Origin of the sequence: Prosthecobacter fusiformis (genome assembly GCF_004364345.1) — a bacterium.
Taxonomy (GTDB): domain Bacteria; phylum Verrucomicrobiota; class Verrucomicrobiia; order Verrucomicrobiales; family Verrucomicrobiaceae; genus Prosthecobacter; species Prosthecobacter fusiformis.
This window is the reverse complement of sequence record NZ_SOCA01000006.1, coordinates 230,687-279,792: the sequence shown is the minus strand read 5'-3', so window position 1 is coordinate 279,792 and position 49,106 is coordinate 230,687. Positions and strand designations below refer to the sequence as shown.

Sequence of the window (49,106 nt, the reverse complement as noted above, 5' to 3'; positions counted from 1 at the left end):
GGCCAGTTGGACGCACCGTCCACCACCACAGGCTCGATCTTCTTGCCGAGCACACCGCCCTTGGCGTTGATCTCATCGAAAGTAAAAAGCAGGATGTCGCGAAGCGACGTTTCACTGATGGCCATCGTGCCGCTCAGTGAGTGCAGGATGCCGACCTTGACAGTCTCCTCGGCATGCAGGGATGACAGGTTGCTGGCCATGGCCAGGGCAGGAAAAAGGAGGGAAAGAAATTGGTTTCTTTTCATGACGTTGCTAAAGGAATTGAGAGAGGCGCTGAAAGAACAGGAAGCAGGCGGAAAACCGGTTTCCGCCTGCCTTGGAGATGGATTAAAACACGACAGTGATACCGGCGCTGCCCATGACGAAACCTTCATCAGGGTTGCCAGGGATCACGAGATCGTTGGTGTAGTAGTAGGTCGCACCGATGCTGGCAGTGATGGCCTTGGTAAGAGGGATCGAAGCCGTGACACCAGCAGAAGCGAAGCCGAGACCGGCCTGGCCACCATGGAAGTTTTTCGTGTCATAAGACACGGCCACAGGGAAGGACAGGGACACTGGGCCCATGCTGCAACCAGGAGCGATACCGACCTGAGCGACGATGCCGTCATCAAAGCCGACAGACTCCAGGAATTCACCACCGTCTGGACGGCTGTGGATCAGGAAGTATGGGTTCAGGAAGTGTGTGTAGGAGATCTTGAAATCAACGATCTGCTCGGTGCTTTCAGAATACATCCAGTCCTGATAAAGGAGGGTGAATTTCCAGTCGCCGGCCGCGTAGCTGATACCAGCCCACACGTCCACTTCCTGGATGCGGTTACCGATGTCGGAAACAGCGTTGTCATTCACATCCCACCAGCTGCCGAGGATGAAGGAGAAACCGCCGCCCAGATTGAAGTTGAGTTCAATGGAAGGGTGGAAAAGAGGATCCTGCCAGGACTGGCCTGCGGCCCAGACATCCTGACCGTAGGAGACGAAGTGGGTGTCCACCATCAGCGACAGACTGCCGGTGATGAAGGGAGCTTCGGGTTCCACAATCGGTTCCGGAGCTTTGCCGGATGGCGTGCCAGCCTGTGTTTGCCCGGCCGTCAGGAGTGCTGCGGCAGAGAGTACTGCGAGCAGGGAACTGCGCAGCAGACTTTGATAAGGGAGTATCAATTTCATCGTATGGTGTGTTGTTTGGGTATTGATGGATTTTGCCATCTGTTCTGGCAGCACGCTCGCCTAACAAAAAGCGATCAACCGCAGGACAGTCAGCGGTGATGCATTCAGCACCCCATATGCCAGCGCCCTGCCCCAGGGCGGCTTGGGCTCTAAAGGACCAGTGCCGGGGGTTTTAGGGCCCCTATTAGTCTGAACATCCTATTCTTGACACCTTTGGCTCATACCCTACCATATCCCCCGGGCTTGTGGCCTGGAGAATGCTTTTGGGCTGCCTCAGTGAACTGGCTAACTACAATTGTCGATAAACTCTCCCGCATCATGGACGGGATAGCCTCGCTTGGCCTGGCCGATAGGTCCGTGCAAAGTGAGATACTCAAGCAGGTGCTCATCGCTAACAGCATCTGTTTCGCCACCTGGGTCTGCTGGGAGAGCGAAACCAAAAAGGCCCAGGAATCCCAGCTCAGCACCAAAGCCATCTCCACCCGCTACATCCGCCGCAGCCAGCGCTTCGATGAAGACATGGATTTCCTGGAGGAACCCTGCCCTCTTCCACCGCCCGGCGACTGGCAGCCCATGATGGACCAGCGCATGCCCAAGGCCAAGATCAGCCTGCGTGCCCAGTCCTTCGATGACGGCTGGCGCCTCCTTGTCGGCGCATCCGCCACCATCATTTCTGAAAATGGAGACACTGGCTCCTTCGGCATAGATCTCGCCCTCAACGAACTGGCGGAGGAAGCCATCCAGCGCCCTTCCCGTCAAAATCTGGAGATGATCGCCACCATCGAAAAAACACTCAGTGGGGCCATGCTGATCATCAATTCATCCCACCGCCTCATCGGAGCCACCCTGCAGGCCATTGAGACAGCGGAAAAACTCCTCACCATCCCGCTTAAACGTGGAGACCTCCTCTCAGGCCCCCTCCTATCCTACCTGGAAAACATTCCCTCGGGAACCTCGCAGTTACCCTGCAACCAGGATCTGGAAATCAACGGCATCATGCTCACCACCTGGCTCGTTCCACTCGCGGGCAAAGGCCACCGCCTCTTCTTCATCAAGCCAAAATTACCCTCCGCTGCCGAGACTGCATCCACCGCCTCACTCTCACGCCGTGAGCTTGAAGTACTGAAATGCCTCGCCGAAGGCAAGTCCAATGACGAGATAGCCACAGCGCTCTCCATCAGCCCAAACACCGTCAAGAATCACCTCGATCGCGTGTTTAAAAAACTCAATGTCACCAATCGCTTCGCAGCTGCCATTGCCAGCATGAAGAGTATTTGAGCCGGGCAGGTCGCATGCTCCGTGGGAAACTGGAGCATCAAAAGCTGGTATATCCGGCGCCAAAGCCTCCGAAATGGAGGCGCTTTCAATTGGCACACCCCAGGGATTGTTGCTTGCCGCGAGAGGCAAGCCCGTGCTCAATAGGCATAGACAGCCACATCTCATACTATGCCAGCCAAAGCCCCTCTCAAAAAAAAGTCCGGGAAAAAGCCCGGCAAGGAAAAGGCCAAGGTCGCTCCCGTCATTGAACTGAAATCCCTTCCCTTCTGGATCGGTTTCGATCTTGGCGGCACCAAGATGCTCGCCTGCGTGCTGGATAAAGATTACAACCTCCTCGGCAGCGCACGCAAATCCACCAACGGTTCTGATGGCGCCATCAAAGGCCGCAAGAAAATCGTCACCGTCATCCACGAGGCCATCGCCGCCGCCGGGGTGGATCCCACTGGCCTCCAGGGCATCGGCATTGGCTGCCCTGGCTTGGTGAATACAGAAAAAGGCATCCTACTCAGCGCTCCAAACCTGGGCTGGAACAACATGGGCCTGAGTGGCATCCTCAAGACCGCCTTCAAAAAACCCGTCGCCGTCCTCAATGACGTGGATGCAGGCACCTTTGGCGAGTACAAGCTCGGCTCCGGCAAGGGCTCACGCTCCCTCCTCGGCATCTTCCCCGGCACAGGAGTAGGCTCCGGCTTTGTGTATGATGGAAAGCTCGTCATGGGCCGCCATGTTTCCGCCATGGAACTGGGCATGATTTACATGCCTGGCACCCACCTCGGCAGCCCCATCCCCGGGGCCGTGCTCTTGGAGGACATGACCAGCCGCCTCGCCATTGCCTCCCAGGCAGGCATCGCTTGTTATCGCGGCCAGTTGCCGGAGCTCGATAAAAAGACGCGTGGAAATCTGCGCGATATCCGCAGCAAAGCCCTTTCCGCTGCTTATACCTCCGGGGAGCAAGCCGCCATCACCATCTTCCGCAACAGCATCACCTACCTGGGCATGGGCATCGCCACCGTGGTCAATCTCCTCGCCCCAGACCGCATCACCCTCGGTGGAGGTCTGGTGGAGGAAATGCCCCAGCTCTACCTCACTGCCCTCAAGGAGGAAGTGGATCGTTACGCCCTTCCCGGTCTCACCAAAGGCATTCGATACTCCCTGGCTACCCTCGGCGGCAGTGCAGTCGCCATCGGCAGTGTCGCATGGCTCAGGGATCAAAAGGGACCCTCTGCATAAACCCTCCCTTTGTGCGCCTAACCAGCGATTCATCATCCCAGAGCATCCGCTCCCGCCCAACGGATTTTCCGCCCACCTCCTTCAGCAACAATGTCAGACCTGCCCGCTCCGCCATCCACTGAGCACGCCATCATTTACGTCGGTGCCGCCTCCCTCTCCCTGATCATCGGCACCCGCACTGAATCCGGCTCCTTCAGCCTCCTCGAGCATCTCGACAAACCACTCCCCATTGCTCGGGACATCTTCCGGCTCGGCACCATCACCCGCTCCACCGTGGAGCAGGCCGCAGGCATCCTGAAGGACTACCTCCTCACCGTCCGTGAATACGGACTCCCTCTGGCCAACGTCCGCCTTTATAACACCAACATCCTTTCAGAGGCGGCCAATCACGAAATTTTCCTCAATCGGCTCCAGGTCACCACAGGACTCATCGCCCGCCTCATTGACGATGGCGACATGACCCGCCTCGTCTATCAGATCGGCCTGCGAATGCTGAAAAAAAACCCTTCTTTGCGCGAGGGGCACACCTTCATTTCCCACATCGGCCCTGGCAATACCCGCGCCCTTTATTTCAATAACGGCCGCCTCTCCGCTTATAGCAACTATCGGTTAGGCATCTACCGCGCCCGTGAAGCCGTCGCTGGTGCAGATGGCGAGGCCGCCCAGCATCTCACCCACTTGGAGGAGCACATCCGTGGCGTCGTGGACCACCTCGCACAGGACTACTCCGGTTATAAAATCGATAACCATGTCGCCATCGGTGCCGAGATCCAAAGTGTCGCTGCAGAGCTTGCACCCGCCAAACAAGGAGCCTTTCGCATCACGGAGACCGAATTAGAACGTTTCACTGAAAAGCTCGCCCAGTTGAATCCCGATGAACTCGTGCGCAAACTGCACGTCCATTATACCGGGGGTGAAGGCATCGTCCCCGCCCTCCAGACCAATCTCGCCCTCGCCCGACGTTTTGGAGATGAGGCTCTCTGGATCCCCGAAGGGGACTTCCAGCGCGAGCTCATGCTGGACCTCATGACCGCCAGCCCTCACACGGCAAATTTCCAGGATGAAGTCGTCCAGGCCGCCTGTGAAATTGGCGTTCGTTATAAGACCGACCGCAAGCACGCCGACCACGTCGCCACCTTCGCCCAGCAGCTTTTCCGGGAGCTTCAGCACCTCCATGCCCTGGATAGCAAATACGAGCTCGTACTCCGTGTCGCCGCCGTCCTCCATGAAGTCGGCATGTTCATCAGCCCGCGTGAGCATCACAAGCACAGCCTTTATATACTTCTCCAGACCGAGATTTTCGGCCTCAGTACCTCCGACCGCGAAATGGTCGCCCTCCTGGCCCGTTATCACCGCCGCTACAATCCCGAGCCCAATCACCAGACCTTCTCCGACCTCACCCGGGAGGAACGCATGGTCGTCTTCAAACTCGCCGCCATCCTCCGCACGGCCGATGCCCTGGACCGCACCCATGCCCAGCGCATCAAGACCATCCAGCTCCGCACCGAAGGTAGCCGCCTCCTTATCCTCACCCCCGGCGTCGATGACACCACGGTCGAGCAGATCGCCATCAACTCCAAGTGCGACCTCTTCCGGGAAATTTATGGCTATGATATCCTACTAACCAAAGGCTGAATCCACGGCTGAGCATAACACCGCATGAATGGTCTATCCCAAGCCAGCATTGAAAAAATGCCACTTGGCCCAAGTCACCCCCCTTCCCCCTTGTCCGTCCACATGCCCGACCGGAAATTAACCGCACCCGCATGGTTTTGTCGGATCACAAAGCGGGCACTCACAGCCCGAAAGCCCGGCCCCTGGCAGTTCAGCTTCTGAGTCAGGCAGCTAAAATCCACATCCGTCCCCAGATGGGGAAAACCCTCCCCACGCCCAAACGCCTCATATTCAACCTTTCACGACCCAAAATCCCCAAATGGGGAAAATTTTAAACTCTTCCCCATCCCCATCTTCGGCCTCACCGGCCCACTCTTGTATCACTTCAAACCACAGCCTGGGCCATGAACGTTGCTTGCACGCCCAGGCCCCTGCCCCAATCATACGCCATGTCCCTGCCCCGGCCCGCCTCGATTTTTACTGACGAACACTTCCTTAACCGTGAACTGAGCTGGCTGGCCTTCAATGAGCGCGTATTGGCCGAAGCCGACCGTGCTGAGTTGCCTGTGCTGGAAAGAATAAAATTCCTGGCCATCACCGCCTCCAACCTGGATGAATTTTTCATGGTTCGCGTAGGTGCACTTCAATTGCTCCGGGAGCAGGGCCGTCGGGTGAAGGATCATGCTGGCCTCACCCCCACCCAGCAGTGGGACCAGATTCAAAACCGCGCCACCGCCTTCGTCGCCCGCCAGTATGACATCCTGCAAAAGGATCTGCTGCCCATGCTGCGGGAAAAAGGCATCCGCCGCCTCATGCCAGGCGACCTCACACCCGCACAGCGCATGCATCTGGAGGCCTATTTCATTGAGCATATCTTCCCTGTGCTCTCACCCATCGCCCTGGATGACGATGCACCGCGCATCTCAGTGCCAGCCCTCCAGATCGCCCTTCTTTGCACCGTGCAGTCTGAGGCCGAAGGCAAGACCACTCGCCGCCTAGTTCTTTTTACTCTGCCGTCTAACCTTTCCCGCCATGTTCTCGTACCTGAAGTGGAAAGCGGCATCCATGCTTACCTGAACCTTGAGGACCTGCTCTCCCTTTTCCTCCACCTTTATTTCCCTTCGGAAAAAGTCACCGCCAGCGCCCGTTTCCGCATCAGCAGGAATTCCGACATTGCCGTGGATGACGAAAGCGCATCCGATCTCGCCAGCGAGATGGAGGACGTCCTCGAAGCCCGTCTGCAAAGCGCCACCATTCGCATCGAGATCGAGCATGGTGCCCCACGGGATCTGATCAAATCCATCCGTGATCTCTGCGGCGGCAAAGGTGCCCAGATCTATACCATCCCTGGGGAACTGGACCTGCGCGCCTATTTTGTCATCGCTGGCCTATCCGGTTTTGAGGAACTGAAAGTCGTACCTTGGGATAGCCAAGCATCACCACAGATTGGACCTGGAGAAAGCATGTTTGAGGCGATCAAGCGCGGCGACATCCTCCTCCACCATCCCTATGAAAGCTTCGATCCCGTCCTCCATCTCATAGAGGAAGCGGCGGCAGATCCGGACGTCATCGCCATCAAACAAATCCTCTACCGCACCGCTAAAAACAGCCGCATCATCAGCGCCCTCATTCGCGCAGCCGAAGCTGGCAAGCACGTCACCGTCCTTGTAGAGCTCAAAGCCCGCTTTGATGAAGCCCGCAATCTCGAACGTGCTGAAGACCTGCTGAATGCCGGTGCCCAAATTATTTATGGTGTTCGCGGACTGAAGACCCATGCCAAAATCTGCCTCGTCATGCGCCGGGAGGCCGGGCACCTCGTGCGCTACATGCACTTCGGTACCGGCAATTACAATGAGGCCACGTCCAGGCTCTATACAGACATCAGCTACCTGACCTGCCGCCAAAGCTATGGCAGCGACGCCAGCGCCTTCTTCAATACTGTCACCGGTCGTTCACGCTTCGTTCACTTTGAGCGCATCTCCATGGCCCCCTTTGGTCTTCGTGAGCGCCTGCTCACCATGATCCATAGTGAGACCGAACGCGCCCGCCAGGGAGAAGAAGCCGAGATCATGCTGAAGATGAACGCCCTCGAAGACCGCAAGATGATCGAGGCACTCTATGAAGCTTCCCAGGCCGGAGTCAAAGTGCGCTTAAACGTGCGCGGCATCTGCTGTCTGCGTCCTGGGGTCAAAGGCCTGAGCGAAAACATCAGTGTCCTTAGCATCATTGATCGCTACCTGGAACACGCCCGCATCTACCACTTCCGCCAGGGTGGCCGACCTGTCATCTTCATCTCCAGCGCAGACTTCATGAACCGCAACCTCTCCAAACGGGTAGAGCTGCTTGTGCCGGTGGAGGAGAAAGAAGCCAAAAAACGTCTCACTCAAATCTTGGAGACCCATTTTGCCGATACTTCCCGTGGCCGCATCCTCAAATCCGACGGCACCTGGATCCTCCCCGCCGCCGCCAAAGGCCAACGCTCCCAGGAAGTCTTTGCCAAAGAAGCCATCAAGCGCCTCCGCCAGCGCAATCAAGCCCCCGATGTACTTGTCCCCCACGTTCCGAAAGTCTGAGCAGCCAGCCCGTCGCTGCATGTGAAGGAGCTTTTGTAGCGAGGCCCGCAAAATAAAAAGCCACCTGTCTTCACAGGTGGCTTTTTTGTTGAGGTTATACCTGGTGGTTAAGGCAGGGGCTCGAAGACAAAGCGTCCAGAATAGAAGGGAGACGTTTTATCCGTGGTGCCAGCAGTAGCATTCGGCAATTGCGGCAGCAGGAAGTATCCCACTCCCACCAACTGGCTGCCGCCGCCTTCCGATTCAGGGATAGGCTCGTTGATGATCACGCCTTCAAACTTGACGGTGCGGGTGATGAAAGCTGTGGCACCAGGACCGAAGCGGGGATTGATATCCTTCACGGTGAAGGAACCTGTAATCAGGCCCGTCTTCGCAGTTGCAGTCAGGGCAGTTTTCACATCCACAGGCTGCTGGTTCTTGAGGACAGTAACTTTACTGCCTTTAAGAACAGCCAAGTCCACATCAGGGTTCTTGGAGACATAAGGCGTAGAAACACCGGTGATGTAGTAGGTCATTCCCAAGTCGCCGCCGCTGTAGAAATCCACCCGTGCATTGTTTTCGGTCACGATGACAGGATCAGGCATGCCCAGCACGACTGTGCCTAGCACCGGCGCATTGTAGCGCCCACCGACAGCCACCACATCCAAAGGCGTAGACACAGGCGCACCATCCACACCGAAACCGGCTCTAAAGGTACGGTCCGTAACTTTAAGGCTGGCCGGGCGCACCCATGTCGCATTGCCGCTGACCGTATTATTGGTGTTTGGAGGATCTGTCTGGTTGGTATTCGGTTTCACGGTGATGCCGAATTGTCCCAGCAAGGAACCGCCCCAAGGTTTGAGGGCCTTATACATGTGCTGGTAAACCGCCACTTCACCCATCGGGCCCACAAAGGTGGTATTCGTGAACACTTCACCATCAGGCATTTTCCCGGCCATCTTGAACTTACCATCCGCAGCCACGGTAAAGGTGGCATAACCTGCGCCGAGAGGGACGTTAGGCGTTCCTGCGTCAACGAGCAGAGGACTGTCTGAACTGAGTCCCAGGGACATGGTATAGTACCCTGCATAGGAGGTAGCTGGCTGGCTGGTAGCCGTAGCCTTGGCGACGAAAATATGGCGCCAGCCATCGAATGCCACCGTGTTATCCCCATCGGTAATCGTCCCTGCATCAAGAGTGTTGTTGGATGGATTCAAGGTGAAGTCCAACTTCAGGTTAGGCGGCACAGGTTTGCCGGTGCGCTTGATATAGGCAGTCCCCTTTGGCGCAGATCCACTCAGATCCAGCATGCCGGAGAAGCTATAAGTCAGCGAACCCAGGAACAGCTTGCCTGTATAGGTGGACTTGGTCGTGACTGTGAGTTCCACACGTCCGCCCAGATTATCTCCGATGGCTGGATGACGATCAACCAGACCCACCCAAACACCAGGGATGGAAGTCGCCAGATCGCTGATGTTGATATAGCCCTTCAGGATTTTCTTGTTGATCTTGTTCGCGATCGTCACCGTCACCAGGTATCCGCCCACCTTGGTGGCCGTAGGCTTGCCAGAAACGACGCCACTGATAGGATCCACTTTAAGACCTGGAGGCAGCCCCGATGCCGTGATTTTGTCAGGCCATGCGGCTGGATTGTCACGCTTGACTGGCAACTGATAATAATAATCCCGGCCGATGAGACCGGAGTTAAAGTTGATCATCCGGTTTGTTGGATCACCCACCAGGAGTGTGTCATCGAAATCAGGAGCGGTGGTAAAGATGCGCAGTTCGTATTCGCAAGCCGTGATGGAGGTGCCATCAGGACCTGTAACTGTGCAGCGGTACACGCCTTCATCCCCGTCATTTTCAAAATCACCAGCCACCACTTTAGTGATTTTCATGATCTTGGCTTTAGAACCTGTGATGTTAGCATCGACACCTGGAACGATGTCCTCCAGGTATTCCTCTACGACGAACTCAGGCTCATCCACGGGTTCTTCTCCACCAGGAGTTTCACCACCAGGTTCTTCGCCATCACCTGGATCCTCTACAGGATCTTCAATGACTGGATCACCCACAGGGTCTTCGACGGGTGGCTCCACTTCCACCAGACGTGTGCGGACGCGGTGCCACTGATAGGTAATGGCTGCCTTTGTGCTGGCTCCTACGACAGCAGTCAGGGTTGCAGTGCCCAGAGCAGGAAGAGGTAAGAAACGCTTGGTGTTGTCCACCACCACCACTTCGGCGGCCAGCTTGATTGGAGCTTTGGTGCTGATGTTGGTGGCTTTCCCAAGGGCATTGGATACTTCCACCACATAAGCGCCACCATCCGTCAGCAGGGCTTCTTGTTTGGTGATGTTAGCTTGGAAAGCGTTAACCTGGATCACATTGTTTTTCTTCCAAACATACGTCAGCAGTGGCAGACCAGTGGCCTGTACACTCATTGGCAAAGGTGTGCCAGCGAGCACCGTCTTGGACGCAGGAGGAATAATGATCTCAGGCAACGGATTTTTCAGATCAAGATTCAAGGCAGCACTGAGCACAAAATTTGTCGGGCCAGGCACAGATGTAACCTTCACAGTGTAGTTACCTTTGTTGATCTCCTGAGCATTGCTAATGTCAATTGTCTTGCTGTTAGGAGCACTAAAGAGCGCGTTATTCCTGCGCCACTCATAGTTAAATGCGCCTTCCCCATCGTGCTCAGCCGTCAGGCGGATGTTCTGCCCCAGATAGGTATCGGCAATGTTTTGGGTAATTGCCACCTGAGTGATCCTATCCCGCACATTAAGGAAAGCCGCACCGCTGATTGAAGTGCCATATTCACTTGTGACCCTCACCGAATACAGCCCCTGGTCTCCCTGAGTCAAGTTGGTCAAAACGAGATCCTCCTGGGTAGCACTAGCGTTAGCTGTAATCGGTTCACCGTCCTTAAACCACTCATAGCTAAAACCATCTTCACCAGGCGGGCCCCCCACGGTAATATTGAAGGTGTGATTTTGACCTTCTTCCTTTTGGACAGTGGCCGTGTTGAAGGCGATGTCAGGAACGTCGTCCACATCGACCATCACCGCAGACTCCGCAGGAGAAAAGGTGATCCCGCCCTCATTGGTCACAGCGACACGATAAAGACCCTTAGTCTGGGAATTAGCCGGGAAATTGTAGGTGCTGGATATTGCCCCCTCCACTGCGACATCATTGAGAATCCACTGATACTTAAGGTTTTCAGGTTTGCCCGTAGTAGTGGCCAAAGCTGTCAGCGTCACCGGAGTATTCAGCGCCAGCTTCCCATTGCCTGCAGGAGTCTTCTGCGGCAACTGAGTAATGATGGGTGCAGCAATGGACTGAACTGCAGTGTCTGCCTCCACCACCATCAAGACGCCCTTGGAATTGAACAGGCTGACATCCCAACGCAAGTTGCCACCCAGAGCAAAAAGGATGAGATCCAAATTAGGAATGTCCGTCTCACCCCCTGTGCGGATTTCGGGACCGACGTTGATACCGCCAGCATTATTCGTGGTGCCACCTGCAAAGAGCCGGATGATGTCCCCGGCCTTTGGAGTATAACCATCCCCTTGCAGGGTGACCTTGGTTCCTGGAATCCAATTGATGGTGCCTGTGGCCAGGACCATATCATGCTGAGCCGAAGTGACCATGTCACCCAAAGCTGAACTGAATTCGTCTGCAAACACTCCATTACGCCAAGTCTCGTAGCTCTCATCCGTAACGGTAAGTGCTCCTGGATTGTTATACGTCGCATTACGGATCTGCATCAAGGTGTTAGAGCCGCTGCTGAAAATGACGTCTCCATTGACGATGAGAGTGCCGATGCTATTTCCCGCTGCATCGCCAGGCTTCAGTGTACCGCCTGAAAGTACCATCAGTTTACCCTGCACAGTGCCTGTTCCTGCCACGGTGCCATTGGCCAGGACACGGGTCATTAAAGTGGCCGCATTTCCGGAGGTCGGCAGCGCGCCGGTATCGCCCATGTTGTTACGTCCCACCTGGAGGATGCCCTGCTCCACCACGGTTGTACCACTGTAATCATTATCCAGAGTAAGTGTAGCCCAGCCCGTGCCAGTTTTAGTCAGGTTCAGGGCTGCGCTTTTTTGCAGCACATTGGTGCCGACTGCAAAGAACTCACTGTTGAGCGTGCCATCCCGGAAGTAGGCATCCCAGCTCGCTTCATAGGTGGACGGTGTGGACTGCGAGATAGAAAGAGTGGCGGCTGTCGCTGAAGCGTTTTCAATAATTTCCGAGCTGCCAAAGGTGGAGGCCGACATGGTTCCTGCATCGCCATAGAACTGCCCATCGCCACCGTAGGTGCTCAGGTTCCCAATCGTCACGTTATTTCCACCAGCCTGAAGGATGGAGTTATAGTTCATCCTCACATCGTTGGCGGCAGTCAGTGCCTTGGCATTGCCCAGGCGCAGGACAGCGGTGGTATCCTGGTTGAAGGCCGTGTTGTCACTGATGCTGACGTCACCTGTCCAGCCGCTGTTATCACCATTGAGCACAGCATAACCAGTGCTGCGGCCATTGGCAGTGTTATTGACGGTGGCGCTATTGGTGACGCTATTGTTAGGAGTAGCATCGGTGTCATCCGTTTGGACAATAAGGTTACCGCTGGTGATGGCACCATCAATAAACCTGCCATTGAAGTTCACATAAGACTGCTCACCGCCTACTGCGGTGTTCACGTCACGAACCAGAAGAATCAGGTTATCATTGAGCGTGATATCGCCGTTGTAATTCACCTTGGTGCCATTAGCGATGCCCTCAATGCCGATACGCTTGGTCTGGGACGGATTGTAGATCACATCAATGTTGTGATTGATGTCAAAGAGCCAGCCCTGCACTGTCTCTTCTATCTGCTGGACAAGGAAATCGGCTGAACCCTGGCGTTCAGTGCTACCCAGAGTGATGCGCTTGCCCGAGGCAGCACCTGTGCCGATGACGTCCGCTTGGTTAGCCGCGTAAACGCTACCCTGTTTGATGATCAGATTCCCCGTCCAGTCTGGAACATTGGAACGGAAATGAAGTTCCCCCTGCCCATCCTTAACGATGTCGCCAGAACCCGTCAAATAACCTCCAGCATTGTTCAGAAGCAGGACTCCGGTCGGGGTCACATCAAAGGTCGTCGTCCCTTTAATGTCCAAAACACCATTGAGGTTAAGCGGACGGCGATTGCCCAAGTTGTAGATGGATCCCATTGTAGATGACAGGGTGGTACTGATATCCAAAAGCCCCCCGTAGGTGAAGGTATTGTTACCTTCAAAGGTGATGTATTCTTCCATGATCCAATCACTCGAACTACCCAGGAAGACTTGAATATTAGTTCCAGAGCGCAGGATGGTTCCATCCGCCCAAGAACGGCTGCTACCCAGGAGTGTGGTCAGGCCAGCAGTATTTGTTGCACTGTCATTCATGAGCACCAGGTTGCCTTCACGCACATCAATCAATGCGTTGAAAGTGGAGTTATTACCCAGCAGGCTCAGTGTACCTGCACCCATTTTCACCAAGTCACCCCGGAAAATTTCCGTAGCCACAATGGATGCCTGCGTCCCGCTGATGCCTTCGCCTATGATCAGATTTCCCGTGGCATTGACCACATCAATCACCCCGCCGCTGCCGCTGAATGTGATGCCGCGCTTACCAAGGCTTTCCACGCCGCCTGTCCAACGGAATGTACCACCGTTGAGTATCAATTGTCCGTTGGTGACGGATGTCGGATTGATCCCCAGCGAAGACGCTTTGGAAATTTCCAGCACTGCACCCGTCACATGAGTGGCCTTGGTGTAAGTGTTATCGCCCGTAAGTTTAACAACTCCAGTCGTGCCAAACTGCTCTGGCGAGGTTGTCATCGGTCCGGCGATGGTCAGCACATTGTCACCTGTAATGATCGAATCGATGGTCAGGGTTCCTTTACCATACTGATGGATCATGATTTCCGGCGTCGCCGTGCTGAGGTTCACAGATGAACCGGACGCAGTCGCATTGGCGGAGATGGTCACGTTGTTACCATCGATGGCAGTAATGAATGCTCCCGAAGGAATCCCAGTGCCGGTGATCGGCATGCCGATACTCAAGTAGGCCGTGGGATTCACCACAACAAGGACCCTGCTGTCTTTGGTCGTGCTGCCGGAGAAGCTGGCCGTATTTGCTGTGATGGAGCCGCCCGTGATGGTCTTGTTAGCCGTCAGGGTATTGCTGCTGACGAGCAAGCCGCCGGCAGAGCCATTGCCAGCCAGGGAAAGCGTGCGTGTGCCCAGATTGATGGTGCTATCCACAGCTGAATCATAACGCAGGGTGGAAAGGACCGTATCTGCACCGAGCGTGCCGCTGAATGCACCGCTGGAAGTCTCCGAAGCATTCATGCCCTTGGTAAATCCGGCCACATCAGTCAAATAGTGTCCCGAGTCACGGATGAAAGCCTTCACCCGGTTGGAGGCAGTACCATCGACGATGGCGAAGTCCAGCGCTTCACGGGACGTCGTGCTGAAGGTAGCCCAAGGAACGATCACATTCTTCTGAACACTTGGAACCAGCGTATTGAAGTTCATGGTGATGATACCATTGGTCTCCTCCACCAGATTGAGGGAGGCCCCCACACCACGGGTCACGTTGGACCGCGTGTTGTTCGTGCTAGCGTTACCCATATTTACCGTCATGGTCGATGTACTACGTCCCTGGGCTGAGATCTCTGTGTTGCTGCCCAAGCGTAGGTTAAGAATGTTGTTGGCCGCACTGGTAGTCGCGTAGTTGGCGGTGCTGTTGGCTGTCGTGCTGGAGAGAGCCCGAACAGCTCCACCTCCAAAAATCGCGTTAGCAGAGCCAACGCGCGCCACATTGGCCCCGCTATGATCCAGGATCAAAGTCCCCCCAGCAATCTCAAAGTTGGACGTCGATGCAGCTCCGGTGGAGTTTTTCAGAACTACGGTGCCACGTCCGGTTTTGATAAAGCTGACCGAAGCGCCAAGAGAAGTGTCCAGGCGCTGGTCAAAAATCACAGTTCCCCCAGCCATAGAATAGAGACGCACGGCTGCTCCTGAGATGGAGAGAGTGCCCGTCGCGGTCGAGTTTCCGTAGTACACTTCACCACTTTCGTTCATACCACCAATGACCTTGAGACCGGAGCCTAAAGTGCTCCAGCTAGCCATGTTGAAGGACTGTCCAGCTCTGGTCAGCAAGAGAGAACTGACCCCATTGTTAATCGCTAGCCCTGTGGTGGAATTGGCAGGTCCTGTGGTCGAAGAGCCCATGACGAAGCCCTGCTGCATGCTGCCGCCGCTCTGTGCGAAAGTGGTGCTGTTAATCAAGTTGCTGGAATTACCATCTGGAATGTTGGCCATGGCCGCATCCGTCCAGAAACCTGTGCCGTCGCGGCCTGCCGCATTGGGATCATAGGTGATGATCAAATTCCCCTGGATGAGCGAGAGACGTCCGACGGCATTGTACTGCTGCTCCATCACATAGTTGGTTTCAGCCGAGCCGGATGCCAGCTCCACCCGCAGCACCTCATTTTCATTAGTGCGCTGGCCACCTATCGTGGACAGCGTGGAGATGGGGTCAGAGATTGGCACCGCTTTGCCATTGACGGTCTTATCACCGAACTGGCCACGGAAAATGAAGTTGTTGCTGCCAGCAGCTTCAAACCGGACGACCCGTGAAGTATTGGCCAACACATCCTGGGAGACAGTGGTGTTTCCGCCCGTGATGTTGCCGTTAATAATTGCAGAGGCTGAATTGTCCGCACGGATGATGGGTGCAAAGAGGGCATGTCCGGCCAGGTCCACATTATCAATGGTGATGTTGGAGAACCAATTGGTCATGTCCGTATCCATCCGCATGATGTATTGGTTGGCCTGAAGCGTCTTCACCAAGATATCCTCATAGGCCGTGGCTGAACCCACCTGGATACCGCCGCCGGCATAGAGATTGCCGTTGCCTTCAATGACCACTCCGTTGCCAGCGCCGCCAGCGCCCAGGGACTGCCGCCCATTGCGCAGGAACAGGTTTCCATTGCTCACGGTCGTGACGCCGGAATAGGTATTGCGTCCGTCCAGGAACACCGGTGAGGAGCCTGTCTTCAAAAGACCGCCGCTGCCTGCGATGACGGAGCGGATTTCCAGATTACCCAGGGCTACAACGCCATCCGTGCTGCGGATCAGAGCATTCTGATTGTTGATGATGGCTTCCCGAGTTCCAAAATTCAGTGTGCCCCCAGCGATAAGGGTATCAAACCCACCTATGTTATTCGTGGTCGTGCTGTTATTCCCTGTGGAGAAGTAAGCACTGCTGATCATCCCAGAATCAATGGTCAGCGTGCCGTCCAAGAGCAATTGCAGGGTATGGGAATCCACCATATCCGTGAGCATGGTGCCATTATGGATGGGGCTGCTTGTTCCGGTGTTGTTGCCCTGATTGTCAGAAAGCGGGCCGAAACGCAGCGAATTAACGGAGGTATTCTCCCGTGCGATGGTGACCGCCTCGTTCAAATTCACATTCTGTCCGACGGACCCATTCAAGGTGTCCAGCAAACCATCCAGAGGTTTGAAATATTCAGAATCATCCAAGGGCCGCAGCACTTTGGTAACCGAATCCCAGGTCATGAAATGAGAGGCGGCGATGGCCTGCTGCAGGCGGCCCTGCCCAAGCAAGTCAGAGGTGCCACCGTTGTTATAAGCCAGAGCGCGTACATCGCTGAGGTATTCATGCGGCATGATGCCGCCGAAAAGTCCGATGATAACCTTTTTGTTAGTGGTGCTCGTTGCATTTCCCACCTGCACGAGGTTTCCGATGGAATTTAGAAGCACATTCACACTTTCAGCCCCACCGGTGCTGCCAAACTTGGATGTCGAATCCAGATTGTTGATTTGCAGGATGGATCCGGCCTGACGGTTGATTTCACCAATGGTGAGGGTCATTGAGGTGTCCGCCCCATCGGTCGGCATCAGATCAATGACGTTTGTGCCACCGAGGAGATTAAGCTTGGCGTCATTGGTCGTGGCCAGAGACTCAGAATTATCGGAAGTACCGCCAAAGATCTTCAACCAGCCCTGCTGAAAATTGATGCTGGCAGCGTCATTGATGCGGTTATTGTTGTTGCCGCCTGTTACAAGACTTTGGGCATTGACGCGATTCGAAGCATTCAGGCGATCCGTATTGTCCAGCGTGATCAGACCCCGACGCTGAAGATTGATGGTCGTCGTCCCGGAAATACTACCATTCGCACCCGATAATGTCAGCCCCCATTCAGAGAAGCCTTCGGCATCCCCCAGTGTCTGGTAGTCAATGCCATTGATGTTTACCAGATTATCCTGCCAGGGCACCAGTGCGGCACCAAAGCGCAGAACATTGAGCGCTCCCGTAAAGTCGTTGTCAGCGGTCAGGCGCAGCTCCTGCAGGCCGGTTTTGGTGAAACCACCTGTTCCACGAATTTGTCCAGTCACGATGAGCTTGGACTGAATGGCACCCGTGAGGTTCCCTTGCGCACCAATTGTCAGCGTGGAATTAGCAGCATCAATGTGGAAGAAATTGCGAGTCGCATCACCCATGCGCTCTGGATCTCCGATAAGTGTCACAGTGCCGCTCAGGTAGGTGCGCGGGTTGGGTATGGTGCCATCTGTACCCAGGTCGATGTAATTGGCCCCGCCTGCAGCCGCAGCCGTGATACCATTCATAGTGATGTTCACACTGTGATCGGTGCCAAAGTTGCGGAAGAAATTGAGGCGGGCACCCACATTTGGCCCCAGGCCGAGTGATGCATTCGTCTGGTCCGCCAGAGTAGCTCCTGTATAGCCGATGAAGACACCGTTGGTCACATTGGCACTGTTAAGGCCTTTAAAGGTGGCTCCGCTGCCTGGCTCCTGGTCGATCCTGAAAGTTCCTTCACTGATGATGATGGAATCTAGTGCACTGGTGAACTTGGGATCACGGAAGGTGACACCTGCACCCGTGGCATCGGCAAAAGTGGAGTTACCCACGATGGTCAGTTTCTTGTTATTGCCATCAATGACAGCTTCCACACGCTGATAGTTACCCGCCAGCAGGGCCCCAGCCGCCACTGTGCTGGTATTCCGGTTGATGTCATAACCGGCAATGACCAGCCTGGAACTGGCCGGTGCCGTCGTGCTGGTGCTCTGTCCATTGACAAAACCACCGCCGCTCATGGTCGCATGGTCATCAAAGATCACCGTTGAGACGGAACCCAGCCCCGTGGTGTTTTTCAAAGCTCCAGTTTCATTGACACCCTTGCCAGCGATGTGAATGATTTCACGATTCGGGTCCTCAACATCTGGGAAATTGATGGCCATGCCGTTGAGATTTAAACTGGCTCCGTCTCTAATTTCTGTCTCATTGCCCAGCCCCACTGCACCCAGGGCGCGAATGTTGCCGAGGCGCAGTTCGCCATCACTGACGATGATCTTGCCAAGGAGAGCTGGATTTACATCGGGAGTAATCACGCCTGCGGACGAGGCCACAGCGCCAGGCAGCGCGTCCTGATACTGGTTGGCACTCAAGATCAGCAAACCATCGCCCTCTTTGGTGAACCCATTCGCCGTCTTGATCATTCCGCTGATTGTCAAGGACTGCCCATTGGCGACATTCATGGCGAAGCCAGCTGCGCTTGTGTTCTGTAAAGTCAGGACGCCGCTGAGAGTGGCCATGAAGTTACGGATCGTACCATCATTGGTCACTTTCAGGGTGGAACCATTTTCAAAAGTGATGCGTTTGGCAGAGGTGATGGCTGCGGCGGAAGTGCCCACCATCTGGATGTCCAGCGCGGTGCCACTGGCAAAGGTGGCCGCACCGCGAACGCTGCCCAGGCTGTTTGAACCACGAATACCCAGTGTGCCGCCATCCACATAAATATCGCCCACCCAGTCCAGGGATGACCCCGTCAAAACCAGGGTGGATGTGTTCGTGGCTGCGAGACGCAGTTCGCCACCACCATTCATCGCGCCGATGAAACTTGTATGGGCGGCATTTGCGACGTTGATACGTAAGAGAGTGCCATCCGCCATACCAATCGTATTACCCGTAGCGACTCCGCCAAGCTGGGGAGTGGAAGGAGAGCCAACAACTGTGGTGCCATCACCCAACTGAAGGGTGCCCTGCTGAATGGTGATGCGGCCAGTGAGGGTATTCGCCCGGGTCAGGACAAGGGTTCCTTTCCCTGTCTTGGTCAGCGCCTGACCAGTCGTGCCGCTGTTATTGGTCAAAGGGACATCCAGCACCAGATCTCCAGAACCATAGTGATGGATAACCGTATCCAGCGCGGAGTTTGAGACTGACCTGCGCAGGGAGCCAGCCGTACCTTTGATGACGATTTTATCGGTCACGTTTGGGGTGACCAAAATGCCACCCGACTGCAAATTCAAGATACCGGCCAAGGTCAATGTATTAACACCGCCCGTAACATTCGTATTGAAGCGGATGGTATTGGTGCTGGCATTTGCAAGCACATTGGTATCAGCCGCTGTAATGTTGGTATTGACGCCGCTCGCAAAGGTGGTGCCATAGGCAGTGTAAGCCACGATGGAACCGGAACTCACCGTTGCCCAATCCGTCTGGCCAACCGTGGCATAGGCGGTGCTCGCAGTCGTGCTGCCGGAAATAGTAGCGGAGAGTAGGCCACCCGTGGAAACGTTCGTGGATGTGGTCGTGGCAATACCGCCCGCGCCAAAATCAATCGTGCCATAACTGTTGAGTGCTGATGCATAATTGCGAGTGATCGCACCCATTTGCAGAACAGAGGTGGCTCCCACGCCTTCGCGGATCACGCGGTTGGCTCCATTGTTGATTGTTGTTGCAGAAACAACTTCAACGTGACTGCCGCCGGAGAGAGCCAACGTGCCACCCGCAAAGGCGACCTGAGCACTTTGGCCGCCGACGTCGTTGTCAGCCCCTAGGCTGAGAGTATTGCCTGTCGTGGATATACCGCTGAAGCCGAGCTCTAAAACCTGACCATTGGCCAGCTTGCTTGTATTGGAGGTAGCATAATCGAGCACCACTTTGCCGCCTGAAATGCTGGTAATGCCTGTGTAAGTGTTTTCACCGCTCATTGTCAGGGTGCCTCGGCCATATTTGACAAGTCTGCCCGACCCCAAGGAGCCAGTGATGCCACTGAGGATGGTCAAGGAATCAGCCGCAGCCACAATGCCCACCCGCAGGCTGGAATTGGTGCCTGACAGGCTAAAACCACCGGACCATGTACTCTGACCACCCTCTGCCACGAGAACCCCGTTGGTCGTGGTATTGGTCAGATTATTGTCCATGTTGAGGGAGCCGCGCAGCAGCAGACCCGCATTGGCAGAACCACCGGCCAGCGTGACGCTGCTATTCCCCAGGGCATTGGCATTGGTAATCGCCAAGGTGCCGTTGGCAATGGTGGTGACACCGCTGTAGTTACTGTTTGCATTGGTCAGCAGCCACATGCCTGCATCCGACTTTGTGAGGGAGGTGATGCCGGTGGCTGAGCTGTCATTGATCTGAAGGTCAAAACGGTTTTCAGCAATGGTAGTACCGCGGAGTCCTAAAGTACGGCTGCTGGCAGGGTCCAGGAATTCAAAGGCATCGGTAGCGGTCCAGTGAAGAACAGGCGCAAAGTCTCCAAAAATTTGACCCTCTGCCCAGATGGCACCTGCACCTGTCCCTGCACCCAGAGTGAAGAGTCGATCCGTGTCCTGGCTAGTCGATCCCTGCCAGCGCAGACCGCCACCGCCTGTAGCGGAACTCATAATGAGATTGGAAGCCGCGCTGGTGGATGAGCCGATGCCGCTGGCCTCACCGCCATCCGCCAAGTGCTGCACGTTGATACGGACGAGTGCTGCATTCGAACCATTGGTGATGATGCGAGTGACACCGGTGTAGTCATTAAGATTTGTCAGATACGAATCTCTACCTGTGGTGTCATTATTAGTGCGGGTAAAACCACCGCCTCCTGTGATGAAGCCGTTGTAAACCTGGGTCGAAGACCGGACCGTCAAGGTCTTCCCATCCGCCAGTTCCACGGTCGTGCCGTAAGCACCCGCCAAGCCACCAATCGTTTCAGATTCCAGGATCCTCAGGGTAGCCCCACCAACGGCTGAGCTGTCCGAGCCTTGATTACTGAGTGTCACCAGACCGTTATCAAAAACCGCATAACCGCCATCCAGTTCCAGGATACCACGGGCAATCTGCGTTGTACCTTCATACAAATTTGGGGCAGCGACGGTCCCATTCAGACGCCACCGGCCTGAGCCTTCCTTGATGACGCCCACCGTATCACTAGTGCCTGTGGTAGCAGTGTCCTGGATCACACCATTAATGGTGTTTGCACCGGTATTCGTGCCGTCCAAAATCCAGCTACGGTTACCGCTGGCTCCTGATTGGAACTCACCATTAAAGACCAGCACCTTAGTGCCATTGTTGATCAGTTGAGCGCTGCCTTCTAGAGTCGTGGAGCTGAAATTTTGACGGAAGGTGATGTTGCTGCCAAAGACAGTTGTCAACGAGTCCTGATTATCGTTAAAAAGAATAGTTCCTGTTGCCTCCAGGGGAGTGTCAATGGCACTCAAAGTATCCAAGCCCGAGAAAATATCAAAACGGCGGGCATCGAAGTTATTGGATCCCATAATGACAGTACGTGTGGCAGTAAGATCACCAAATACACTTGAAGTCCCCGTGCCATCACCCAATTGGCCAGCCAGCTCCAGCACTCCTAAGTTAACCGTTACGCTGCCACTGAAATCATTAAATCGGTTCGTAAGTTTCCAATGTCCATGGCCATACATGTCATTATTGCCACCTGAAGGGTGGGCATTGACATTCAGGTTAAGAACACCACTCCCTTCGAGTATCCCACCATTGACGGTGTTACCAGTAGTCTGGCCATGAAGATAGAGTGTTTTTGTACCTGTTCCGGCATTGATAATGTCCCCGTTCAGGATAAGCGCGCCTTTACCGCTACCCGCAATGCGTACGTTGCCACTCGTGCTTAGGAGATTGATGACGCGATTCGTCGCCTGGCCTTCACCGATATACTCCAGCCGGGAATCAATACTTGCGGAGTCCAAACCGCTTGGACCTATGTTGATGGCAGAACCCATTCCCAGTGAACTGACTTCTCCGCTATTGGAAAGGTTATTGACACGCACCGTCGAGGTCACAACAGTTGGAACCCCGTTTGTCCCTGCTGTGTTTGCAGCACCAATAAAGGCATCCGAAGCCAGCTCATTGTCACCAAAAAAGCCATGCCAGGATGTCGATGCCGGGGCAATGATGAGCGTGCCCTCACCCGTAATGCGGCCGAAGTTGGATAGGGTGCCGCTATCATCCATCGTCAGCGTGCTGCCGTTGGTGATGTTAAGGACGGAACCCTTTTGGCCCAGGACGAGGCCGACAGTATCATTCTGATTAAATTGAAGCTGAGCCCCGCGCCCGATGTACATGTCCACATCATTATTAAGGCCCGCCGAACTGTCCACGACGACAGTTCCCCGCTTCACAAAGTTTATTCCCGAAAAAGTACTGTTATCCCTGAGTGTGATTGTACCAGCACTCTTGAAGGTATAAGCCCCCCCTCCAGATAGCACCCCCCAAATTTCTTGATTCAAAGCACTGTCCGTATTCGCGAAAGAGATGAAGCCGTTGTTCACAATATTCATACGGTTCGATTCCCCGTTGTTAAGAATACCGCTAATCGTCAGCTTACCGCCTGCGTCAGATTGCAGAATCGAACGCTGAGCTCCCCCTGCATGAGCCCCGGCATTAATGGTGCCTGAAAGATTGAGAGACCCAAGACTCTGCCGGATGAAGCTTGCACTCCTTGCAAAATCTAGAACGGGGTTCAAAAAGATGGTGTTCGCCAGAGTGCTGCTCTTTAATTTGTTGAAGGCGAGGGTGGCAGCACCATTGGGTGTGCCTGTGTTTGAACCCGAATCAATATGGATGTCGCCCGTCCCCACACTGCCAGTATAAGTATCCGCCCCGACACGCAATACCGCACCCAGCTTGGGGAGCACCATGGTGGAATTCATCCCACCTACGATTGTTTTACCCGTATAATCATTGTCAGCCGTCAAATAGACGGTGTTACGAACCTGGTAAAAATTACCCGCCCCAGTAATCTTGGCCCCGAATACAAGATGAGCATTACTGGTCGCTGTGACCACATTGCTTGTGCTCGCTTCTGTATTAATAACTCCACGACCAAGTGATCCAAGAGTAAAAACGGTGCTGACCGGATCTCCTTCATTCACCTGCATGCCGATTTGAAATGTCGTATTTTCATCCACATTCACATTGCCAATCTCATTGGAGCTGTTGGTCAAAATCACCCGTCCACCGATACCATTGGAACTCACGCTCAAAGTAGCGCCCGGAAGAGTTCTGACCTGCCCAGAAATAATGAGCGGAGCTGTACTGCCAGCCTGCACCGTGCTCGTGTTTTTGAGAATTAAAGCCCCCGAAAGTTCAGATTTAGTCGCCGTGGCCGAAGAAAGAGTGCCACCCTTTAAAACCACGGTTTCCCCAATGGTTCTCCCGCGAATCTCCAGATTCCCTCCAGCGGAAACACTGGTCAATCCATCCACCGAACCCAGGGCATTGTTGCTGTTCACGGACAGCTTACCGCTCAATATCTGTGTTGTGCCCGTGTAGTTGCTATTGCCTCCGGATAAAGTTATTCCCCCAGTACCTGTCGTGTTGTTACGAACAACCCCAGTACCGGTGATGTCCATCCCCAAAGCATAATCAACACTGCTTTGATTGAAAGAAAGATAACCGTAATTAAGAACCGGCAAGTCACTGTTTCCCAAGTTTCCTGAAGCTTGATTGTCCCCCTCCAATTGAAGAACACCTCCCCAAATGCTGGTCTGCCCAGAATAAGTGTTACTATTGGCCAGGATCAACTTACCTTGCCCTGTTTTGGTCAATCGAGTGGCCCCTCCCGCAGTAGTGCCAGGCACGTTTCCGATAGGTGCCTCAATAATGAGTGAACCCTGAGTGTTGTGCTGATGAATGATAAGCTCTCTCCAGACATTGTAATTGGAAAAGCCTTCTCCTCCTGTAAGGATAGATCCTGAAATCGAGGCAATAGTGACATCTTGATCACCTACTAGCGGCGTCACCAAAATGCCCCCTGATTGAATGTCAGCATGGGAACCATCAATGTAAAATTTGAACTCTTCATTATCAGTAGGAGCCTCATTAAATCGTAAAGAACCCACTTTTCCGGTAATGGGGTTCTCAAGGGCATACGCTTTGGTCACGTCCAAATGACCGTCCTGTATGGGCGTCGAGGCATAATCTGTAATATAATCTGTAAACGCCACAACCTTGCCATTAGTGTCGCGTGCGGCCCAGCTTACCACGGGATTTCCATCGCCATCCACAGCATGGTAGGTGGCATATCCGCCCAATATGCCGCTCGGTAAAGCAGCACTGCCAACAGTAACTGCGGCACCGCGAATTTGCAACACACCACCGCCTGATCCAGCAAGCTGTCCGCTGGGACGGGTCAGCGTGTCACGGGTGAGCGAATTGAAATGAAGTTTGGAAGCCGAATCCCCCAACTGGGTTGAAATGGTGGTCGTCCCACTGCCAATGGTCACCGCAGACACATTTTGGCCAGGGCTGGTGCCGCTGATGAAAATGCTACCCCCATTCAATAACAGAGGTGATGTATCAGGAATAAGATTGGGGCTTGTTCCCCCCGTACCATAATCCAGGTAGAGGGCAGACCCCATGCTCAATGTGGTGGCACCATTGTACGCCTGGGCTGTCTTCAATAAGAGACTAGCACCCGAGCCGAGAGTAAGGCCTCCGTCTCCAGTGATCGTCCCCGACCAAGGGTTGGATGCCACACCGCCAACTGGCGCCGAACGAAGAGTCAAAGTCCGTCCAGATTCCACAGTCACAAGACCATTACCCGAAAGGGAACCGACAGTGTCAGATTGCTTAACGATGAGTTCAGCCCCGTTCGCCACAGTCACATGCACCCGGTCCCCGAGAGTTCCAATGGTTCCATTGAGCGTCACCTTGCCACCCTTCACATTGAAGGAACCCGTCTGCGTGGTGTTGCTGTTCCCTGTCAATATCCAGCCGCCAGGCTGCGTGGTGTCAATCGTGGCCAGAACATCAATCGTACCATTTCCTTGAAAATTACCTCCATAACTCAGGGACTTGCCTGTAAGAGTATTGATCGAAAGTTTGCCGTTATTGAGCAGGACACTCTGTGTGCCAGCCGAGCCGCTGCTGGTAAGTGAAGAGAGAGTCTGGCTGCCGCCATTTAAATCAAAAAAAGCACTGCTACCCGCTCCTGTGGCTGCAAGTTCTAGAGCAGTGGTGCCAGGTAGATGACCATATCCACTGCTGGATAACGATCCCACGCCCGAACTAATCCCGTATGCCCCCAACCGGATCATGCTGGTCGTATTATTCGCTACAGCCTGAATCGTAGTAGCCCCCAAATAGTCACTATCTCCAAAAAGTTCCAGGACATTATTTCCCGCTTTCACAAAGCTGCCTCCTCCTGTGAGGACTCCCCCAAAAGAAGCATTCGCCAGCGTATTCTCCAATCTTAGCTCCATGTCTTCAGCCACACTGATGCTCCCACCCGTGGCACCGATGTAGTTCCCGGAAAGTGCACCCAAGGTACCATTGCTAAAGCTGGTCATGGCTCCACGGCCACCGCCCTGCATGCTGGCAATGGTCTCGTTATTGTTGAACACAAGACTGGCACCCGACTTATTACTCACTAGCACTTTCGCAGCGCTATTCAGCCCCTCAATACCAGTGATGCTCAGTGTCCCTGAATCCACACGGACAGTACCGCTCAATGAATCCGCAAAATCGCTTTCCCAGGTCATTGTACCATTGCCTTCTTTAATGAACGCCGAGGCCGCGTCCCCCTTGATGTTTCCGCGAAAAAAGGTGTCACTGTTATTCCCGCCGACGGCCAGATGTACACTCGTGTTTCCACTTGTCAGATTAACGGTAGCCCCATTACCAGTCGTCGTCGTAGTCGCCAGGGAGCCAATGCGTTCAAAAAGCGTGTGAGCGACCCGGTTATTGGCAAAGTCCAGTGTTGTAGGCACATCATTGGCCATGATCACCGAGGTATTGTTGCCGATCAAATCCTGCATCCAGGTGCGGCCATTGGCGCTCACGCCACCCAATTGCACAGAACCACCCTGAATGGTAAAATTTCCTGCCAAACTGGTGTTTCCAAAAACAACCGCCCTGCCGACTCCCGTCTTCGTCCAGTTCGTACGCGCCACGGTATCATCGGCCACTTCTCCCACAGATTCAAAAGTCAATGGTATGCTCGTTTGGGTAGTGACTTGCAAATTAACGAGGATCTGATTTCCACTCAAGACCTGGGTGATGTAAAGGCCTGAAGGAAATCCATTACCCGTCACCGTCATTCCCGGACGCAAAGTAGCGGTTGGATTATCCCCATTCAACTGGATGACACGGGTGTTCTCATGAGTTACCGCCGTATAGGTCTGCCCATATCCCTGGAGCGACCAGGACAGATTGCACAGCAGCATTAAAGCGATCACCGGCAACCGCAACCGGCGGCGCATCATGTGCATCATCTGCTCGGAAAGCGTCTGCGCAAAAAGGGTTTTTTTCATAACTGTAGCGGGTAAATTCTTTGAAATTTCTCATGCCAGGGCAACTGGCTGACCAAGGCTAGAAAAGCCAGGTCGGAGAAACTTAACTGGTTGATTGACAATAGATTGCGGCTTTTGAAATGCCCCTGCCTGATGCCGAGACAATGCCATGTCACGTCGATAAAGACGCGTTAATGACCTGCAAAGGTTGGTTGGAGGCAGGAAATTCACCGATTAATAGATTATTACTATGTAATCACAAAGTCATGTCACAGACCAAGCACAAAATTTTGAATTCATTCGAATTCGCACTTCCATGGGAGTGCTTGATCATCAGGATCTTATGACCATTGCGTCAAGTCCTTCATAACCAAGAGGTTACTCCAAATCTTTGCACCACATCAGTGAAAGCCAGCAAAAGAAAGACACGCGACTGTTTCTTAACTATACTCTCAAATCGTGCATATTTAAGATTTAAAAAATTACGTAGGCACATTCAAGCGCTGAGTTCTCTCTCTTTACCTCAGATTCTGCGCGCTTCTTCCACATCCAGATTCACGATTTTCCACTCAGATTCCTCAGGAGCCACCGTCACTTTGGCTTTGTAGCGGTTGACCCGGGTATGCGCATGCCCCCAATGCCCCACGGTTCCCAAAGCCGTCCATTGACAGTCCACAATGAAACCGGCCCCCTCGGTATTTTGGGTGACCTGCATAATTTCGACACTGAATTCAGAAATAGTCACTCGTGTACCTTCTCGGCCCTCCAGAGTCAGAGACTCTAGCGTCTCCAGATACAGCTTGCGCAGCAACTCCCCACTGACACTGCGCGCCAGCGTGTCATAGATCTCAGACTCCGTGCGGTAATCAAAGGCCCGGTAAACATTGCGCAAAAGGGGGGCCAGCACAGCCTCAGCCTCACTTTTTTCCTTCACCTCAGGAGCAGCAGATCCCCGTGGCACATCCACCACAAAAAGGGGCCAGGTCACCAAAGCACCCATGAGCCAAGCTCCCAAAAAAGAAATGAGCCCACCAGGCAACCGGCTGCCAGAGCCTTTTAAGAGCAGAAAAAAGACCAGCCCCAGGCTGAACCAGATCACACTGGCCATGGGTATCCGCCATGGTGGCAGTGCTTCGATCTTGGGCACCGCTGCCAATGGCGCAGGCATGGGCAGGCGGTCTTTCACCCGCCACCGGACCTGGCTCACGCCGGACACAGCTTCGATAAGCTCACTTTTCACGCCGAAAAACACGCGAATCGGCAGACGCTTCTGATCCTGGATATAACCTTTCCATTGAATCACGATCTCCTCCGGCAGCGGCGGCAGCGGAAACTCCCAAATGAGCCCCACCATCGCCTCACGAGTGGTCACTCGCTCCCCCTCTTCCAGCGGCAGAGTTGCTCCAGGCTTGCCTTTGATGATGGAAGCCCCAAGAAAATTCCCCTCGTTGACCTTTACCGTTCCCATGCGGCACCAGTCACCCGCCTTGGCTGCCAGAGCCTCCATCAATGCTTTTTGCTCACCATCACCCAGCGACAGTGTCTTGGGTAAGCCCGCCCATTCCAGCACCGTGGTCGCATCAAAAAGCACTTCGAACCGCATCTGATTCGGTTCCAGGTAAACATACCCCTGATAAATCTGTTCCAGTGGAGTCACTGGCTCAGTGGACTTCGGCAGCGGCTGGCTGAGAATCTTAGCAGGGTCAAACGTGAGGGTCTGCGCAGACAGTAGAGGAGCCAATAGACATCCCAGCAGCAGTACAAACCACACGGCCGCATACCCCGGACGCGTGAACGCGGAGGCACACTTGGCTGCCTGCAGTCCTCCCACTCCCCCTCGCGGGAGAGCTGGATATTCTTCGGCCACAGTCATCTTCAGAACTTTGGAAAAAGTCCCTTCCATCATAAAACCCAGGGTGTCCTCCATTCCTTCGAAAGCAGTTTCGATGCGGCCTCATTGCCCTCAATCTGCTCCGTCTGCGGATTCCACTTCAAGCCAGTACTGTCTGTGCGCAGGGCAATGTTGGCTAGGTGCGAAATCGTGATGCTGCGATGGCCGATCTCCACGGGTGTCGCCGTCGGCTTGCCATCATAAATGCAGCTCAGGAAATTATCCGTATGGTCCTTGCTCTCATACAAATGGATTTCTTCCGGCCCGATCTTTTCCCGCAAGATGGCAGGGTCACTGGCGGAAATCTTGCCGCGATTCACATAGATCCATTTGCCCGCATCGCCCTCGAACAGCACGCCGACGTGATCGAAAGGCTTCTTGCCCGGAGCCGTCTTCAGGGTGGCCTCCACCTCTGGCATCAGCTTATGGTCAGGGCTGGCCACTTTCATGATCACCCCGTTTTCATACACACATTCGAAGGCAAAGGCTGTAGCCGTATTATAGAGAGCCTCTTTATCCAGTGTTCCGCTGACATTGCGCAGTTCAAGCGGTCCCGTCTGCTCCGTCCCCATGCCCCATTGGGCGATGTCGATGTGATGCGCACCAAAATCCGTGATCATCCCACCGCTGAAATTGAAATTATGCCTCCAGTTCAGCGGCAGTAAGGCCGGACGATAGTCCATCTGCTCCGCCGGCCCCAGCCACAGCTCATAATTAAAATCTTCCGGCAGCGGTGCCACCGCCGTCTGGTCCGCCATGCCGTTCCAGTTAGAATGCCCGCCCGGCAGGCCCACGCGCACGCTTGTCAGCTTGCCCAGCCGTCCATTGCGCACCAGTTCACAGGCCATGCGGAAGTAAATGTCACTGCGCTGCTGGCTGCCCGTTTGCCAGGTCACGCCAGCCTTTGCCACCTCATCCGCCATCAGCCGACCTTCGGCGATGGTGAGCGCCAGAGGCTTCTGGCCATAGATGTGCTTTCCCTTTCGCGCCGCATACACCGCCATGTAGGCGTGCCAATGGTCCGGGGTGGAAACTTGTACCGCATCCAGGTCCTCCTGCTCCATCATTTCGCGGAAGTCTTCATAGGCGGTGCAGGTCTTCCCGCTCTTGTTCGTCGCCTGCGCATAATGCTGGTCGATGATTTTCCTCCCTGCCTCACGCCCGCCCGTTTCCTTGCCATCGTAGCCATAGTGACCGTATTCCTTCATCGGATCCGCCACCGCAATAACCTGGCATTTTTCATTGTTCAGAAATGAAGGTGTCCAGTCCCCAGCGATGGTACCCCAGCCAATGGCCCCCACCGTAATCCGCTCCGAGGGTGCCGGGCGGCCCGATTTACCAAAAACACTGCTAGGCACAATCGTGGGAAAACCAAAAGCAGCAGCACTGGTGGCAAGGAAATGACGGCGGGACAGGCGGGGACTCATCATTTCAGTCTAATGGTGCCGCCCTCCCGGCGGCAACAGCGAACTCACATCGGTATTAAGAAAAGAGCAGCCTGCACGCACATCCCTGGTCTACCATTTCCGAAAATGGGCCATCCTGATTCCTGCTAATCGCCCTTCGCCCCCTCACGGCAGAGCGCCTTGAGGTAATCAAAGGTATAGAGGCCCGTGTTGTGGCCGTCAGAAAAATCAAACTGAATGGCGTACCCGCCAATGATCCGCCAGTTGCGGATGGTCACCCCGGGGAAGGTTTTCTGGTCTGTGCCGCCGTACTTTTTCCCCAGAAGATCTCGCTCCCCGGTATTTTCCGCGCTGGGCGACCACGCACGCAGACGTTCGCATAGGATGTAATCTTCAGACTGGTCGGACCAGCGTATAGCCAGCTCGGGGCCAATGATTTCGAGATGCTCGGGAGTGATCATGAGAAGGCGGAGAGAAGTAAATTACGAAAAAGGGACGCCGCGAGGCGTCCCTTTCGAAGAGGTTGTCTGGAAGACTCCGCTGATTAACGGGAGTAGAGTTCCACCACGAGCTGCTCATTGGCAATCGGGTTGATCTCGTCACGGATCGGAGCACGGTTGAAAACACCGGACATCTTGTCGCGATCTACCGTCACCCAATCAGGGCTAGGATTGCCGAGAGTCATTTCAAGGAAACGACCAACAAGCTGCTGGGAGCGAGGAGACTGCTTGGCAGCGATCACGTCACCAGGCTTCACCTGGTAGCTGGCGATGTTGACGATCTTACCATTCACCGTGATGTGGCGATGGCTGACGAGCTGACGGGAGGCGAAACGGGTGTTCGCGAAGCCGAAGCGGTAAACCACGTTGTCGAGACGGGATTCCAGCATCTGAAGCAGGTTTTCACCGGTCACACCCTTACGGCGCTGAGCTTCGGCGAAAGTGAGGCGGAACTGCTTTTCAAGCACGCCATACTGGAAACGCAGCTTCTGCTTTTCGATCAGAGCGACCGCGTAATCAGAGTTTTTGCGGCGGGAATTCTTAACGCCATGCTGCCCTGGTGGGAAGTTGCGGGTTTCGAGGGATTTGGAAGGACCGAAAAGCGCGACGCCAAAACGACGGGCGATCTTTTCGCGGGGACCTGTGTAACGTGCCATACGGGTAAGATGCGGGGGAGAACGAGATTAGACGCGGCGTGCCTTTGGTGGGCGGCAACCGTTGTGAGGGATCGGGGTAGCGTCTTTGATGACGGTGACCTCGACGCCCATGGCCTGGATGGCACGGACAGCGGACTCACGGCCAGAACCTGGGCCGCGCAGACGGACTTCAACTTCGCGGAGGCCGTGACTCATGGCCTGACGGCAAGCATCCTGAGCGACGACCTGAGCTGCATAAGCGGTGCCTTTACGGGAACCACGGAAGCCCATTTTACCGGAGGTGGACCAACCAATGAGGTTGCCGCCACGGTCCGTGATGGAGACCATCGTGTTGTTGAAGCTGGAACGGACGTGAACGATCCCGGCGGAGACGTTCTTAGAACCCTTGGCCTTGATGACCTTGGCGGATTCAGTGCCGTCACCAGCACCGATTTCGAGCCACACGCTCTGGGACACTGCACGGTCACCACTGGTTGGCTGCTTGTCAGCACCTGGGGCGGCGGGAGCTGCTGGTGCTGCGGCGGCGGCCGGAGCTGGAGCAGCTTCTGGGGCTGGGGCTTCAGGAGCCACTGCCGGAGTTGTTGTTTCTTCTGCCATAATACGAAATAAGGAGGTTGAACCTGAAATCTAGGGTTTAGACCTTGCCCTTCTTGGCACCAGGCTTGCTCTGTGCACCGACGGTCTTACGAGGACCTTTGCGAGTGCGGGAATTGGTGTGTGTGCGCTGACCGCGAACTGGCAGACCACGACGGTGACGGGTGGCGCGGTAGCAGTTGATGCCCAGCAGGCGCTTCATGTGCATGCCCTGCTCACGGCGAAGGTCACCTTCATAGACGATGGCCATGCCCTGGATCACCTGGGTGATGAGAGCGATCTGGTCATCCGTCAGCTCTCCGGCCCGGACGTTAGGATCAATGTTGCTGGCGGCAAGAATCTTGCGGCTCAGGGGAAGACCGATGCCATAAATATAAGGCAGGGAATATTCGATCTTCTTTTCGTTCGGGATTTCGACTCCAAGTAGGCGTGCCATAATCAGAAGGTGCTTAAAAAAGGGATATGCTAATTAACCCTGACGCTGCTTGTGGCGTGGGTTTTTGCAGACGACGCGGACCACGCCTTTGCGGCGGATAACGCGGCAAAGTTCGCAGAGAGGTTTGACAGATGTACGGACACGCATAAGAGGTCGGCGCCCTGTTAGTGGGCGGGGGAGTCGGAAGTCCTAACACACCAGCGGCCTCGCGCAACTTTGTTTTTTGTGTACCGCCGACTTTTTCGCGGTTCTGGGGCCAAACTGTTTTTTGCAAAGTTTTGACCTTTGCGATGAACAAGACGTATTCTCGCCTCGACTAACAAGTCACTTAACCAAGCATGAAATCGATAATTCTCTCCCTCCTCGCGGCCCTCAGCCTTGTCTCTTGCGCCACGGGGCCTAACGCCCAAACAGGCACTGTCGTCGGTGCCCTCGGTGGTGCCGCTGTCGGCGGTATTATTGGCAATCAGAGTGGCCGTGGCCTGGAAGGCGCAGCCATCGGTGCCGGCTTGGGTGCCCTCGGCGGTAACGCCATCGGCAACTCCCAGGACCAGCGCAACGCGCAGTATTATAACAACCAAGGCTACAACAATCAGGGTTATGACCAGGGCTACCGTGGCCAGCAGCGCCGCCCCTCCGGTTACTATCAAAATGGCCAGCCGTATTACGGCAATCCCTATTGATCTGCCCTCTCAGGATCACTCCTTCAGAAACGCGCCCGGTGCTCCCGGTCGCGTTTTTTGTTTCTTGTGCTCTTGAAGAAAGGCAGCGTGAGTACAGCGACTCTCCTTTTATGTTCGCCCAGCTCAGCTCCCTCACCCAGTTCGTCCGCGACAATGACTGGCGCACCATCTTGGCCCATGTGAACTCCCGCGATGCACATCCGCTGCTGCAGTTCATCAAATACGGGATCTGCGGCCTGGGTGCCTTCATCACCCATCAGCTCATCTGGTTTCCCCTGTCCATGTGGGTCTTTCCAGCCTTTGATCATTCGCTGCCGGATGCCACCCGGGCGATGAATACGGCCATTAGCAATCTTATCGCTGTGTTTTTCAGCACCACAGTGGCCTATGTCACCAACATCATGTGGGTGTTCAAGTCCGGTCGCCATAGCCGCACGGTGGAGATCGCCAGCTTCTTCATCATCAGCGCCATTAGCTTCAGCGGCGGCCTGCTGGCAGGCCCCTGGCTGATCAAGGTCTTTGGCATCAGCACCTGGATCGCCCAGGGCAGCATGGCGGTCACTTCCGTGCTGATCAATTACGTCTGCCGAAAGCTCTTTATCTTCAAGCACTGAGCCAGCTAGCGATGCCAGCAATGACCTCCAGGCGCTGGGCTTCTGTCAGCTCACCATAGATGGGCAGGCTGATGACCTCCTGGGCCATCCTGTGAGAGACTTCACAGCCGCTCAAAGACGCCTCGGGCAGGTCGGCAAAGCAGGGCTGCTGGTCTAGGGTCAGCGGATAATAGATCTCGCAGCCGATGCCTGCTTTTTGTAAATAATCACGCAGGCCATCACGCTGCCCGGCTCCAATCACCCGCAGGGTATATTGGTTCCAGATATGCGTATTGTGCGCATAGCCCACAGGCAGCACGATGCGGGCCTCCTGCCCTGCCAGCCAGGCATCCTGGCTGCTCAAGCATTTACAATGGGAGGGATCCGCCTGCACCACGCCCGGCAGTTTTGACAGTGCCTCTGTATAGTGGGCCGCATTGGCCTGACGCTGGGCCGTGTATTCAGCATAGCGCTTCACCTTCACGCTCAGCAGCGCGCATTGCAGCGTATCCATGCGGAAATTGCCGCCCACGTAGTGATGGTAGTACTTCGGCTTTGAGCCATGCACGCGCAGCACCCGGGCAAATTCGGCCAGCGCATCATCATTGGTCACCAGCATGCCACCATCGCCAAAGCCGCCCAGATTTTTGCTGGGGAAAAAGCTATACGCGCCAAAGTCCCCCATGGACCCGCACCCACGGCCCTTATACTCCGCCCCAATCGCCTGAGCTCCGTCTTCAATGACCCGCAGGCCTTTTTCCTCAGCCAGCGCCAGGATGGCATCCATGTCGGCGCTTTGACCAAAAAGATGCACCGGGATGATTGCTTTCGTTTTCTCCGTGATCTTTGCCCGCGCGTCATTGACATCCAGGTTGAAGCAGATGGGGCAAATGTCTGTAAAAACAGGTATCGCCCCCAGGCGGGACACCGCCCCTGCCGTGGCGAAAAAGGTGAAGGCCGGGCACAGCACCTCATCCCCTGGACCGATGTCCAGCGCCATGAGCGCGAGCAAAAGCGCATCGGTGCCTGAGGAAACAGCCAGCGCATGCTTCACACCCACCATCTCGGCGATTTCTTTTTCAAACACCTCCATCTCCGGCCCCATGATGAAGCGACCGTGCTGCAGCACACGCGTGAACGCGGCCTGGAGTTCAGATTCGAGAGGGATATTCTGGGCGTTGACGTCGAGGAGCGGGACGGACATGAGTTCGTGGAAACTCAGAGGGCAAGTCGCTGTGGTCAAGGATCAACAAAGCCCGTTCCTGGGGAAAATAAAAGCGCCTGACCGTAGCCAGCGAGGCGCTCTTGCCTTTCCACTCAGCCTCACATCAGGCCTTCGGGGTATTCGGTCCGCTAGCAGGCAGTTTCGGCTGGGCGATGTATTCTTTGGGGATCTCTCCTTTTAAAGATTTCAGGAAGGTCACGATGCTGGCTGTCTCTTCATCCGTCAGCATCTTGCCCAGTTGGTGCTCACCCATCATCCTCACCATATCTTCCAGGGTCTTCACGGAGCCATCATGCAGATAGGGACCCGTTTCGGTCACGTTACGCAGACCGGATACTTTGAAGAAATGCTTGTCGCCATCTACGTGCGTCGCCTCATAGCGCCCCAGATCCTTCAGTCCCGGCCAGGCCTTCACCAGTCCCAGCTTATGATACATCGCCCCGCCGATGGCCGGGCCATTATGGCAGGTCGCACAGCCAGCTTTGGCAAAGGTTTCATACCCCTTTTGCTCGTCCACGGTCAGCGCCTCCTTGCGTCCTCTCAGATAGTCGTCCCAGCGGGATGGCGTCACGAGTCTGCGCTCAAAGGCACCGACGGCCTTGCCAAAATTGTCATAGTTCACAGGCTCCGCTTCGCCTGGAAACGCAGCTTTAAACGCCTCAACATAGCCAGGGATGGACTTCAGCACAGCCACCACGTCATTCGCACTGGCCATGCCCATTTCCACCGGATTCAGCACCGGCCCTTTGGCCTGCTCCTCCACCGTCGTCGCACGCCCATCCCAGAATTGCGCGATGTGCAGCGCCGCATTGTAAACCGTGGGCGAACTCCGCCCTCCTAGCTTGCCTTCATGCCCCGGGGAAAAGGGCAGATTATCCTGACCAAATTTATCCAGCATGTGGCAACTGTTGCAGGACATTTTGCCGTTCTTTGAAAGGCGTGTCTCGTAGTACAGCATCCGGCCCAGATTGGTCTTCGCTTCCGTGAGCTCATTGTCCTGGGATGGGGCCACTTCAGGCAGCGGCTTGAACATCGCCAGATAAGAATCCGACAGCGCATCTGCAAATGCAGCCGAGGCCATCAGTGACAATAGGGAGGAAGTAATGAGCAGGGTGGTCTTCATGGTTTATCGGGGGGGGATTGGGGGCGTAAGCCACGCACCCGGAGTTGCTTTGATTTCTGCAATTTAAAGATCGCCCTGAAGTCCCCTCTCCACTCACCTTGCTTTGTTAAAAACCAGCCCGGATTTGGCATCACCCTCTCATCTTTTGCGGTGTCCCCCATGCCTTTCCCTTGCCTGCCTGTCACCCGGCAGTAAGCTGGCCACTGCATGACTTTATCCCGCGTTTTCCTGCTCACGCTCCTGTCAGCCACCTTGGTTTCTGCGGAGCCTAAGCCATCTCTGGAGGTCCAGGCCATGCTCCAGGAAACCTATCAGTTGCAGAAGCAGGAGCGTTATCAGGAAGCCCTGAAAAAACTCGACGAAATCGAAGCCCTCGCCCCTGGCTTGGCGGATGTTTATAACATGCGCGGCTCCCTGTATCTCACCCCTGCCCTGCGTGATTTTGACAAGGCTGCCCAGCAGCTTGATAAAGCAGCCGCCATCCAGCCATCCGCCCTTGCTCCTCGCTTCAACAAAGCGGAACTCCTCTTCGTCAAAAAGGACTGGCCCGCAGCCTCCGCCGCCCTGCAAAAATTGCTGGATGATCTCCCCGATTTACAGCTCCAGGTTCGTCACCTGACTCTCTTTAAGCGCCTCATCTGTGAAGTACAGATGGATCAATACGAGCAGGCCGAAAAAACTTTGAAGGATCATTTCACCTTCATGGATGACACCCCGGCTTATTATTATAGCAAGGCCGCCATCGCCTCTGGCCGCAATGAAGAAACCACCTCCAGGGAATGGATCGCCAAAGCTGCAAAAATCTATAAACCCGGACAATCCGCCGCTTACATGGATGCCTTGGTCGAGTCCGAATTGCTCCCCGGAACCAACTCCCCACCTCCAGAAAAAAAATAACCCTATGTGGCGCATCGCGACCGACACCGGCGGCACTTTTACCGATGCCTTTGCCCAAGATCCGCAAGGAGTCGAGACTCGCTGCAAAGTTCTATCCACCGGCGTCCTCCGTGTTCGCGTCATCGCCTGCCCAGCACCTGATCAATGGTGCATCGAAGGCCTGCCCTTGATGGCCGCTGGGTTTTATAAAGGCTTCCATGGCGTCATCATTGGCACCTCAGGCGAGGGCATCCCCTTTTCAGTCACCGGCCATCGGCAAACAAACGCATCAGCCCCCAATCAAAGCCTGCTGGAGATCGCCCATTCCGCCACCGACCTCCCGCTGCCGCCTTTCCTCATCGATCTCACCACGGGCGAGGAAGCCCCCGTCCTGGCCACGCGCCTTTTGACACACACCCCGTTAGGCCAGCCATTCCCTCCCCTGGAGCTCCGTCTCGCCACCACCCGCGCCACCAATGCCCTGCTGGAGCGCAAAGGCTCCCCCACCGCCTTCTTCATCACCCAGGGTTTCGGCGACCTCCTCAAAATCGGCGACCAACGTCGCAGCGACCTCTTTGCCCTCCAGCATGAGCCGCGCCCCATCTTCTGTGCTGCCATTGCAGAGGTACCAGAGCGCATCGCCACCGACGGCCACTTGATCCTCTCCCTGGATGAAGCCGCCGTCATAGCCCAGGCTCAGGCCTTCGTTTCAAAAGGCTACCGTCATGCCGCAGTCGCCCTTCTTCATAGCTACGCCCATCCCCAGCATGAAGATCGTGTCGCGGCACTGCTCCTTGCCGCAGGCTTCACCCACGTCACTCTTTCCAGCCAGATCGCCCCCTTCACCAAGATCCTCCCGCGTGCGCAAAGCGCCGTCGCCAATGCCTACCTCACCGGCCCCGTGGAGGCCTTCATTCAGGGCGTCGCTCGTCCGCTCTCAGGCTCCTCACTGTCCATTCTAAACTCCGCCGGCGGACTCGAATCCACCACCGCCATCCGGCCCAAAGACCTCTTGCTCAGCGGCCCCGCAGGCGGTGCCCTCGGCGCAGCCAATGCCGCCGCCAGCCTGGGCCACCGGCGCATCCTCACACTGGACATGGGCGGCACCAGTACAGATGTCGCCCGCATCGACGGACGCCCAGGCTACCGCTTTAGCCAAAACGTCGCCGGCATGCAATTACTCGCCCCCTGCGTCGCCATTGAAACCGTGGCCGCAGGCGGCGGCTCCATCTGCCAGTGGACACCGCACGGCCTCGCCGTCGGGCCGGAAAGCGCAGGCTCCCATCCCGGCCCCGCCTGCTATGGACGCGGCGGCCCGCTGACCATCACCGATGTGAATCTTTTGTTAGGCCGCTTTGATCCCTCCCGAGCCCCCATCCCCCTGGATGCCGATGCAGGCCGCAACCGCCTGAGCGAACTTTTCTCCCTCAGCACCGGTTTCAGTGACCAGGATGAACTCCTCCATGCCTGCCTGAACCTCGCCGTTGAGCACATGGCCGATGCCATCCGCCGCATCTCCGTCGCCGAGGGATACGACCCCCGCGATTACGCCCTCCTCGCCTTCGGCGGTGCCGGTCCCCAGCACGCCTGTGCCGTCGCGGATCGCCTGGGCATCACCACCATTCTTGCCCCGGAAAATGCAGGCATCCTCAGCGCCGTCGGCCTGCATCAGGCCGTGCCGGAAAGGTTGGCGGAAAAACAAGTACTCCGCCCCCTGGATGAATGCCTGGACCATGTGGACGGCTGGATCGGAGAACTCATCACCGAAGCCACCACCGCACTCAAAGCCGCCATGGATACCCTCCCGCATGGCCAGGCCCACCCATCGTCCCTCCTTGCCGAGCTTCGCCTGCGCGGCCAGGACACCCCTATTCAAGTCGCCTTTGAAAAATCCTCCGATTTGCCCCTTCGATACCGCCAATCATACGAACGTCTTTTTGGTTATACCCCGCCATCCCATCGGATCATCGAGCTTGTCAGCCTCCGCGTCGTTGTCTCCTTCCAGCCCGCTTCCATAGCCCTACCTACCACTCCCCCTGAGATCCCTCTCGGCATCGGCCCCCTCCTCATTCAGGATGCGTTCAGCACCCTCGTCGTCTCCTCCGGTTGGCAGGCTGCTCATGTGCCCGGCTTCTCTCACATCCTCACCCGCAGCCAAACCGCCGCTCCATCTGAGCCCCACGTCCAGCCCCTTTCTCGGGATCTCGTACGCCATCGCCTGCACAGCATTGTCACAGACATGGGGGCCCTCCTCTGCCGCACCTCCATCTCCACCAATATCCGCGAGCGCCTGGACTTCTCCTGCGCTCTCCTGGATGCCAGCGGTCGCCTCATTTCCAGTGCTCCGCACATCCCCGTTCACCTCGGTGCCCTCGGCGTCTGCGTGCGCGAGGCCACTCGTGGTTTTTCCCTTCAGCCTGGGGATACCCTCATCACCAATCATCCCGCCTATGGAGGCTCGCACCTGCCGGATGTCACCCTCATCACTCCCGCCTTTGACTCCTCCGGCACCCTCCTCGGTTTCGTGGCAAATCGCGCCCACCATGCTGAGATCGGCGGCATCACTCCTGGCTCCATGCCAGCCACCGCCACATCCCTTGTCCAGGAAGGCGTGGTCATCTCACCTCAGCACCTCGTCCGCGCCGGGCAGTCCTGTTTTGAAACCATCGCCACCCTGCTCAACACCTCCCCTTACCCCACCCGAAATCTAGCAGATAACCTCGCCGATCTCCACGCCCAGCTCGCCGCCAACCTCCTCGGCGCAGACCGTCTTCGCGATCTCGCAGGTGATTCCCCCCAGGCTCTTCTTGAATGCCTGGACGCCATCCTCGCCCACAGCGCCCAGGTCATGCAGCGCCAGATCCCCCACATCCAGGATGGCATGGCCCAGCAGACGCTGGACGACGGCTCCCTCATCCGCGTCCACATCACCCATCCCACCCCCGCTCGCCTCCGCCTGGACTTCACCGGCACCTCACCTGTCCATCCGCACAATCTCAATGCTACCCGCGCCATCGTCAGCAGCGCCGTCCTCTATACCCTCCGCCTCCTCCTCCAGGAAGACCTCCCTTTAAACGAAGGCCTGCTGGAGCCAGTCGAGATCATCTTGCCCAAGGGCACCCTCCTAAACCCCGTCTTCACTGGCGACCCCGCCCAGGATCCCGCCGTCGTCGGCGGCAATGTGGAGGTCAGCCAGCGCCTGGTGGATACCCTCCTCCTCGCCTTCCGCCTCCAGGCCTGCAGCCAGGGCACCATGAATAACTTTTTGTTCGGCGATGGCCGCTTCGGTTATTATGAAACCATCGCTGGCGGCACCGGCGCAGGTCCCGGTTATCACGGGGCCGATGCCCTGCACAGCCACATGACAAATACCGCCATCACCGATCCCGAAATCATCGAGCAACGCTACCCCGTGCGTCTCCATGAATTCTCCATCCGCCAGCATTCCGGTGGCACCGGTCAGTGGCACGGCGGCAACGGCATCGTTCGGGAGTTCGAATTCCTCCAGCCCCTCACCGTCTCTCTCCTCACTCAGCATCGCCAGTCCGCGCCTTACGGTCTGGAGGGGGGCCAGGGCGGCTCTTGCGGCCGCCAGTTTCTCATCCAAGGCCAGGACTCCACCATCTTGCCCTCCAGCACCAGCTTCCCCGTCCAGCCCGGCGAACGCATCCGCATCGAGACTCCTGGCGGCGGCGGCTGGGGGCAAATCACCTCGTAAAAGCCCGCCTTGCCTTTCCACCCCACCCGAATCTTTTCCCCTTCCCCCTTGGGCCATTATCCGCTAACCAAGAATCCGCATGGCTGAAAACACTCCCGCTTCATCCCCCACGTCCGAGCTCAAGCAAACCATCGGCGGCTGGCAGATTCTCTTTTACGGCCTCGGCTCCATGCTCGGTGCTGGTATCTATGCCCTCATTGGCCGCGCCGCGGAAACGTTGGGCAATGCCGTCTGGCTCGCCTTCCTCATGGCCCTCCTCGCCGCCATGCTCACCGGCCTTTCTTATGCCTGCGTGGGCAGCCGTTATGCACGCGCAGGCGGTGCCGCTTACGTCACCCAGCGCTCCCTTCGCAAGCCCTGGCTCAGTTATGTTGTCGGCATCGCCGTCATGATGAGCGGCCTCACCAGCATGGCCACCGGTTCCCAGGCCATCGCTGAAAACCTGGCCCGTGCTCTCAATATGGAGCTGCCCATCAAGCTCGTCGCCATCGCCCTCGTCTTCCTCGTCGGTTGCATCATTTATCGCGGCTTGAGGGAGAGCATGTGGGCAAACATCGTCTGCACCGTCGTCGAAGCCTCAGGCCTCATCTTCATCATCGCCGTCGGCGCACGCTACTGGGGCGGAGTGGATTATTTTGAAACGGCCAATGACACCGTTGCAGGCGGCTCCGGCTCCGGCATCACACTCGCCCTCGTCATGCAGGGGGCCGTGCTAACCTTCTATTCATTCATCGGTTTTGAAGACATCCTCAATGTTAGCGAGGAAGTCAAAAATCCGCGCCGCAACATCCCCTTCGGTCTCATCGGAGCCATGATCCTGGCCACCCTCATTTACATGGCCGTCGCCATCACCGCCGTCTCCGTCGTCCCCTGGCGCGAGCTCGCCGCCAGCAAGACCCCTCTCATGGAGGTCGCCCACCGCGCAGCCCCTTGGTTTCAGGGCATTGATAGCGTCTATGTCGGCATCACCATCTTCGCCATCGGCAATACCGCCCTGCTCAATTACATCATGGGTTCCCGTCTTCTTTATGGCATGAGCAAGCAGGGCCTCCTCCCTGCTATTCTTTCCAAAGTTCATCCCGTCCGCCACTCTCCTCACGTAGCCATCGCCGTCCTCTTCTTCATCGTCAGTGCCCTCATTCTCAGCGGCGGTGTCAAGCAGCTCGCGGAATCCACCGTGCTCCTCCTCCTCACCGTCTTCACCGTCGTCAATATCTCCCTCGTTGTCCTAAAACTGCGCCCGGGTGAGGAAAAAGGCGGCTTCGAAGTCCCCCTCATCATCCCTGCTCTGGGTGCATTTGTTTGCGCCGCTCTCATCTTCGTTCGTCTTCAGGCAGCACTCACCACCGGTGGCGAAGCTGAGCGTACCGCCCCCATCATCGCCATCGCCATCATCGGCATCAGCCTCCTGCTTTACCGAGTTCTCAAGCCCAAAGACGTCACCCCGACCGTGGACATCTGATCCCCCACGCGCACGCCTCTTCCAGGTATTTGGAAGATTCGAAAATCACGTCGAACAAAAATCGACGTCATCACATCCAACTGGATGGGCACTCCTGGCACGACCAATGCTTGGATGTCTCTCGAATCCAAAATCCCAATACTATGATGAGGTTCCCTCGCCCCGGTTGCTGGTATCGTTTCACGTCTGCCGATTGGCAGTTCATCCGAGATGCTTTGGCCCTCACACAGCGGGAAAAAGAAAGCCTCGTTTCTCTTCTCGATGATCCGGACGCCGTCCGCATGATCCTCGACCACCCGAAACTCTTTGAAGCGCTTTTGGTTAGCCGACAGGCTGCCTTCCTCTCCCCCGAGCTGTTTTTCTTCATCACCGTCCGCCACACCCTCAAGCGTGTCGGCGTGGATGACCTCGCCATTGCCGATTACATCGCCGTCGTGTGTGCAGACTTTGGCCTTCCCGCCACCGCCGCGCAAAACCTGCCCGAGCGCAAGTTGGAGAGCCTCTACAGCATTGATTACATCACCGCCCTGGAGAACGCCGGCAGTCACGAGCGTTTCTTCATCCACGTGCAGTGCGCGAACCAGTTCCTCGTCCTCACCAGCCTCTACCCGGATTTCCTCCGCCGCCGCGCCCAGCGCCGGGGTGCACCGGATCTGGAATTCTACGAGCAAGTCGTCGTCAGCCACCTCGAGGCCGCAGGCAAACACGCCCTGGCCGAAGAATTCGCCCTCGATGACACCCTCTCCCACGTCGCACAGGCCTACCCCCCTGCCCGCCGCGCCATGAACCACACCGTCCGCGAATACCTCAGCCTCGGCGCTTAAAGCCTGGCCACCCGCCTTCAGAAACGCACACCAGAAAGCCATCTTCCCCTTATAGGTCCCATACGCCCCATAAGCCGCCCCCAAAACTGAGCACTGAGCACTGAGCACTGAGCACTGAGCACTGAGCACTGAGCACTGAGCACTGAGCACTGAGCACTGAACTCCCAGTTTGCCCCATCATTCCCCCCGTTGCCCCCTTGACCTCCCCCTCCCTGCGGTAGAGCATGGGCCGCACGGATGACAGACGCATCACACCCCCAAACCCTCGCCTGCCTTGGCCCTGAAGGCAGCTTTTCGCACCTGCTCACCCAGATGCGTTTTCCAGATGCCCAGATACAGCTCCTGGCTGGCATTTCTGAGGTCTTTGATTTCATCCGCACCCACCCCCAGGCTCTCGGCATCGTCCCCATCGAAAACTCCTCCGGTGGCTTCATCATCGATACCGTGGACCGTTTAGTGGACGAGCGCTGCGGCCTCCACATCCTGGAAGAACTCACCCTGGATGTAAAGCTCGCCCTCCTTGGTCGGCACTGTGCGGAAATCAAAACCATCCACTCCCATGCCATGCCCTTCTTCCATTCCGATGAATGGTTGAAAGCCAACTATCCCGACGCCAAGCGCATCGTCGAAGCCAGCACCGCCAAGGCCGCAGAAAAAGCCGCCACCCAGGAAGGCGCGGCCGCCATTGGCCCTCGTCAAAACGCCCAGCGTCACTCCCTGGACATCCTGCATTTCCCCATTGCTGGAGAGGTCCCCAACATTACCCAGTTCTTCTTGTTAGGCCACGCAGCCAATCCGGCCAGCACCTCCAACAACCGAACCGCTCTCGTCGTCGAGCTTCCCGACCGCCCTGGCAGCCTCTGCCGCTTCCTCACCCCGCTGAGCGATAGTGCCATCAACATGAAGCGCCTGGAGTCCCGCCCCATCCGCGGCCAGCCTAACAAATACCGCTTTTACATCGAAATCGAAGGCTCCCCCGCCGATCCCCACGTCCAGAGCGCCCTCGCCGAGACCCTCAACGACGGAGCCTCCATCCGCAGCCTCGGCTCCTACCCCGCCGGCCATCGCTTCGAATCCTGATGGTCACCAGGGCCGCGCCCTTCTTCAATTCGCTAGCCCCGCTCCCCGAGGGAGCACGGAATGAAGCCGGTGGTGAAGGTCGCGGAGCGACCGGGAACCACCGGACGAGAAGCGGCAAATCACCACAGTGCGTCGCGTCCCAGCGGGACGCCGGAAGCCCCCGTTCGCTAGCATAGCCCTCTTCCAGCGTCACACCATTGTCAAAAATCGGCCTCCAAACTCGGGTTTCAGCCGCTTGCACACTTTTCATCCTTCATGGATATTAACATCTTTGCGGTGTCGCCATTGGCACTGGCTGCCGTTAAGTTATTTCAGGCTTTTTATCCCGTCCCGTGTCCTTGCCGCCTCCCCCATTCAGTCTCGCCCGCCGGGCAGTTTCAGCCAGCACGCTCGCTCCTTCACACGACAAAAAGCCGGGAGCATCAGAAAATCATCCCTGGCTCATCCTTCCCCATCCAGGTCCCCGTGGGGAGTTCATGGGGAACCCAATCCCCATGCCTAACCCTTTGAAAATCAATCGGTTGCCCTCAACAAATCCCCAGATGGGGAAAAAATGAATTTCATCCCCATCCCTTCTTATCGATCCCCATTCTTCCCCAGCCTCATTTCCCATCTAAAGCCAAAAGGTTACAAAAACACACCCGCCAAAAATAACACCCCCCAGCTTTTACATTCCCTGACCCGCAACATTCCAGCCTCGGATTTCATCGGGCACCATGAATAATTCCAGCAGGTTGCTTGCGAAATCCGCCCATTTTAAACGTTTAAAATTCCCCCCATGCCCTCCACCACCCTGAAAAAATCCACCCTCGCCATCGCCGCATTGGGCCTGATCGGCCTGCCAGCACTGGCATTGCACACGAAGAACGCCGGTCCGGCTGAGGTCGAAATCAAGTTCAACCTTCCCCCTCCCGCTCCCCTCTCCCCAGAGGAAGCGATGAAGACCTTCAAGATTGAAGAGGGATTCCGCCTGGAGTTGGTCGCCTCCGAGCCGATGATCGAAGCCCCCATCGCCATCAGTTTCGATGACCAGGGCCGCCTGTATGTCGTGGAAATGCGCGGCTACATGCGTGATAAAGAAGGCAGCACCGAAGACGAACCTACTGGCCGCATCAAGCTGCTGGAAGACACCGATGGCGACGGTAAAATGGACAAGGACACCGTCTTTCTGGACGAGCTCGTCATGCCCCGCTCCGTCATGGCCGTCAATGGCGGTGCCCTTGTCGCAGTTCCACCTAACCTTTATTTCTGCAAGGATACCGATAGCGACGGCAAGGCCGACCTGAAGGAAATCGTGGCCACAGATTTCGGTACCGCCGGGGGTCAGCCGGAGCACATGGCCAATACACCCGTCTGGGCCATGGATAACGCCATCTGGAGCGCCGGTTATAGCAGCCGCTTCCGCCTGCGCGGCGGTGTTTGGCAAAAGGATACCGGCCTAGGCCGTGGCCAGTATGGTCTCTGCCAGGACGATCAGGGCCGTCTTTATTTCAACTACAACTCTGACTTCCTGCGCTGTGACCTGCTGCCCACGGAGGCCTTCTCCCGCAACCCGCTGCTGCGCAATGCAACCAGTGTGAATGCCAAGGTCGCTATCGACCAGACCGTGTGGCCTTCCCACGCGACACCGGGCGTCAACCGCGGTTATGATGCCAAGACCCTGCGCTCCGATGGCACCCTGACCAAGGCCACCGCCACCTGCGGTGCGCTGATCTATCGCGGAGAAGCCTTCCCCCCAGCCTACTATGGCAATGCCTTCATTCCCGAGCCTGCCGCCAACCTCATCAAACGCATGATCGTCACGGAAAAAGACGGCATGGTTACCGCCAATCATGCCGTAAAGGATCGCGAATTCCTGACCTCCACAGACGAGCGCTTCCGCCCCGTCCAGGCCACCAATGCTCCGGATGGCTCTGTTTACATTGTGGACATGTATCGCGGCATCATTCAGCACAGCAGCTTCCTCACCCACTATTTGCTGGCTAACATTGATGCCCGCAAGCTGGCCCAGCCCTATGACATGGGCCGCATCTGGCGCATCGTGCCGGACAACGACAGCCCCGTAAAAGCCACCAAAGTTCCTGCCGAAACAGAAGACCGCATCGCCATGCTCAGCCACGCCAACGGCTGGGTCCGCGACACTGCTCAGCGTCTCCTGGTGGAATCCGCCGATGCCAAGGCCGCACCGGCCCTCATCGAACTGCTGCAATCCGCCAGCGCCAAGCCCCTCGCCCGTCTTCATGCTCTGTGGACCCTCGATGGTCTCGGCGCACTTACACCGGATGTCCTGCGCGGCCTCTTGAAGGAAACCGATGTCAGTTTAAAAGCTGCCGCTGTGCGCCTCGCCGGGCGTGACCTCGCCCCCGAACTCCTGGCCCTGACCAGCGAAACCGATGCCCTTATACGTGCCCAGCTTGCCATCAAGCTGTCCTCCATCAACCTTCCGGATACCGATGCCGCACTGGCCAAGCTGCTCGCTTCCGGTGCCGGATCCAATCTGCTCGCACGAGAAGGTGCTATGACCGGTCTTCGGGGGCGCGAAGATGCCTTTGCCAAACTCGTAGCCGAGCTGGCCACCAATGATAACAAGGCCAGCACCTCCCCCGTTCTGGAACTGCTGGGCAATCTGATCGCCATGGCCAATAAGGCTCAGCCTTTTGAAAACGCCCTCACCCTGGCCGCATCCCTGCCGAAAGGCAGCGCCGCCCAGGCCATTCTTGTAAAAGGACTTTCCGCGACCACCAGCGGCTCCTCCAAGTCTGCCGTGAAAGCAAAAATGCTCTGGCTGGACAAGGAACCAGAATCTCTGGCCGTGCTCAAAAAGTTGCTCTCCACCCGCAGCGCCTCTCATTTTGCCAGCATCGACAGCCGCCTCGCCTGGGAAGGCAAACCCGGCGCTCCCAAACCACCTAAAATCGTTCCTCTTAACGAAGCTCAGCAGGCACGTTTTGAAAAAGGAAAGGTCATCTATGCCGGTCTCTGCGCCGCCTGCCACCAGCCTCACGGCTATGGCCTTGATGGCCTGGCCCCACCTCTCGTGGACAGCGAATGGGTGCTCGGCAAGCCGGAGTTCGCCACCCGCATCGTCCTTCACGGCCTCGCCGGTCCGGTCAGGGTCAGCGGCCGCACCTGGAACCTCGCCATGCCCCCTCTGCCCCATCTGACCGATGATGACATCGCCAGCGTCGTCACCTACCTCCGTCGCGAATGGGAACACAACGCCTCCCCGGTCGAGCCGAAAGACGTCACCAAGCTGCGCGCCCAATACAAAGACCGCGTCGGCATGTGGACCTCCGAGGAGCTGAATCCACCGAAGAAAAAGTAGTCCCTCCCCCATTCAGATCTGCCCCAACCCCAACCGATGAAATACCTCCTTCTCCTGCCTTTCTTGGCGCTCTCGGCTCATGCCGCTGCCCCTGCGTTTAATGATCCTAACCCGCAACGTTATGACATCACTAAACGCGCCAGTGAGATTGATCCGGAGGCCAAGGAGCATCCGGAGATCGGGTTTGTATTCGCCGATAAAAAGGGAGCCCCGCAGGATATCGAGCATGCCAATGTGGATACACGCGTGGCCCCTCAGGGGAAACTCATGATCTGGCTCATGGGTTACAACGGCACCTTGTTTGAAAAGGTGAACAGCTATGGCATCCATGCCATCCAGGTGCACTACGCGAACAAATGGTTTGGCATGATCCCGGACGAGCGTCGGGATGATGGCAAAAGCCTGGGCAACATGCGCCTCGAAGTGACTACCGGGGTGGATAGCTCCGACCTCTGCGCCATCCCAAAACCGGACAGCATGATGGAACGCTCCTTTCAGTTCGTGAAATACCTCGCCAAAGAAAATCCGCAGGGCAAATGGGAACAGTTCCTCAATGAAAAAGGCGATGGCCTCGACTGGGAAAAGGTCATCATCTCCGGTGCCTCCCATGGGGCCACCAGCTCTGCCCGTTTTGCCAAGCATCAAAAAGTGGGTCGCGTCGTCTGCTTCTGCGGCCCGCGTGACCAGCTCGACGAATGGCAGGGCTACCCCTCCGCTACACCGGAAAACCGTTACTTCGGTTTCAGCCACGTTCTGGATGGCGGCTGGAGCGGCGACCACTACTGCCGCTCCTGGGAAATGATAGGCCTGCATAAATTCGGCCCAATCGTGGAAGTGGATGGCAGCGCCCCGCCCTTTGCAAACTCACGCCGCCTGACCACGGACTTCGACGTCAAAGGAGATGCCAAGCGGGCCCATAGCTCCGTCACCCCTGGCAAAGCCGCCGCTAAAGGCCCCAATGGTGAGTTCCTCCATGAAGCCGTCTGGCACTATCTCTTCAATCATCCCGTGGACCAAGCCGGCACCGCCGTCCCCCAGGATGAAGATTGTCTGAAGGATCAGAAAAAATAATCTGTTCTTTACTCCCCTGATCAGTTCATCTGCCAGGAACTCCAACCCCGTTTCATTTTATGATCACTTCACGCCGTCATCTTATTCTCCTGGCCACCCTCGGCTTCACCGCCTTTGCCCAGGCCGCTGAAAACCCCTTCATGGGCCGCTGGGCTCTGACCCTGGACGGCGGCCGTGCCGGCTGGCTCGGCGTCGATGAAAAAGAAGGTGTCCTCTCCTCTAGCGTCCTCTGGGGCGGCGGCAGCGTGGTCCCCACACAGACCACCAAACTGGAAGGGGATAGCCTCCTCATCACCCGCATCTCCAAGCCCAAAGACAAGCCAGATGCCCCGACCACCACGGAAACCCTCACCATCAAAGTTTCCGGCGATACCCTCACCGGCAGCACCGTGAAGACCAAACCCGATGGCAAGCCTTTCGGCCAAGGCTCCTTCACCGGCAAACGCATCCCCGCCATCCCGGCTACACCGGATCTCGCCAAGGTCAAGTTTGGTGAACCCGTCACCCTGTTCAATGGCAAGGACCTCACCGGCTGGCGCTTGATCAAGCCGGATGACCTCAGCGGCTGGAGCGTCGAAGACGGCACCCTGATCAACCGTGTGGTTAAAGAAAAGGACAAGCACTTCGGCAACCTCCGCACCGACGCCGAATTCGAAGACTTCAACCTCAAGCTCGAAGTCCGCACCCAGAAAAACAGCAATAGCGGCATCTACCTCCGCGGCATTTACGAAGTCCAAGTCGCTGAGTCCTACGGCAAGCCCCTGGACCCGCATAACATGGGCGGCCTCTACAGCCGCATCACCCCATCCGTCGCCGCTGAAAAGCCGATTGGTGAATGGCAGACGATGGACATCACCCTCGTGGACCGCCACCTGACCGTGATCCTCAATGGCAAAAACATCATTGATAACCAGCCCGTCCTCGGCTGCACCGGCGGTGCCCTAACCAGCGACGAATTCAAACCCGGCCCCCTCTTCCTCCAGGGCGACCACACCAACGTGGACTACCGCAACATCGTCCTCCGCCCCGTGGTGAAATAGGCAACACTGATCGAACCGAACGCTTCTGGCCCGCCCCCCTAAAAAGGGAGGCGGGCCATTCTTTGCCGGGGTACAAAACAAGGTTGCTTGCCCGGCATTTTGAGGTTCTTTTTATCCATGAGCGCCACCTATGAATCCGTGATGTCCGCCGCGTTGCAGTTAGGGTTCA

At 56.3% G+C, this 49,106-nt stretch carries 27 protein-coding genes (1 of these 27 cut by a window edge); 15 read left to right on the top strand and 12 right to left on the bottom strand.

All coding sequences use genetic code 11. From position 1 onward, the window contains the following. Together EI77_RS16260 and EI77_RS16255 are read right to left on the bottom strand one after the other, a co-directional pair. Positions 1-200 (bottom strand): transporter substrate-binding protein (locus EI77_RS16260; RefSeq protein ID WP_345778280.1); only part of this gene is annotated, 200 nt, incomplete at its 3' end. Positions 201-327: 127 nt separating this feature from the next. Further along, the gene (locus EI77_RS16255; RefSeq protein ID WP_133796348.1) at positions 328-1,161 is read right to left on the bottom strand and encodes a hypothetical protein; all 834 of its coding nucleotides are present in this window, start codon (positions 1,159-1,161) and stop codon (positions 328-330) included. Positions 1,162-1,437: 276 nt separating this feature from the next. Here EI77_RS16255 and EI77_RS16250 point away from each other — a divergent pair, with 276 nt between their 5' ends. The 4 genes from EI77_RS16250 (at position 1,438) to ppk1 (ending at position 7,856) form a co-directional block, all read left to right on the top strand. Beyond that, entirely contained in the window at positions 1,438-2,439 is a 1,002-nt protein-coding gene (locus EI77_RS16250) for a response regulator transcription factor (RefSeq protein ID WP_133796347.1), read from the top strand. Between the two features lie 168 nt (positions 2,440-2,607). Continuing rightward, the gene (locus tag EI77_RS16245; RefSeq protein WP_133796346.1) at positions 2,608-3,669 is read left to right on the top strand and encodes an ROK family protein; all 1,062 of its coding nucleotides are present in this window, start codon (positions 2,608-2,610) and stop codon (positions 3,667-3,669) included. Positions 3,670-3,759: 90 nt separating this feature from the next. Continuing rightward, positions 3,760-5,304, top strand: a complete 1,545-nt coding sequence (locus tag EI77_RS16240) for a Ppx/GppA phosphatase family protein (protein WP_133796345.1) — start codon at positions 3,760-3,762, stop codon at positions 5,302-5,304. 428 nt (positions 5,305-5,732) lie between these two features. Next, complete coding sequence (gene ppk1 / locus EI77_RS16235; RefSeq protein ID WP_166647299.1) at positions 5,733-7,856, top strand: polyphosphate kinase 1; 2,124 nt, start codon at positions 5,733-5,735, stop codon at positions 7,854-7,856. 107 nt (positions 7,857-7,963) lie between these two features. Here the strand turns inward: ppk1 and EI77_RS16230 are convergent, their stop codons facing one another. From EI77_RS16230 to rpmJ, 8 genes are all read right to left on the bottom strand, one after another. Then, positions 7,964-26,455 (bottom strand): autotransporter-associated beta strand repeat-containing protein, encoded by an 18,492-nt coding sequence (locus tag EI77_RS16230; RefSeq protein ID WP_133796343.1) that lies wholly within the window; start codon positions 26,453-26,455, stop codon positions 7,964-7,966. A gap of 502 nt (positions 26,456-26,957) precedes the next feature. Beyond that, positions 26,958-28,340 carry a hypothetical protein gene (locus tag EI77_RS16225; RefSeq protein ID WP_133796342.1) on the bottom strand — a complete coding sequence of 461 codons (1,383 nt, stop codon included), beginning with the start codon at positions 28,338-28,340 and terminating at the stop codon, positions 26,958-26,960. Then, positions 28,337-29,755, bottom strand: coding sequence for a Gfo/Idh/MocA family protein (locus tag EI77_RS16220; RefSeq protein ID WP_133796341.1), 1,419 nt, complete (start codon positions 29,753-29,755; stop codon positions 28,337-28,339). Before EI77_RS16220 ends, EI77_RS16225 begins: the two co-directional genes overlap by 4 nt. A 122-nt stretch (positions 29,756-29,877) precedes the next feature. Further along, positions 29,878-30,192: a gamma-butyrobetaine hydroxylase-like domain-containing protein gene (locus tag EI77_RS16215; protein WP_133796340.1), complete on the bottom strand. Its 315-nt coding sequence runs from the start codon at positions 30,190-30,192 to the stop codon at positions 29,878-29,880. A gap of 83 nt (positions 30,193-30,275) precedes the next feature. Beyond that, positions 30,276-30,887 (bottom strand): 30S ribosomal protein S4, encoded by a 612-nt coding sequence (gene rpsD, locus EI77_RS16210; RefSeq protein ID WP_133796339.1) that lies wholly within the window; start codon positions 30,885-30,887, stop codon positions 30,276-30,278. Positions 30,888-30,914: 27 nt separating this feature from the next. Beyond that, entirely contained in the window at positions 30,915-31,484 is a 570-nt protein-coding gene (gene rpsK / locus EI77_RS23830) for a 30S ribosomal protein S11 (protein WP_133796338.1), read from the bottom strand. Positions 31,485-31,521: 37 nt separating this feature from the next. Continuing rightward, a complete protein-coding gene (gene rpsM / locus EI77_RS16200) occupies positions 31,522-31,917 on the bottom strand; it encodes a 30S ribosomal protein S13 (RefSeq protein WP_133796337.1) in 396 nt (131 codons plus the stop codon). Positions 31,918-31,950: 33 nt separating this feature from the next. Next, positions 31,951-32,064 carry a 50S ribosomal protein L36 gene (rpmJ, locus tag EI77_RS16195; protein WP_133796336.1) on the bottom strand — a complete coding sequence of 38 codons (114 nt, stop codon included), beginning with the start codon at positions 32,062-32,064 and terminating at the stop codon, positions 31,951-31,953. A gap of 191 nt (positions 32,065-32,255) precedes the next feature. Between rpmJ and EI77_RS16190 the strand changes: the two genes are divergently transcribed. Together EI77_RS16190 and EI77_RS16185 are read left to right on the top strand one after the other, a co-directional pair. Further along, positions 32,256-32,600 carry a glycine zipper domain-containing protein gene (locus EI77_RS16190; protein ID WP_133796335.1) on the top strand — a complete coding sequence of 115 codons (345 nt, stop codon included), beginning with the start codon at positions 32,256-32,258 and terminating at the stop codon, positions 32,598-32,600. Positions 32,601-32,710: 110 nt separating this feature from the next. Continuing rightward, positions 32,711-33,214, top strand: coding sequence for a GtrA family protein (locus EI77_RS16185; RefSeq protein WP_133796334.1), 504 nt, complete (start codon positions 32,711-32,713; stop codon positions 33,212-33,214). Here the strand turns inward: EI77_RS16185 and EI77_RS16180 are convergent. Together EI77_RS16180 and EI77_RS16175 are read right to left on the bottom strand one after the other, a co-directional pair. Beyond that, positions 33,204-34,397 carry a DegT/DnrJ/EryC1/StrS family aminotransferase gene (locus EI77_RS16180; RefSeq protein ID WP_133796333.1) on the bottom strand — a complete coding sequence of 398 codons (1,194 nt, stop codon included), beginning with the start codon at positions 34,395-34,397 and terminating at the stop codon, positions 33,204-33,206. The two genes, EI77_RS16185 and EI77_RS16180, sit on opposite strands and share 11 nt — an antisense overlap. A 124-nt stretch (positions 34,398-34,521) precedes the next feature. Then, positions 34,522-35,541: a cytochrome-c peroxidase gene (locus EI77_RS16175; RefSeq protein ID WP_133796332.1), complete on the bottom strand. Its 1,020-nt coding sequence runs from the start codon at positions 35,539-35,541 to the stop codon at positions 34,522-34,524. A 207-nt stretch (positions 35,542-35,748) separates the two neighbouring features. Here EI77_RS16175 and EI77_RS16170 point away from each other — a divergent pair, with 207 nt between their 5' ends. The 9 genes from EI77_RS16170 to EI77_RS16130 form a co-directional block, all read left to right on the top strand. Beyond that, positions 35,749-36,438, top strand: coding sequence for a tetratricopeptide repeat protein (locus EI77_RS16170; RefSeq protein WP_133796331.1), 690 nt, complete (start codon positions 35,749-35,751; stop codon positions 36,436-36,438). A gap of 4 nt (positions 36,439-36,442) precedes the next feature. Then, positions 36,443-40,135: a hydantoinase B/oxoprolinase family protein gene (locus EI77_RS16165; RefSeq protein ID WP_166647298.1), complete on the top strand. Its 3,693-nt coding sequence runs from the start codon at positions 36,443-36,445 to the stop codon at positions 40,133-40,135. Positions 40,136-40,214: 79 nt separating this feature from the next. Further along, the gene (locus tag EI77_RS16160) at positions 40,215-41,597 is read left to right on the top strand and encodes an APC family permease (protein WP_133796329.1); all 1,383 of its coding nucleotides are present in this window, start codon (positions 40,215-40,217) and stop codon (positions 41,595-41,597) included. Positions 41,598-41,740: 143 nt separating this feature from the next. Further along, positions 41,741-42,421: a hypothetical protein gene (locus EI77_RS16155; RefSeq protein ID WP_133796328.1), complete on the top strand. Its 681-nt coding sequence runs from the start codon at positions 41,741-41,743 to the stop codon at positions 42,419-42,421. A gap of 237 nt (positions 42,422-42,658) precedes the next feature. Beyond that, the gene (locus EI77_RS16150) at positions 42,659-43,501 is read left to right on the top strand and encodes a prephenate dehydratase (RefSeq protein WP_133796327.1); all 843 of its coding nucleotides are present in this window, start codon (positions 42,659-42,661) and stop codon (positions 43,499-43,501) included. Between the two features lie 778 nt (positions 43,502-44,279). Further along, positions 44,280-46,826 (top strand): PVC-type heme-binding CxxCH protein, encoded by a 2,547-nt coding sequence (locus EI77_RS16145; RefSeq protein WP_133796326.1) that lies wholly within the window; start codon positions 44,280-44,282, stop codon positions 46,824-46,826. A gap of 36 nt (positions 46,827-46,862) precedes the next feature. Continuing rightward, complete coding sequence (locus EI77_RS16140) at positions 46,863-47,897, top strand: BPSS1187 family protein (protein WP_133796325.1); 1,035 nt, start codon at positions 46,863-46,865, stop codon at positions 47,895-47,897. 59 nt (positions 47,898-47,956) lie between these two features. Then, a complete protein-coding gene (locus EI77_RS16135; protein ID WP_133796324.1) occupies positions 47,957-48,937 on the top strand; it encodes a 3-keto-disaccharide hydrolase in 981 nt (326 codons plus the stop codon). Positions 48,938-49,054: 117 nt separating this feature from the next. After that, positions 49,055-49,106, top strand: partial view of a hypothetical protein gene (locus EI77_RS16130; RefSeq protein ID WP_133796323.1) — the 5' portion only. The gene runs 179 nt beyond the window's last position; 52 of the gene's 231 nt are visible here — the first part of the coding sequence; the start codon lies at positions 49,055-49,057; the stop codon falls past the right edge of the window.

Coding starts and splice junctions, on each gene's coding strand:
- rpsK (WP_133796338.1), bottom strand. CDS start 31,484: ATGGCAGAAGAAACAACAACTCCGGCAGTGGCTCCTGAAGCCCCAGCC.
- EI77_RS16145 (WP_133796326.1), top strand. CDS start 44,280: ATGCCCTCCACCACCCTGAAAAAATCCACCCTCGCCATCGCCGCATTG.
- EI77_RS16140 (WP_133796325.1), top strand. CDS start 46,863: ATGAAATACCTCCTTCTCCTGCCTTTCTTGGCGCTCTCGGCTCATGCC.
- EI77_RS16165 (WP_166647298.1), top strand. CDS start 36,443: ATGTGGCGCATCGCGACCGACACCGGCGGCACTTTTACCGATGCCTTT.
- EI77_RS16215 (WP_133796340.1), bottom strand. CDS start 30,192: ATGATCACTCCCGAGCATCTCGAAATCATTGGCCCCGAGCTGGCTATA.
- EI77_RS16185 (WP_133796334.1), top strand. CDS start 32,711: ATGTTCGCCCAGCTCAGCTCCCTCACCCAGTTCGTCCGCGACAATGAC.
- ppk1 (WP_166647299.1), top strand. CDS start 5,733: ATGTCCCTGCCCCGGCCCGCCTCGATTTTTACTGACGAACACTTCCTT.
- EI77_RS16160 (WP_133796329.1), top strand. CDS start 40,215: ATGGCTGAAAACACTCCCGCTTCATCCCCCACGTCCGAGCTCAAGCAA.
- EI77_RS16225 (WP_133796342.1), bottom strand. CDS start 28,340: ATGATGGAAGGGACTTTTTCCAAAGTTCTGAAGATGACTGTGGCCGAA.
- EI77_RS16220 (WP_133796341.1), bottom strand. CDS start 29,755: ATGATGAGTCCCCGCCTGTCCCGCCGTCATTTCCTTGCCACCAGTGCT.
- EI77_RS16190 (WP_133796335.1), top strand. CDS start 32,256: ATGAAATCGATAATTCTCTCCCTCCTCGCGGCCCTCAGCCTTGTCTCT.
- EI77_RS16155 (WP_133796328.1), top strand. CDS start 41,741: ATGATGAGGTTCCCTCGCCCCGGTTGCTGGTATCGTTTCACGTCTGCC.
- rpsM (WP_133796337.1), bottom strand. CDS start 31,917: ATGGCACGCCTACTTGGAGTCGAAATCCCGAACGAAAAGAAGATCGAA.
- EI77_RS16255 (WP_133796348.1), bottom strand. CDS start 1,161: ATGAAATTGATACTCCCTTATCAAAGTCTGCTGCGCAGTTCCCTGCTC.
- EI77_RS16245 (WP_133796346.1), top strand. CDS start 2,608: ATGCCAGCCAAAGCCCCTCTCAAAAAAAAGTCCGGGAAAAAGCCCGGC.
- EI77_RS16230 (WP_133796343.1), bottom strand. CDS start 26,455: ATGAAAAAAACCCTTTTTGCGCAGACGCTTTCCGAGCAGATGATGCAC.
- EI77_RS16135 (WP_133796324.1), top strand. CDS start 47,957: ATGATCACTTCACGCCGTCATCTTATTCTCCTGGCCACCCTCGGCTTC.
- EI77_RS16240 (WP_133796345.1), top strand. CDS start 3,760: ATGTCAGACCTGCCCGCTCCGCCATCCACTGAGCACGCCATCATTTAC.
- EI77_RS16175 (WP_133796332.1), bottom strand. CDS start 35,541: ATGAAGACCACCCTGCTCATTACTTCCTCCCTATTGTCACTGATGGCC.
- rpmJ (WP_133796336.1), bottom strand. CDS start 32,064: ATGCGTGTCCGTACATCTGTCAAACCTCTCTGCGAACTTTGCCGCGTT.
- EI77_RS16150 (WP_133796327.1), top strand. CDS start 42,659: ATGACAGACGCATCACACCCCCAAACCCTCGCCTGCCTTGGCCCTGAA.
- rpsD (WP_133796339.1), bottom strand. CDS start 30,887: ATGGCACGTTACACAGGTCCCCGCGAAAAGATCGCCCGTCGTTTTGGC.
- EI77_RS16170 (WP_133796331.1), top strand. CDS start 35,749: ATGACTTTATCCCGCGTTTTCCTGCTCACGCTCCTGTCAGCCACCTTG.
- EI77_RS16180 (WP_133796333.1), bottom strand. CDS start 34,397: ATGTCCGTCCCGCTCCTCGACGTCAACGCCCAGAATATCCCTCTCGAA.